Genomic DNA, 54,025 nt, shown 5'->3' with positions numbered 1-54,025 from the left:
AAGCGGTCGAGGCGGTGATCGCCGCCATGGCCGACAATCGGGCCGAACTGGTCGGCGAAAGCGCGGACCTGCTCTTCCACCTGCTGGTGCTGCTGGCCGATTGCGGCATTCCCTTCGACGATGTGCTGAACGAACTGGACCGGCGCGAAGGCCTGTCGGGCCTGGTCGAAAAGGCCGCCCGTCCAAAGGATTGATCCCGTCCACGGAAAGACATTGCCTTCCCGGCGTTTGTAGATCAGCCTCCATTGTCGGAGCGCGTTGGAACGGGGAGTGAGGCTATGATGCTGCGGACCATCCTGGGCGGACTGCTTGGCGGTTTCGCCATGTTCATCATCGGCTTCCTTTTCTGGGGCACGCCCCTGAGCGCGCTGGCGCTCAGCCGCGCCGATCCGCAGGCGAGCGCCAATCTGCAGGCCGCGATGGCGCAGGCGCTGGCCCGCAGCGGCACCGGCGTCTATGTCATCCCCGATCCCGCCACGGCGCAGGGCACCATCCTCTATGGCAAGGGGCCGGTGGCGATGCTCTTCTACAATAATAGCGGCTTCCCGGTGATGGACGGCTCCAGCCTGATCGGCGGGCTGCTGCTGGCGCTGGCGACCGGTGTGCTGATTGCGCTCGCGCTGCGCTTCGTCACCGGCGACTTCAACAGCCGGGCGCGTGTGTCGATCCTGTTCGCGCTCGCCACCGTGCTGTGGCTGCACATCGGCCAGGCCGTGTTCAATCATGCGCCCTGGGGCTACAGCCTCTATCTGGCGCTGAGCGATCTGGTCGCGCTGAGCGTGGCCGGGCTGATCGCCGCGAAGCTGATGGAAGGGCGCGCCGCGAAGCCCAGCGCGTCAGACAGCACGCTCCACTGACGCCATCCGCAACATGCAGGCGGCATGGCGGCGCGCGACCGCCATCCGGTCCGGGCCATAGCCGCCGCCCATGCAACTGGCGACCGAGATGGCGCGGGCCAGCGCCTGACGCATCACCAGCCCGTCGCGCGCGGCCAGCCCCTCGTCGCTGAGCGCCAGCCGGCCCAGCCGATCATCCGCATGACCGTCCACCCCGGCCTGATAGAGGATCAGGTCCGGCGTAAAATCATCCAGCACCCGCGGCAGCAACTCGCCCAGCGCCGCCAGATAGTCCGCATCGCCGGTATCGTCGGCCAGGCCCAGATCCAGGCTCGAGCGCGCCTTGCGCACCGGGAAATTCTTCTCCGCATGGATCGACAGGGTGAAGACATCGCCCCGCCCCGCCATCAGCGACGCCGTGCCATCGCCCTGATGCACGTCGAGGTCGAGAATCAGGATGCGGTTCGCATCCCCCTCCGCGATCAGCCGGTTGGCCGCGATCGCCAGATCGTTGAACACGCAATAGCCCGCGCCGCTGTCGGCCAGCGCATGATGGCTGCCCCCGGCGGCATTGGCGGCATAGCCATGGACCAGCGCCAGCTTCGCCGCCAGCCAGGTGCCGCCGGGCGACAGCAGCGCGCGGCGCATCACCCGCTCGGTTACCGGAAAGCCGATCCGCCGTTCCTTTTCGGGCGGCACGGCGAGCGCCAGCACCTCTTCGACATAGGCGGGCTCATGCACCGCCGCGATCCAGGACGCGGGCATCGGATCGGGCGCATGAACGGTCATCGGCGCGCCACTGTCGGCCAGCACGTCCATCACCAGGCCATATTTGTCGAAGCGCGCCTGCTGGCCGTCTGTGGCCGGGGAGACATAGGCGGGATGGTGAACGACGTGCAGCATGATCTTTTCCCGCTATCGCGATTTGATAGATGGCCGCTTTGCGCTATCTGGTCCAGCATGAACCGTCCCGATTTGATCCGTTTCCTCGCCCTGCCCCTGCTGGCCGCCACCGCCATCCCGGCCGTAGCCCAGCCGCCGGCCGTGACACCGACCCAGAGCGCGCCGCCGGCCGGCCAGGTCGTGCTGCCCCCGCCGATGGCGGTGATGCCCCCGCCCGTGCCGTTGCCCGCCCTGTCGCAGGCGCAGGATGACTGGGCGAATGAATGGCTCAAGAGCGGCATGGCCGAAGGGCTGATGGCGCGCAGCAAGCCGACCGCGCCGATGCACGGGCAGCAATTGCTGAACGCATTGCTGGATCGCGGCCGCGCGCTCAGCACCGGTCGGGTCGATACCGCCGACTTCCTGGAGGTCTGGGCGCTGCGCCCCGCCGCCTTCGATCCGCGCCCCTCGCTCGCCAAGGCGATTGCCGAGGATCGGCTGCCGCAATGGGCCGCCAGCCTGACCCCGCCCTATTCGGGCTATGACGGGCTGCGCAAGGGCCTCGCCACCTATGAGAAGATCCGTGACACCGGCGGCTGGCCCAGCCTGTCGGCCGGCGCCTCGGCCGATGTCGTGCGCGCCCGCCTGGCGCTGGAGGACAAGAGCGTCACCGGCACCGAGCCGCTGACCGCCGCGCTGCAACGCGCGCAGCGCCGCTATGGCCTCAACCCCACCGGCCTGCTCGACGCGCGCACCCTGACCGCGCTCAACGTGTCGGTGGATGATCGCATCGCCGCGATCATGGCCAATATGGAACGCTGGCGCTGGATGCCGCGCGAATTGCCGGTCAATCGCGTCCAGGTAAACATTGCCGCCGCCGTGCTGACCGTGTTCCAGGGCGACGAACCCGTCACATCGATGCGCGCCGTCACCGGCAGCCCGACTAACCAGACACCGATGCTGTCGTCGAACATCCATTCCATCGTGGTCAATCCGCCCTGGAACGTGCCGATGTCGATCGCCAGGAAGGAATTGTTCCCCAAGGGCCGCGCGACCTTGGCCAAGCAGGGCTACAAGATCGTGAAAACGCCTGAGGGCGGCGAGCGCATCGTCCAGCCCGCCGGTCCCAACAGCGCGCTCGGCCGGCTGAAGTTCGATTTCAACAATCCCTTTGCCGTCTATCTGCACGACACGCCTTCGCGCGGGAAATTCTCCAGCTATGACCGGCTCGCCAGCCATGGCTGCATCCGCCTGGAAAAGCCGGTATCGCTGGCCGAACTGATGGTTGCGAGCGATCCCAGCCTGTCGGGCCAGATCCAGAGCCTGATCGACACCAACAAGACCCAGCGCGTATCGCTGCCCTCGCAGGTCGCGGTCTATCTGCTCTACTGGACCGCCTTTGCCAGCAGCAACGGCACCATGAACTTCCGCGCCGATCCCTATGACTGGGACAAGCTGCTGGCCCAGAAGATCGAGGCCTCCAGCCGCCGCGTCGACCCCACTGCGGTCAATTCGACCGCCCCCGCAGCCAAGGACTGATCCCCATGCGCCATTTTGCCCGCCCCCTGACCTTCGCCGCCCTGTCGGGCGCGCTGCTGCTTGCCGCCTGCGGCCAGAAGGAAGAGGAAGCCCCGGCGACCAATAATCTGGTCGAACCGCCGGTCGAGAATGTCATCGTGAACGAGCCGGAAGCACTGCCGCCCGAGCCGGAAAATGTCGTCACCCCGACTCCGGCACCGCCGCCGTCCGTGTCGGAACAGCAACAGATTCTGGATGATGCCGAAGCCAGCGGCATGACCTCGCGTCTGCGCGAAAACGGCGAGGGGAGCCAGGGAGCGGACGAAGCGGGCAATAGCAGCCTGTGACGAAGGGCGCCCCCGTCTTGGAGCGGGGGCGTTGATTTGTTATAGACGGCACATGGATCGCCGCAAATTCACGAAGTTCGCTTTAAGCGGACTCGCCTTCTCGTTTTTGACCGATAGTGTTGGCAAGGCCGCACTGCCGGTAGCGCCTGAACCCGCGAACCGTCCTCCGGTTCCCGCGACTCCATCGGCCGCACCGATTTTTTCGCGCAAGCCCTATGCGCTGCTGCTGGAAGAGGCCAAGGCCGCGCTCGACCAGCATGCGCGCGACTTCACCCTGCGCGACCGCATCGCGATCGCCGACTTCAACGCGCCGTCGAAGGAATTTCGCTTCCATATCGTCGACCTGATCGGTGGCCAGGCCAACAGCTATCTGGTGTCGCACGGTCGCGGGTCCGATCCGGGCCATTCGGGCTGGCTGCAGAGTTTTTCCAACGAGCCCAATTCGCTCGCCAGTTCGTCGGGCGCCTACAAGACGCTGACCGTCTATGATGGCCAGCATGGCCGGTCGATGCGGCTGGCGGGGCTCGATCCGCAGAACAACAATGCCGAAATGCGCGCCATCGTCATCCATGGCGCCGACTATGTCAGCGAGGACCATGTCGCCGCGTGGGGCAAGTGCGGCCGCAGCGAGGGCTGTTTCGCGCTCGCCCGCCACATGGTGCCGCAGGTATTGGGCATGCTCGGGCCGGGCCGCATGGTCTATGCCAACAAGATTACCGGCATGGTCGAAGCCTGACCGGCAAAGGCCCCGCCCGGACACCGGGCGAGGCCTCTTCATGCTCAGCCGGCCTTGACGCCGCTCAGCGCCTGGGCGGCAGGCTTGTTCGACGCATCGACCGAACCGTCGGCCAGCATCGCCTTGCTCATCGTCGCCGCTTCGGTCTTGAGCGCGGCATCGTCGGTCGCCTGGCTGGCGCCGATCAGCGCCGACAGCAGGATATTCTTCGTCACCGGATCGGCCGCATTGGCCGCCGCCGACTTGCGGGCCAGGCCCAGCGCTTCCTGATAGAGCGGCGCGGAGCCGGCCTTGTCCTGCGCGCCCAGCTTCTGGTTGCCCAGCTGGATCAGGATACCGGCCAGGATGTTGCGGCTGGTGGCATCGGCGGGCTTGGCCTCCACCACCTTGCGCCAGTGCGGCAGGGATTCGCCATAAAGCGCGATCACCTTGTCCATCTTGCCGAGCGCGCCCTGGGCAGCGGCATCGGCATAAAGCGCGTTGGCGAGGAAATTGACATTGTCGATCTTGGCGGGATCGACCTCCACCGCGGTGCGGATGGCGGGCATTGCCGCCTCATATTTGGTCGCGGCGGTGGCATTGTCGCCCGCCTGCAGCGCGGTCTGGCCGGCGGTGAAATCGGTCACCGCCTGGTTAAAGGCGTTGATCTGTTCGGGGGTCATCTGGCCGGCGGCGGGGGCAGCGGTGGCTGCCGGGGCATCCTGTGCCAGGGCCGGTGCGGCGAGGGTGGAAAGGGCAAGAAAGGCAGGAACCAAAAGGCGGGACTGCAAGGTCAGGGTCTCCCTGGTCGTTGATCCAATGTGGCGGATGCAGTCAGGGCATCCGCCAACACAAGAATGAACGAACGAGCGGTCCCGTTCCCAGCCCCCTAGGCTCGTGCCATCCCGCAAAAGGCTCGACCCACGGCAAACTCGCCCGCACGGCGCGCCGAACGGGCCAGCGCTTCGGCATCCTCGCCCCATTGTTCGGCCTGCCAGCGCTCGTCGATCTCGGCCGCTTCCCATACGGAATCTGCGTCGAACGCCTCTTCCAGCACCGCCAGGCCGCAGACCAGCGAGCCGCTCAAGGTCACCAGCCGCGACAAGCCGGCCAGGGTGAAGGGATCCAGTCCGTCCACCGCCGCCGCCAGCCGTTCCAGCGTCGCGTCGGGCTGGGCGACATGGATGATGCCCTGGGTGGTGACGAAGGCAACGTCGTAGCGGGCGCGCGCCCAGTCGAGCAGCGGATCCCAGGCCGCCGCCTGACGCGCGACGAACGCCTCCGGCCCCTCGGCCCGATAGCAGAGCATGTCGGTGCCGCCATATTCGGCAATGTCGGCCGCGAACTTGGCGCGGTTGCCGGCGATATGATCGATCGCCGCATTGGCAAGGCCGGTAAAGGCCATCGTCGCCGGATCGACCGTCTCGCCCTGATCGCGCCATTCCTGCGCCACCGCCTCTGCCAGCACCGCATTGGGCAGCGCCAGTTCAGCGCGGGCGGGCGTGCGCACCGGGCGGCCATCCAGCCGGATCGCGAAACCGGCATCGACCGGCTCGACCGTCACATCCTTGTAGAAACGCTTCACGGGCGGCTCCGCTTGAACAGGGCCAGCATCAGGCGCGGCACGATGATGAACTGGAACAGGCCGGCGGCGACCATGATCAGGCCGAACGCCTTGGCCTTGTCGCCCTGTACCCAGGAAAAGCGCTGCATGATCGCCAGGAAACCGAACATGACGAGGAAGGCACCCGACAGGCGGAACAGGCCAAGCGCGAAATGGCGCTGGCGCGCAATCTTCTCCGGGTCGACCGGCGGGATGGGGGGCATGTCGTTCATGGCGCGTCGATATGGCGGCGCAATTCGTCGCTGTCCATCGCCACCGCATGGGCGCCGGCCTGCACCAGTTCGGCCGGCGCATGATAGCCCCAGCCGACGCCGATCGCGCGGGTGCCAGCGGCCAGCCCCATGTCGATGTCGAAATGGGTATCGCCGATCATCACCGTGGTTTCGGGCACCGCGCCCGCCTCCGCCATCGCCTGCAGCAGCATCGAAGGGTGCGGCTTGGACGGGTGGCGATCGGCGGTCTGCAGAGTCACGAAATGATGGGCCAGATCATGATGGGCAAGACACAGGTTGAGGCCGCGATCGGACTTGCCGGTGGCGACACCCAGCAGCCAGCCATCGCCGTCCAGTGCCCGCACCAGGTCGGCCATGCCGGGATAGAGCGGTTCGGACACGGCATTGGCGCTGCGCAGGGCGTGGAAGGCCGCCTTGTAGCGATCGGTCAGCAACTGGTGATAGTCCGGCTCTGCATCGGGCAGCAGCCGGGCCATCGCATGGGGCAGCGACAGGCCGACGATCGACAGGATCGCCAGCCGGTCGGGCGGTGCCAGTTTCTCGCCCTCGAAGGCATGGGCCATCGCGGTGCAGATGCTGTGCTGGCTATCGACCAGCGTGCCGTCGCAATCGAAGACGGCAAGGCGGTTGCTCATGCCCCCGCCCCTTATTTCTCGCCGCGACCGCGCCGCTCGCCGCGCCTGCCCTTGCGGATCTGCTTGGCATGGGCGCGGGCCGCCTTCTTCTCGTCCTCGCGGGTCGGCGTCCGGTCGATCTCGTCATCCAGCGGCATATCGCCGAGCGACAGGTCGAAGCCGAGTGCGACCAGGCTGTTGAGGAAATGCTCGGGCAGTTCCGCCTTCATGTCGATGCGGCCGCCATCGGGATGGTCGACGCGGATGCGACGGGCATGGAGGTGCATCTTGCGGCTGATCGATCCGGACAGGAAACTGTCCTTGCCGCCATATTTGCCGTCGCCGACCAGCGGGTGGCCGATCGCCGCCATATGGACGCGCAACTGGTGGGTGCGGCCGGTATAGGGCTGCAACTCGACCCAGGCGGCGCGATTGCCGGCGCGCTCGATCACGCGATAGCGGGTGCGGGCGGGCAGGCCCTCTTCCTCGTCCACATGCATCTTCTCGCCACCGGTGCCCGGCTGCTTGGTGATCGGCAGTTCGATCATGCCATCGTCGATGCTGGGAACGCCGATGACGATCGCCCAATAGACCTTGCGCGCGGTGCGGCTGGAAAAGGCCTTGGCGAAATGCGCGGCCGAGCGGCTGGAGCGGGCGAGCAGCAGCGCGCCCGACGTGTCCTTGTCGAGGCGATGGACCAGCTTGGGCCGGGATTCCGCGTCGAAGATCAGCCCGTCGAGCAGCCGGTCGACATGCTCGTCGGTCTTGGTCCCGCCCTGGGTGGCGAGGCCGGGCGGCTTGTTGATGACGATCGCCTGCTTGTCGCGGTGGATCACCATGTCCTGGACATAGGCGATCTCGTCCTCGGTCAGGTCGATGACGCGGACGCGCTTGGGCTTGTCGGCCGCCGCCACCTTGGGCTCGGCCGGCGGCACGCGGATCATCTGGCCTTCGGCGATGCGGTCGCCGGGTGCAGCCCGCGCGCCATCGACGCGCAGCTGGCCCGTGCGCGACCAGCGCGACACGATGTTGAAGCCGACATCGGGCAAATGCCGCTGGAACCAGCGGTCGAGGCGGATGCCATCGTCATCGGCCTGCACCCGATATTGCCGCACGTCCAGGCTGACGCCCTTGGCCGGATTGGGCTTGGCCGCGACCGCCGGGGCCGGTGCCGCTGCCTTGGCGACGGGGGCCTTTGTGCGGGGCTTGGCCCCTGACTTGATACCGGGCTTGAACGGCCGGTCGCCATCCTGCTTGCGCGCGCTTGCCGCCTTGGCGCCGCCACGAGCGCGACCGGGTGCGCCGCTGCGGCTGCCGGGTTTCGCACTGCTACCGCCGGGCTTGCCGCCCCGTGCCGGACCACCGGATTTGCCGGGAGGACGCCCCTTCATGCCGCAACACTCCGCATAACCGTAAGACCCAGCGCCAGCGCGGCCACCGCGCCGACCAGCGAGAAGAGCGTATAGCCAAGCGCCAGGCCGATCTGGCCGCGCTCGATCATCAGCATCGTCTCCAGGCTGAAGGAGGAAAAGGTGGTGAAGCCGCCCAGCACGCCGACGCCGAGCAGCAGCCGCATCGGTTCGCCCGACGCCGTGCTGCCACGCGCCAGCCATCCGGCGAGCAGCCCCATGGCGAAACCGCCGATCAGATTGGCGGCAAAAGTGCCCCAGGGCCAGGCCGCACCGGGCGCCATCTGCCCGGCGAACCGCCCCAGCAGATAGCGCAGCGCCGCGCCAACCGCGCCGCCGCCCATAACAAGGAAGATATTGGTCATGATTGTCGCCCTATCGCGATTCCGCCAAAGGGGAAAGGACGCATTCAGGCGGCGATGCTGGCCTCCGCCGGGACGGGACGGCGATGGGCGGCGATGCAACTCAGCACCGAGAGGATCACCAGCACGAATGCCGTGCCCTCCAAGGGCGTCGGCAGCCGCGCTTCCCACAGGAAGCCATAGAGCAGGGCAAAGCCGGTTTCGAACAGGATCATCTGCCCCACCATGGTCAGCGGCAGCAGCCGGGTCATGCGATTCCACAGCGCATTGCCGACGATCGAGGCGAACAGAGCGACAGCGATCACGACAGCCGCAAAGCGGGTCCAGTCGGCTGCATCATGCGTGCCGCTGCCCAGCCACGGCACCAGCGGCAGGAACAGCAGCGCCTGCGCGCCAGTCGCGAGGCCGATCAGGAAATTCCAGTCCTGCGACGTAATCCCGTCCATCCGCCGCAGCCAATGGGCATTGCCGATCGCAAAGGCGGTCCAGGAAATCAGCGCCCCGACCGCGCAGGCAAAGCCGATGACCCGCGTCGCCACCGCGCCCCCGCCCGGCATGACGATCGCCTGCCAGCCGATGCACAGCGCGCCCGCGACACAGAGCAGCAGCGACGGCGCCAGATGCCGCAGCCGCACCGCGCCCGCCTGCCGGCTGCCGACGATGGTCACCGCCACCGGCAGGAAGCCGACCACCAGCGAGGTCATGGCGATGCCCCCCATCTGCACCGCGCTCACCAGCAGCACATAATAAAAGAGGTTGCCGGCCAGCGCGAGCCAGGCCAGCGCCCACAATATGCGCGGCGTCAGCAGCGGCCGGATCGCCCGCCAGCGCGGCGCAACCAGCAGCACGGACATCAGCCCATAGGCCAGATAACGGCCGATCGCCTGTTCGAGCGGGCTGAAGCCCGGCACGATCTCGGGCGCCAGGAAGACGAGGCCCCAGAGCGCCCCTGCTCCCATACCGCAAAAGATGCCGGCCAGGATCGCGCCGGATGCTCGTGACTGGTTCATGCTCGCATTCCGCCTGTCGAAAATTCAGGTGACGGGAAATATCATCATCAACATGAGAAAGGCGCTCTTGATTGGCCGGTCAAATGCAACAATTACTCATTTCATGAGCCAATCCACCAAGATCGACCATTTCGACCGGGCGATTCTGCGCCTGATCCAGCGCGACACCCGCATGCCGCAGCGCGCGATTGCCGAGGCGGTCAACCTGTCGACCGCCGCCGTGCAGCGCCGCATCGCCGCGATGGAGCGCAGCGGCGTGATTGTGCGCAATGTCGCGATCGTCGATCCCGATCAGGTGGGCCTGGGCGTCACATCGATCGTCGAGGTCAATCTGGTTGATGAAAAGGCGGCGCGCGTCGACAAGGCCAAGCAATTGTTCCGCGACGCGCCCGAAGTGCAGCAATGCTATTATGTCACCGGCGGCCGCAGCTTCATCATGCTGATCGTCGCGCCCGACATGCGCAGTTACGAAGCGATCACCCGCCGCCTGTTCGCGGAAAATGAATCGGTGGCCAGCTATCACAGCTATCTGGCGCTCAACCGGGTGAAGGCAGGGATGGAACTGGTCATTCCCTGATCCGTGCGCCCCTTCGGGTTACGGATTCGCCTCGACCGGAACCTGCTGCCGATCGGGACCACTGACCGCGGGCGGTGGCATCAGTTCGCGGATCACCCCCCAATAGCCCTGCGTGACATGCGCATCGCGCGCATAGCGCGGATCGGACGCCATCAGATGCCGGTGCAACCGGCGCAGATTATGCCAGGGCACCGACGGGAACAGATGATGTTCCAGATGATAGCTGACATTGAGCGGCCCGATCAGTATCCGGTCGATCAGGGTCGGGATGACGGTGCGCGTGCCGCGTATTTCCGTCTCGTCCGTGACGCCATTATGCTCCGCCATCGCCCGCAACCGGTTGAACACATTGGCCCAGATGAACTGGGGAATCATGAACAGCCCCAATATCTGCCAGCGCCAGGGCGACCACAGGATCGCGCCATAGACCAGCACCGCCCAGACGATGTAGCGGACGCGCAGCGCCAGCCGGAAATCGAAGCCGAAGCGCATCGGATTGTGAAAATTGGACAAGGGCGACCAGATTCGCGCCGCCCGCGCCGCCCGATAATAGTTGAGGCCAGACAGGCTACGCAGCAGCAGCACGACCATGGCGCGTCCGCTTTTCGGGAAATGCTGGTCGGCATCCTTGCGCTGCACCCGATAATCATAGTCGCGCATCGTGTTGGTATGGCGATGATGCACCATATGGGCGACACGGTAGAGATCGATGCTCAGCGCCAGCGGATAGGCGACGAACAGGTCGCCGATCAGGTCGTTGACGCGCCGGTTGCTGAACAGCATCCCGTGACAGGCCTCATGCATCATCACCGCCAGAACCTGGATACGCGTGCCGATGACGATGCCGGCGATCAGATAGGCCGGCCATCGATCCATCCTGATCGCGATCGTGCAGGCGGCGATCATCACCGCCCATTGCAGCGCCAGCAGCAGCGCGTTGCGCCAGTTGGGAACGACCGACAATTGCCGGATCAGCGGCAGGGTGGCACGCCGCGAGTAACGATAGCCGGGGCCACGTTCCTGGGCGATATCCTCCATGGACACATGTCTCCCAACACCATGCCTGCGTGGGACGGAATGCTATGGTCGGCGCAGAACAGCGTCAAGCACGCCCCTCTTTCCCATCAGCATTAACGGCTTGTTAGGCGCATGGTCGCACAAGGATCGCTTCCAATCGGTGGGGATCGATGATGGTTGATATTGTTTTCGAATTTTCGGCGCACATGCTGGCGCTCGGGCTGATCGTCGGCGGGCTGTACAGCCTGACCAAGGAAGCCGGCTTGCGCTAAAGGCCGTTCAGGCCAGCGGGCCGCCCGTCAGCGACGGAAAGCTTTCCGCGACATAGTCGATGAACGCGCGCAGGGTCGGCGACATGCCGGTGCGCGCGGTGAAGAGGACATGGACGATGCCCTCGCTGGTCCGCCAGTCGGGCAGGACATGCACCAGCCGCCCCTGTTGCAGCTCGACCGAACAGGCTGCTGACGACAGCAGCGCCACGCCCAGTCCGGCCACCGCCGCATCGCGCACCGTCGCTGAATCATTGCTGCAGAAGCGGGGATGATGGGCGACGACATGCTGTCGCCCCTGCCCGTTCATCAACAGCCATTCATCATGTTCGACATGCTCGCCCACGCTCAGCGTCGGCAGGCCGGCAAGGCTGGCGATGGTCGTTGCCGCGACCTGCGCCGCCACCGCCGGCGCGGCCACCAGGATGCGGTCCAGCCGCCCCAGCTGATGCATCGTCAACGCCTGATCATGCACGGTGTCGATATCCACGCGAAAGGCGGCATCGAACCGCTCCTGGATCAGGTCGATCCGCTGGCTGCTGATATGCATTTCCAGATGCACGTCGGGATAGAGCAGCAGGAACCGGGCGAAGACATCGGTGCGCAGATAGCGGGCCAGCCCCGGCGGGCAGGCGATGCGCAGATTGCCGCTGATCTGTGACCGCGCGCGCGCGGCAATCGCCTGGGTGGCGTCGATCCCCTCGGCGATCGTCTCGCACTGGCGATAAATTTCGCGGCCGACATCGGTCACGCGCAGATTGCGGGTCGATCGCTCGATCAGGCGGACGCCCAGCACCTGTTCCAGCCGCGCAACCCGGCGACTGAGCTTCGCCTTGCGTTCGCCGGTGGCACGCTCCGCCGCGCTGAAGCCGCCATGGCGCACGACTTGGGCAAAGCTGCGCAAATCATCCAGATCCATGGCGCCGTCCCGTCCGCTCTCCTGCCGCGTCGGACCGGTGCTACACGCTCCGCCCGGCTGGCGCCAGCCGGGCGCGGCATCCGCGATCACCGCGCCTGGCCGCTGACCATCATCGGCAGGAACAGCAGCGACGCCGCCACCGTCGCCACGAAGGACACCAGCAGATCATCGACCATGCCGTTGATGCCGCTGAACAAGGCGATTTCCACGAACAGGATCAGGAAGAACAGCGCCATCCGCGTGAGGACACGCGGATGCGCCAGATGGAATGCGCGCAGCATCTCCAGCGCCTGCATCGGCTGCTGGCGCAACGCGCCGCCTGAAGGATCAGGCCGCACGGACCACCGCCCGCCGGGCATCCCCGGTCATGTAGAGCACGCGCAGCAGGTCGAGCTGCTCGCGCGAGAAACCCGCCGCATCGAACGCCTCCAGCTCCTCGCCGGTCAGCGACCGGCCAGTGCGCAGGATGATCGCGCTCTGGCGCAGCGTTTCCAGCCGCGGATTGGCCAGGGTGTAGGTCGGCTCCGGGCCGCGCAGGAAGCTGCGCAACCGGCCGAGCGGCGCGCGGACCGAAGGCACGGAACTGGCCGGATCGCTATCGGCCAGCCAGAGCACTTGGCGCTCCTGCGCGTCAAAGGGTTCGCCGACATTGTCATTGGCCGTATCGGCCCGGTTGAAGACGGAGTGTTGCATCGCTTTGATCCCACCTGTTGTTGCAGGGGATGTAGCGATGCACGGGTCGGGCTTGTAGCCGGCAAAAGGACGACAGATCGTTTCCGTTTTGGAAACAAAGCGCTCCAGTTCAGCAAAGGGGGGCGATGTCCCCTTGCCCTTATGGCCCCCTTTTATCGACCGTGGTCGGCGATGATGTCGACGCCCGTCTTGCCGCCCGGCGCATTGGTGAAGACGATGAAATAGGCGCTGCCATCGGCCTTGCGCGTGCCGCCCAGCACATTGTCGCCCTCGACGATGCGATGTTCCGCATCGAAGCCGGCGCGGCGGGCCTGGGTATAATAATAATCGATCACGCCCTGCTTGGGCACCGCCGTCACGAAGCTCGCCGCGCGCAGGGTGCAGCCATCCTTCTCCGCACCCGCCGCCTCGGTCAGTTGCGCGCCGGGATAGAGGGTGAAGGGATCGGGCATGCGGCTGGCCCATTGCATGCCATAGACCAGCTTCTTGGCACAGCCGGCATTGCCGCCACCGCCCAGTTGCGCCTGTTCGCGGGCCAGCCCGCCCAGCGTCATCGGACTGTTCTTGATCGGCCCGCTGACCGGTGCGGGCGCGGAGAGCAGCTTGCCGCCGACCAGCTTGGCCGCTTCCGCCTGCGCCTTGCCGGCGTCGCCGCCCAGCACCGGCAGGGCGCCATTGGCGGCACGATCGGCGCTGCGCACGGCATTGCGGTTCGACTGGCCGACCAGATTAGGATCGACGACGATATCATCGGCCAGCGCGCCCCTGACCGCCGGGTCCGCGGCATTGTTGGTCAACTGGTCGTCCAGCGCGGCAAGATTGCCGTCCTTGCCGCCCTTGCCACAGGCCGCGAGCGCCAGCAGCAACGTCATCACACCAACTTGTCGGGAAATCGCCATCCGCCTCGCTCCTTCATAACCCGGCACATAGAACGGATAGCGGGACTTTCCGTTCGCATTCAGGGTGCATAGACGCCCCTACCCCATCGCAGGGCCAGTTTCTGCCGGGTGGCATGGTCGCTTGTCTTGTTCCGGGACAGCAAAGCCGCCATCAGTCGGACTATGCTCAACCTTCTGTCAGCCCTGATCGGTCTTGTCACCCTTGTCCTGATGATCCCGGCGGTGTTTCCGCTGCTCGGCGCGCTCAACTGGCTGCTGGTGCCGATGGCGCTGTTCGGCGCCTTCATCGGCCTGATGTCGTCGAAAAAGGGCGGGCAGAATTTCTGCCTGATCGTCGCCGCCTTCGGCGCGCTGCGCCTGTTCCTGGGCGGCGGAATCCTGTGACCATAGCGGAAAGCGAAGCCCGCAAGGGCGTCATCGCCGCGATCGGCACTTACAGCATCTGGGGGATGCTGCCGCTCTTCTTCCGCCTGCTGCATCATGTCGACCCGATCGAGATCGTGACCCAGCGGGTGATCTGGTCGGTCATCCTGATCCTGGTGCTGCTGGCCGCGCGCAAGGGGCTGGCGGCCTTCGTCGCGGCATTGCGCACGCCCCGGCTGGTCCTGCCGCTGATGGCATCGGCGGTGATGATCGCGATCAACTGGCTGGTCTATGTCTGGGCGGTCAATGACGGCCATGTCGTCGCCTGCAGCCTGGGCTATTTCCTCAACCCGCTGGTCAGCGTGGGCCTGGGCGTCGTCATACTCAAGGAAAGGCTGCGGCGCGGACAGATGCTGGCGATCGCGATCGCCGCGATCGGCGTCGCCATCCTCGCCGCGGCCGCGCTCACCACCCTGTGGATCAGCCTGGCGCTGGCGATCAGCTTCGCCCTTTATGGCCTGATCCGCAAGCTCACCCCGATTGCGCCGATGACCGGCCTGGGCGTCGAGACGCTGCTGCTGGTCGCGCCGGCGATCGGCTATCTTGTCTGGCTGTCGGGCCATGGCGGCATCAGCTTTGGCCAGGACATGCCGACCACCGGCCTGCTGATCCTGGCCGGCGGCGTCACCACCGTGCCGCTGGTGCTGTTCGCCACCGCCGCCCAGCGCCTGCCGCTGGCGACGCTGGGACTGCTGCAATATCTGGCGCCGACGCTGCAATTTCTGTGCGGCGTGGTGCTGCTGGGCGAGACGCTGAGCCAGGGTCAGATGCTGAGCTTCGGCCTGATCTGGCTGGGCCTCATCCTCTTCGCCAGCGACAGCTATGCCGCCGCCCGCCGCAACCGGCTGGCGACGGCGTAATCTGATCAGTTGAATTCGGTGGCCTCGAACCGGACCGGCTCGCCGACCGCCTGATTGGCGAGGCTGTCTTCCCACATCACGCGGTTGCCGCGGATGATGGTGCCGATCGCCTTGCCGGTCAGGTCCATGCCGTCGAACGGCGACCAGTCGCAGCGCGAGGCGAGCCAGTCCTTGCCGACGGTCCATTTCTTCTTGAGGTCGACCACGGTGAAGTCGGCATCATAGCCGAGCGCGATGCGGCCCTTGCAGGTCAGGCCGAACACGCGCTGCGGCCCCGAAGACGTCAGTTCGATGAAGCGGCGCAGCGTCAGCCGCCCTTCGGCGACATGGTTGAGCAGCAGCGGCACCAAGGTCTGCACGCCCGGCATGCCGCTGGGCGAGGCGGGATAGACCTTCGCCTTTTCCTCGATCGTGTGCGGCGCATGGTCGCTGCCCAGCACATCGGGCACCCCCTGGTTGAGCCAGAACCACAGGCCGTCGCGATGCGCGGCGCTGCGGATCGGCGGGTTCATCTGGGCATAGGTGCCCAGCCGCGGATAGGCGTCCTCGCCGGCCAGGGTCAGATGCTGCGGCGTGACTTCGCAGGTCGCGACATCCTTGTTCTGGCCGATATATTCCAGCTCCGCCGGGGTGGTGACGTGCAGGATGTGGATGCGGCGACGCGCCTTGCGGGCGAGCGCGATGATCCGCTTCGTCGCGATCATCGCGCTTTCATCGTCGCGCCAGACGGGGTGGGAGGATGGGTCGCCCTCGACCCGATAATCCTTGCGCGCGTTCATGCGCGTCTCGTCCTCGGCATGGATGGCGACGCGGCGGGTGCCCGACGCCAGCACGCGGGCCAGCGCATTGTCATCGTCCACCAGCAGGCTGCCGGTCGACGCGCCCATGAAGATCTTGACGCCCGAGGTGCCGGGAATGCGCTCCAGTTCCTTCAGCTGCTCGGCATTTTCCGCCGTCGCGCCGACATAGAAGGCATGGTCGCACCACATGCGGTGATGGGCGCGCTTCAGCTTGTCATGCACCCGCTCGGCGGTGTCGGTATTGGGATTGGTGTTGGGCATTTCGAACACGGCGGTGACGCCGCCCAGCACCGCAGCGCGGCTGCCCGATTCCAGATCCTCCTTATATTCCAGCCCCGGCTCGCGGAAATGCACCTGGCTGTCGATGCAGCCCGGCAGCACGTCGAGGCCGGTGCAGTCGACCACTTCGCCCGCATCGCCCAGGCTGGTGCCGATGGCGACGATCTTGCCGCCGCGCACGCCCACATCCACCTGCTCCGCGCCGCCCGGCGTATGGACAGTGCCGTTCTTGAGGATCATGTCGAAGGTCTGGGTCATGGCGATATTCCTGTCTGCTGTTCGCGCGAACCGCTTGGCGAAGTCGTGGCGCCGTCCTACCTAAAGCCGATGACCGATACCACCCTTACCGACCGCGCGGTGCTGCGCATTTCCGGCGAAGAGGCGCGTCCCTTCCTGCAAGGGCTGCTGACCCGCGACGTGCTGACGCTGAAAGACGGCGAAGCGCGCTGGACCGCGCTGCTGACGCCGCAGGGCAAGGCGCTGTTCGACTTCATCCTATGGGGCGACGACGGCGATATATTGATCGACTGCGAGGCGGCGCAGGCCGACGCGCTGGCCAAGCGGCTGACCATATACCGGCTGCGGCGCAAGGTGGTGATCGCGCGCGACGAAACGCTGGCGGTGCATTGGGCGATCGACGCGGCCGATAAGCCCCGCGACCCGCGCCTGCCAGAATTGGGCGCGCGCTGGCTGGCGCCGGCGAGCGATGGCGACGCCTCCGCCGCGTTCCGCGCCCATCGGCTGTCGCTTGGGGTGTTCGAAGGCGCGGCGGAACTGGGGCAGGACCAGACGCTGTGGCTGGAAACCAATGCCGAGGAACTGCACGGCGTCGATTATGACAAGGGCTGCTATGTCGGTCAGGAAAACACGGCCCGCATGCATTATCGCAACAAGGTGAACCGGCGGCTGGTCGCGGTGCCGCTGGAGCAGGCCGACGAGAAGCGCCAGCGCGCCGTCCTGCCCGACCTTGGCCTCTCGATCGAACTGCAACGGGTGGAGGCGATCGCCCCCGCCACCCTGCCCGCCTGGCTCGCCACCGCGATCGCCGCACAGGCCGCCGAATGAGGCCTTGTTCCTGGCGCCAACAGCCGTTCGGTTCGAGCCTGTCGAGAACCGCTGCACGCAGGCTTCTCGACTTCGCTCGAAGCGAACGGATATTATTGGCGGTGCTGTGCGCCCTCACCCTGACCATGCCGGCGCGGGCGGAAACGCCCTGGACCTTGGTCAAGGCCTATCCGCATGATCCGGCAGCCTTCACCGAGGGTCTCTTCTACCTCGACGGCGCGCTTTATGAGAGCACTGGCCTTGAAGGCCAGTCGGAGATTCGCAAGGTCGCGCTCAAGACCGGCAAGGTCGAGCAGCGCCGTGTCGTCGAGCAGCCCTATTTCGGCGAAGGCATCGTCAACTGGGGCGGCAAGCTGGTCAGCCTGACCTGGCGCCACCGCCAGGGCTTTGTCTGGAAACTGGACGATTTCTCGCCGCTCTCCACCTTCCGCTATGAAGGCGAAGGCTGGGGCCTGACCCAGGATGGCCGATCGATCATCATGAGCGACGGCAGCGCGCAACTGCGTTTCCTCGATCCCGAGACGCTGAGCGAACAGCGCCGCATCACCGTCACCTGGAACGGCCGCGCGGTCGATCGGCTGAACGAGCTGGAATGGGTGAAGGGCGAGATCTGGGCCAATGTCTGGTATGACACGAAGATCGCCCGGATCGACCCGCGCAGCGGCGGCGTGATCGACTGGATCGACGTCGCCCCGCTGCGCAAGCAGGCCGGCGTCACCGACAGCGAAGCCGTCGCCAACGGCATCGCCTATGACGCCAAGAGCGACCGCGTCTTCATCACCGGCAAGAACTGGCCCAAGCTGTTCGAGATCAGGGTCGGGAAATAGGGCGACGCGCGTAATAGCCCTCTCCCGCAGGCGGGAGAGGGTTGGGTGAGGGTCTTCTTGCTTACGTCTCTCGAACGGCAAGCAGCTCCAGCCTGATCCGCTCCACCACGCCGTCGAAATTCTCGACCACATCATGATTCCAGAACCGGTGGATCACATAGCCCGCCGATTGCAGTTGCGCCGTGCGCGACGCATCCGTCCGTTCATCATGCTGCCCGCCATCGATCTCGACGATGAAGCGATATTCGGCACAGAGGAAATCGACCACGAATGGCCCGATCGTCGCCTGTCGCCGGAACTTGAAGCCTTCAAGCTGGCGATTGCGCAGGACGCCCCATAGCCGTTGCTCACATTCGGTTGCGTTGCGCCGCAGACGTGAAGCGTTGGGACTGGTCGGGCCGATGCTGGGCATTGGCAGAGTCTATCATGAGGGTCGTCTTAGAAAAGCCCTCACCCAACCCTCTCCCGCAGGCGGGAGAGGGCTTATAGCCGTCGCCCTTATGTTTACCGCTTCCAGCGCGCCCAGATGGCGGTGGGGAGCAGCAGGCCGCGGGCTTCCTCGCGCACGGTCAGTTCGCCCGCCTCGACCTCGCCGGGCAGGTCGGCAAAGGCCTGGCGCAGCAATTCGCCGATCGCCAGCGCCGACATGCGCACCGCATAGACGGTGAGGAAGAGGAAGCGACTGTCGGCGTCGAGCAACTGGCGGCAATTGGCGATGAGGCCCGGCAGATCCTCCTCCAGCCGCCACACTTCGCCGTCGGGGCCGCGGCCATATTTGGGCGGGTCGAGCAATATGCCGTCATAGCGGCGGCCGCGCCGCACTTCGCGCGCGACGAACTTGGCCGCATCCTCGACGATCCAGCGGATCGGCCTGTCGCCCATGCCCGACAGGTCGGCGTTCGCCCGCGCCTGCGCCACCGATTTCTTCGACGCATCGACATGGACCATGCGCGCGCCGGCCGCCGACATGCCCAGCGTGCCGACACCGGTATAGCCGAACAGGTTCATGACCTCAGCCTCGGGCTTGTCGGCGGTGCTGGCGCGCATGAAGTCCCACACCGGCGCCATGTCGGGGAAGAAACCGAGATGGCGGAAGGGGGTGCAGCTCGACTGGAAGGTCACTTCCTTCCAGTGCAGCGGCCAGCCTTCGGCCGGGACCGGCTTGTCATAATACCAGCGGCCGCCGCCATCCTCGTCCGAGCCGGGGATGAATTCGCCGTCGGCGCGCCAGTCTTCGGTCGCCGGCGCCCACATCGCCTGCGGTTCGGGGCGGATGAAGCGGAAACGGCCATAGCGTTCGAGCTTGCGGCCGTTGCCCGAGTCGATCAGGCCATAGTCGGACCAGGGTTCGCCGATGAGAGTCTTGAGTTCCATTCCGGCCTCATCGTCTCTTGCGCCGCTCCTGTCGAGAGGGGATCAACCCGCGATCAGCCGCGCGGCGTCGCCCGCTCCGCGACATAGGCGGTCACCGCCTCGAACGTGCCGGGCAGCTTGGCATAGCTTTCCTCGCGCGCGAACAGGTCGCCGACCCGTGCAGGCAGCGGTGGCCGCGTGCCGGTCGCCCGCTCCACCGCATCGCGGAACTTGGCGGCATGGGCGGTCGCCAGCGTCACCACCGGGATCGACGGGTCGATGTCCGCCTCGCGCGCGGCGGCGAGGCCAATGGCGCTGTGCGGATCGATCACCTGCCCGGCAGCGTCGAACGCCCAGCGCATCGCCATGGTCATGCCGTCGGCATCGATCCGGGCGGAGGTGAACAGGTTCGCCGCACCTTCGCGCTGGGCATTGGTAAGGCGCATCGCCTTGCTTGCCTCGAAACCCTGCATCTGCTGGGCAAGCGCGATGCCGTCACGGCCGCCGGCATCGAACAGCAGCCGCTCGAAATTGGAGCTGACCTGAATGTCCATGCTGGGCGTCGCGGTCGGCACGACCTGGCCCTGGCTATAGTCGCCCTCCGACAGGGCGCGATGCAATATGTCGTTGACGTTGGTGGCGACCACCAGCCTGGCGACCGGCAAGCCCATTTTCGACGCGACATAGCCGGCGAAGACATCGCCGAAATTGCCGGTCGGCACGGAAAAGGCGATCGGGCGATCGGGCGCGCCCAACCGCACGGCGGCGTAGAAATAATAGACGACCTGCGCCATCAGCCGCGCCCAGTTGATGCTGTTCACTGCCGACAGGTTGAAGCGCGCCTTGAAGTCCGCATCGTTGAACATGCGCTTCACCAGCGCCTGCGCATCGTCGAAGCTGCCGTCGATCGCGATATTATAGACGTTGGGGGCGAGCACCGTGGTCATCTGGCGGCGCTGCACGTCGGACACCCGGCCCTCGGGATGCAGCATGAAGATGTCGACCTTCTCGCGGCCGGCGACCGCGTCGATCGCGGCCGAACCGGTGTCGCCCGATGTGGCGCCGACGATGGTCGAATGGTCGTCGCGGCGCGACAGGAACCGCTCGAACAGCTGGCCGAGCAGCTGGAGCGCGACATCCTTGAACGCCAGGGTCGGACCATGGAACAGCTCCAGCATCCAGTGGCGATTGTCGAGCTGCACCAGCGGCGTCACCGCGTCATGGCTGAACCGGCCATAGGCGGCGGTGCAAAGCTCGCACAGTTCCTCTTCGCTCAGCGATCCGGCGACGAACGGCGCCATGACCCGCACGGCGGTTTCGACATAGGAAAGGCCAGCGAGGGCGCGAATGTCGGCAGCGGAAAATTGCGGCCAGCTTTCGGGCACATAAAGCCCGCCGTCGGACGCCAGGCCCGCCAGCGTGACATCTTCAAAACCGAGCGCCGGTGCGCTTCCCCTGGTGCTGACATATTGCATAATGGGAAAGCGCGGTAGCGACGCACGCGCGCCGGGGCAAGCCTTTACGACGGCCTTGGCGGCTCCGCATTGCGTCGGCGCAGGACAAGCAGATAGATTATTGCCGCCAGCGCGGCAAAAATGAACCATTGCACCGCATAGGCGAGATGATTGTTGGGCACGTCGGCGGTGCTGGGCGGTGCCATGGGTTTCAGGCCCGGCGGTGCGGCGCGCGCGACCAGCATCGGCCGCAGCGGCATGGTCCTGCCCCCTGCCCGCGCGATCAGCGAGCGATGATCGGGCTCCTGCGAAATCCAGCCTTCGACCTGCCCGCCGGTCCAGGCCGGTTTGTCATCCGGCTTCTGGCCGACGCCGACCGCGACCAGCGCGCCCGGCCCTTCGGCGCCGGTCGTGCATTGGGCGATATGGCGATAGCCGGTCGATCCATCGGCGGCGCGCCCGGCCTCGACCTGCCAGCCGACGACGCGCAGGCAATGGACCGAGGATGGGCGGAACAGAAGTTCATCGGGCACCGGCGGCATTTTGGGGAAGGCGACGGCCGGGCGCGACACATTGCTGGCGGCCAGCGCCAGCATGGTTTCCTTCTCGCCCCGGCGCTGCAACTGCCAGATGCCGAGCGCAATCATGGCGGCGATCGCGACACAGACCAGCACGGTCGGAACAATCGGGATGCGCCGTCCGCTCATGCGTCCTTCTTCTCCACCACCCGTCCCTCGCGGGCATTTTTGCGATATTCGACCGTCAGCAGCGCGCCCTTGGCGACGCGCAGGCTGCCGACCACGGCGCCGGCGGTCAGCGGCGCCCAGAGCAGCAGGTGCAACCATAGCGGCGGATGGACGGTCAGTTCCAGCGTCAGCGCCAGCGCGACCATGACCGCGCCGATGATCAGCGTCAGGAAAGCCGCCGGCCCGTCGCCGACATTATATTGGCCATAATCCAGCCCACACTGGCGGCAGCGCGACGCAAAACGCACCGGCCCTTCGAACAGGGTCGGTGCGCTGCAACGGGGGCAAAGGCCGCGGGCGGAGGCCGCAAGCAGGTCCATGCCTGTCGCCTTCGCCGTCATCCCTGAACCATCAGCCGCCGTGGATCGGCGCGCCCCAGCCGCCCCAGACATAGATGGCGGCGAACAGGAACAGCCACACCACGTCGACGAAATGCCAGTACCAGGCGGCCGCTTCAAAGCCGAAATGCTGGCGCGGGGTGAAGTCGCCCCTATAGGCGCGGATCAGGTTCACCACCAGGAAGATGGTGCCGACCAGCACGTGGAAGCCATGGAAGCCGGTCGCCATGTAGAAGGCCGAGCTATAGGGCGAACCGCCGAACGGGAACGGCGCGTGCATATATTCATAGGCCTGGATGCAGCTGAACAGCGCGCCCAGGATCACCGTACACCACAGCCCCTTCTTCAGCCCTTCGCGATCGCCGTGGATCAGCGCATGATGCGCCCAGGTGACGGTGGTGCCCGAGCAGAGCAGGATCAGCGTGTTGAGCAAGGGCAGCTCGAACGCGTTCATCACCTCGATGCCCTTGGAGGGGAACATGCCCTCGATCGGCGCCAGTTCGCTGGGGAAGAGGGAGAAGTCGAAAAAGGCCCAGAACCAGCCGACGAAGAACATGACTTCCGACGCGATGAACAGGATCATGCCATAGCGCAGATGCAGCTGGACCACCGGCGTATGATCGCCGGCATGCGCCTCGGCGATCACATTGCTCCACCAGCTGAACATGGTGAAGAGGACACCGGCCACACCGATCAGGAAGATCCAGCCACCGCCGGCGGGCATCGCGTCGGGATGCATCCACATGATCGCGCCCATCGCCATCACCAGCGCCGACATCGAGCCGAACAGCGGCCAGATGCTGGGCGGAAGGATATGATAATCGTGGTTCTTGGCGCCTGCCATGACGGTTTCTACCTCTTCCCTGTTTTTCGGTTATTCTCGTCAGCTTAGCTTGGCTGCTTCCCCTGCTCAACAGGATAGAAGGTGTAGCTGAGCGTTATCTGCTGCGTGTCCTTGTTGTCGGGATCCTGCAATATCTTGGGATCGACATAATAGATCACCGGCATGCGCACTTCTTCACCGGGCTGCAGCGTCTGCTGGGTGAAGCAGAAGCACTGGATCTTGGTGAAATAGGCGCCGGCCTGGGTCGGCGTGACGTTGAAACTGGCGGTGCCGGTCACCGGCTTGTCGGACAGGTTCTTCGCAATGAAAATCGCCATGTCGCGGGCGCCGACGGTCACCGTGTCGGTGCGATGTTCGGGGCGAAATTCCCAAGGCATGCCGGGCTGGACATTGGAATCGAAGCGGATCGACATGGTCCGCCCGGCCACCGGGGTCAGCTTCACATCGGCCGCCGCGCGCTGGGTCGTGCCGCCAAAGCCGGTCGTCTGGCAGAAGATGCGATAGAGCGGGACCGAGGCGAAGCCGAGGGCAAGCATCGCCAGGCCGATGCCCGCCATCGCCACCAGCGTCCGCCGGTTGCGGCGGTCGCGGTCAAAGGGCGAGGGCGGGAGCGAGGCCATCAGATATTATGGCTCGCGCCGATCTTCGCCAAAGTGATGGCGAAGAAGAGGATGGCGAGGAAGCCGAGCAGCAGCCCGGTCACCAGCGCACGGGACTTTTGCCGTGCGCGCACCTGATCCTGATCTTCCGGACTCATGCCAGCAGCCAGCGGTCGACGACCACTGCCCCGAACAGCAGGAAGAGATAGAGGATCGAATATTTGAACAGCCGCTTTTCCGGCGCCATGCGCGCGGGGTCGGTTTCGCGGCGCAGATAGACCTGGAAGGCCATGGCCGCGAAGATCGCGGTGCCGACCAGTGCCGCCGTGCCATAGATCGCGCCGGTCAGGTGCAGCGCGACCGGGGCCAGCGCGGCAACCGCCATGATGAAGGTGTAGAAGAGGATCTGGCGCCGGGTGACGACCTCGCCCGAAACGACCGGCAGCATCGGAATGCCGGCGGCGGCATAATCGGTCTTCACGAACAGCGCGAGCGCCCAGAAATGGGGCGGCGTCCAGAAGAAGATCAGCATGAACAGCGCGATCGGCAGCGCGGTGATGTCGCCCGTCACCGCCGCCCAGCCGATCACCGGCGGAAAGGCGCCGGCCGCGCCGCCGATGACGATATTCTGCGCCGTCCGGGGCTTCAGCCAGATGGTGTAGATGAAGACATAGAAGAGGATCGAGACGGTCAGCACGGCGGCGGCGAGCCAGTTGGTCGCCATCCCCATCAGGATCACCGAGAAGAAGGACAGGCCGACGCCGAAATGCAGCGCCGTCTGCCGTTCCATCCGCCCGGCGGGCAGCGGCCGGCTGGCGGTGCGCTTCATCTTGGCGTCGATATCGGCTTCCCACCACTGGTTGAGCGCGGCGGCAGCGCCGGCGCCCAGCGCGATGCACAATATCGCGGTAAAGCCCAGCACCGGATGGATATGACCGGGCGCGGCGAGCAGCCCGCACAGGCCCGTGAACACCACAAGCGTCATCACGCGCGGCTTGGTCAGCGCGACGAAATCGCGCCAATGAGCGGGCAGGACGGGGGCATTAGCCCCGGACGAAAGCGGCGAACTGGCCATAAACTCCTCTTCGATCAGCCGGCGCCCCATACAGGCCCTGACCGATTCCGGCAAATGGACAGACGGTCCTACCCATCTGCCCCGCCGCAGGGGGACGGAGTGCCCGGTCCAGGCCGGGCACCCGCATGGCGATCAGTCGATGACCGGCAGGGTCTCGAACTGGTGATAGGGCGGCGGGCTGGTCAGCGTCCATTCCAGCGTCGTCGCGCCCTCGCCCCAGGGATTGCCCTCAGCCTTTTTGCCGGCGAACAGCGACCAGAAGACGTTGATCAGGAAGATCAGCACGCCGACCGCCATGATCTCATAGCCGTGGGTCGCGATCTTGTTCCAATAGGCGAACGCTTCGGGATAGTCGGGATAACGGCGCGGCATGCCGCTCAGGCCCAGGAAGTGCATCGGGAAGAACAGCAGGTTCACGCCGATGAAGAAGACCCAGAAATGGAGCTGGCCCAGCACTTCATTATACATGCGCCCCGTCATTTTCGGGAACCAGTAATAGAAGCCCGCGAACAGCGAGAAGACCGCGCCCAGCGAGAGCACATAGTGGAAGTGCGCGACCACATAATAGGTGTCGTGCAGCACGTCGTCGACGCCGCCATTGGCCAGCACCACGCCGGTCACGCCGCCCACGGTGAACAGGAAGATGAAGCCCAGCGCCCATACCATCGGCGTCTTGAAGCTGATCGACCCGCCCCAGATGGTCGCGATCCACGAGAAGATCTTGATGCCGGTCGGCACCGCGATGACCATGGTGGCAGCGGTGAAATACATCTTCACATTCACCGACATGCCGGTGGTGAACATGTGGTGCGCCCAGACGACGAAGCCGACCACGCCGATCGCGACCATGGCATAGGCCATGCCGAGATAGCCGAACACCGGCTTGCGGCTGAAGGTCGAGACGATCTGGCTGACGATGCCGAAGCCCGGCAGGATCATGATATAGACTTCGGGGTGGCCGAAGAACCAGAAAAGATGCTGGTAGAGTTCGGGATCGCCGCCACCGGCCGCATCATAGAAGGTGGTGCCGAAATTGCGGTCGGTCAGCAGCATGGTGATCGCCGCGGCCAGAACCGGCAGCGCGAGCAGCAGCAGGAAGGCGGTGACCAGCACCGACCAGACGAACAGCGGCATCTTGTGCAGGGTCATGCCCGGCGCACGCATGTTGAGGATGGTGGTGATGAAGTTGATCGCGCCCAGGATCGAACTGGCGCCCGCGATGTGCAGCGACAGGATCGCCATGTCGACGGCCGGGCCGGCCGAACCGCTGGTCGACAGCGGCGCATAGACGGTCCAGCCGGTGCCCGCGCCATTGCCGGTGCCGCCGGGCACGAAGGTGGAGCCGAGCAGCAGCAGGAAGGCGGGGATGAGCAGCCAGAAGCTGATATTATTCATCCGCGGGAAGGCCATGTCCGGCGCGCCGATCATGATCGGCACGAACCAGTTGCCAAAGCCGCCGATGATCGCGGGCATCACCATGAAGAAGACCATGATGAGGCCATGGGCGGTGATCAGCACGTTCCAGAGGTGATAGGCCTGGTCCAGCGTCGCGGCGGGACCATCGCTCCACTGCGCCCAGATGTGCAGGAACTGGATGCCCGGCTCGCGCAATTCCATGCGCATCAGGCCGGAAATGGCGCCGCCGATCAGGCCGGCCATGATCGCGAAGATCAGATAGAGGGTGCCGATGTCCTTGTGGTTGGTGGACATGAACCAGCGCTGGAAGAAGGCCGGCTTGTGGTCGGCATCATGATGATCATGGGCATGGTCGCCATGATGATCGCCATGATGGTCGGCGGTGATGGTGGTCATGACGTTCCTACCCCTCAGATCTTCTTTTCGGCAGTAGCGGCAGCGGCTTCAGCCGTCTTCTCCGCCGCTGCGCCCTTCAGCGTGCCGCCCTGCGACTGGACCCACTGGTCGAACTGGGCCGGGGGCAGCGCCTCGATCGCGATCGGCATGAAGCCGTGGCGCGCGCCGCACAGTTCCGAACATTGGCCATAATAGACGCCCGGCTTCTCGATGGTGAAGCTCTTCTCGTTCAGGCGTCCGGGCACGGCGTCCATCTTCACCCAGAGCGAAGGCACGGCAAAACTGTGGATCACGTCGGCGCCGGTGATGATCAGCTTGACCGGACGACCGACCGGCAGGACCAGGCGATTGTCGGGCGCGAGCAGATAGGGCTCACCATTTTCCTTCGCCTTGTCCTCGGGCAGCAAGTTCGACACGAATTCGGGGATGCCGTTGTCGGGATATTCATAGCCCCAATACCATTGATAGCCGGTGACCTTCACGGTCAGCGCATCCTTGGGCGCGGGCTTATACTGGTCGGCGAGCAGGCCGATCGAGGGAATCGCGATCACCAGCAGGATGAGGACCGGGACCAGCGTCCACACCACTTCGATGACGGTGTTGTGGGAGGTCTTGGACGGCACCGGGTTGGCGGAGCGGCGATAGCGCACCATCACATAGAGCATCAGCAGCAGCACGAAGACCGAGATGATGGTGATGAGCGGCAGCAGCATCTTGTCGTGCAGCCAGCGCGCGGTGTGGCCGGTGGAGGTGAACTGCTCCTGCAGCGTGATCTCGCCGGGCTTGGGCATGCCAATGCCTTCGGTCGGCTTCATCCGCGGCGGCGCGGCGACCTTGGCGGCGGGCGCGGCTTCGGCCGCAGGGGCCGTCGCATTGTCGGGTGATTCGGTCGATATAGCTGCGTTGTCAGCAGCGGGGGCGGCAGCGGCGGCATTCTCCTGCGCCAATGCCATCGGGCTCATCACCGTTGCCGGCGCCATTGCCAGCAAGCCGGCCAGAATGAGCGATCTCACCTTTTTCATAGCCTCATCTACCCCTAACCCCTTGTTGCCGCTGCAACGGGAACGTCCACTTTCGCGTCGTGCCCGCCCGTTCGGTCTATGTGGCGGCTTATAGGCAACGAATTTTTCTGCCTCAAGTCAGTGTGGACCAGATTTTCTTCGCTGTTGCAACGCCTCCCGCTCCCGCCTATCTCGCACCTCGCGCACAGGTGCGCGATCATGGGCATGTCATGCCCGTGCGATATGGGCGGGCCGGGCGCCGTTTTTGCGCGACCTCCCGCAACGGAATAGTGGAACAGGGCGGAATGACCGACGAAGAAGTATTGGCAGAATTCCGGGCAGCAGGTGCGCTGCTCGAAGGACATTTCATCCTGTCGTCGGGCCGCCGCAGCGCCAATTACCTGCAGTGCGCCCGCGTGCTGATGAATGCCGAACGCGCCGGCAAGCTGGCCCGCGCCACCGTGCAGCAGCTGCCGCGCGAGCTGCGCCAGGAGATCGACCTGGTCGTGTCGCCCGCCATGGGCGGCCTGATCATCGGCCATGAAGTCGGCCGCGCGCTCGACAAGGATGCGGTGTTCCTCGAACGGCCCGAGGGCGTGTTCGAACTGCGCCGCGGCTTTGCCATATCGCCGGGGCAGAAAGTGCTGATGGTGGAAGACGTCGTCACCACCGGCCTGTCGTCGCGCCAGGCGATCGAGGCGGTCGAGCGCGAAGGCGGCATCGTCGTCGCCGAAGTGGCGCTGGTCGATCGTTCGGCCGGCGAAGTGGACCTGGGCGTCCCCTTCTACCCGCTCGTGAGCATCAATTTCCCGGTCTATGACGCCGATCAGCTGCCGCCCGAACTGGAAGCGGTGCCGGCGATCAAGCCCGGCAGCCGGAAGCAATAAGATGGCCGCCGTTCCGCTGCGCCTGGGGGTCAATATCGACCATGTGGCGACGATCCGCAACGCGCGGGGCGGCGAACATCCCGATCCGGTCAAGGCCGCGCTGCTGGCGGTGAAGGCCGGCGCCAACGGCATCACCGCGCATCTGCGCGAGGATCGCCGCCATATCCGCGACGAGGATATCGCGATGCTGATGGCGGCGCTCGACGTGCCGCTGAACCTGGAAATGGCGGCGACGCAGGAAATGCTGGGCATCGCCCTCAAGCACAAGCCGCATGCCGCCTGCATCGTGCCGGAAAAGCGCGAGGAGCGCACGACCGAGGGCGGCCTGGACGCCGCCGGCCAGATCGAGGTGCTGCGCCCGATCGTCGCCGCGCTCACCGATGCCGGCATCCGCGTCAGCCTGTTCATCGAGGCCGACGCCGCCCAGATCGAGGCCGCGATCCAGCTTGGCGCGCCCGTGGTCGAATTTCACACCGGCGCCTATGCCCATCTGACCGGCGAGGCCCGCGCGGTCGAGCTGCGCCGCATTGCCGACGCCGCCGCGCTCGCCGCCAAGAACGGCATCGAGCCGCATGCCGGCCATGGCCTCACCTTCGACAATGTCGCGCCGATCGCCGCCATCCCGCAGATCGCCGAACTCAATATCGGCCATTTCCTGATCGGCGAGGCGATCTTCGGCGGGCTGGAAGCCAGCATCCGCGAAATGCGCCGCCAGATGGACCTGGCCCGGTGACCGCCGCATGATCATCGGCCTCGGCTCCGATCTCTGCAATATCGAGCGGATCCAGAATTCGCTCGACCGCTTCGGGGACCGGTTCGTCCAGCGCGTCTTCACCGATGTCGAACAGGCCAAGGCGGAACGCCGGCCGTTTACCAAAGCCGGCACGCTGGCCAAGCGCTTCGCCGCCAAGGAGGCCTTTTCCAAGGCGGTCGGCACCGGTTTCAAGGCCGGCGTCTTCATGAAGGATATCGGCGTCGTCAACGCGCCCAGCGGCGCGCCCACGCTGGCGCTGTCCGGCGGTGCCGCACAGCGGCTGGCATCGATGGTGCCGGCGGGCTACAAGCCGGTCATTCACCTGACGCTCACGGACGATCATCCATGGGCACAGGCCTTCGTCATCATCGAGGCGCTGCCGCTTTGAGCGGGCCGCCCTCCCCATCCGAGCATAGCCCTTCCATGACGGCAGTCGACATGACCCAAACCGACCCCCTGCCCCCCGCCGCGCCCGAAACGGCAGCCGACGACAAAGAGGCAGACAACAGCGGGGCCGGCAGCAGCGGGGTGAACTGGTGGCATGAGGTGAAGAGCATCGTGCTGCTCATCCTCGCCGTGCTGGCCTTCCACAGCTTCGTCGCCAAACCCTTCTACATCCCGTCGGAATCGATGATGCCGGTGCTGCTGAAGGGCGACCGGCTGGTGGTCAGCAAATTCCCCTATGGCTGGTCCTATGTCAGCCCCAGCTTCCATCCGCTGCCCTTCCTGAAGGGGCGCATCCTGGGCCACCTGCCCGAGCGTGGCGACATCGTCATCGTCTCGCCCCAGAACCGGCGCGAGGATTATATCAAGCGCGTCATCGGCCTGCCCGGCGACATTGTCGAGGTCCGCGGCGGCCAGGTGATCCTGAACGGCGTGCCGGTGCCGCAGAAGGTGCTCAAGCCCCTGCGCATAGCGGTCGATGGCAATGCCCCCTGCCCGCCGATGCAGTTCCCTGGCGCGCTGGTGACCGACAAGGCGGGCAAGAGCTGGTGCGAACTGCCGGTGCGGCAGGAAGTGCTGCCCAACGGCAAGACCTATGTCACGATCGACATGGGGCCGAGCGCGCTCGACTGGTATGGCCCGGTCCGCGTGCCCGCCGACCATGTCTTCCTGATGGGCGACAATCGCGACAACAGCGCCGACAGCCGCGCCCCGCTGGAGGAAAATGGCCTGGGCGGCCCGGTGCCATGGGAAGCGATCGGCGGTCGCGCCGAATTCATCACTTTCAGCCTGGACGGCGATTCGAGCTGGAACCCGCTCAGTTGGTTCCATGCCTTCCGTGGCGGCCGCGCCGGGAACAGCCTGCGCCCCCAGAGCGTTACCGAGGCGAAATAGTTCACAGCGATTGATTGGGGGTTCCGGGTTTGAGCGACGCGCATCAGCATATCGAGCAACCCGGCCCCAGCGAATTGCGCAGCCCGCTGGTCCAGCATGAGATCAAGCGGGCGGGCGTCTGGTTCGCGATGGCGATCGGCATCGCCCTGGTCGTGCTGCTGGCCCAGCCGATCATGCTGATCCTGGGCGCGCTGGTCTTTACTACCATGATGGATGGCGGCACCCGCCTCTTGGGCCGCGTGCTGCCGATCGGCCGGGGCTGGCGGCTGACGATCGTGCTGCTCGCCGTCGTCGCCTTCCTCGCCTATACCTTCTACCTCACCGGCTCCAGCCTGGCCGCCCAGGCGCAGGCGATGCGCACCATCGTCGAGGCGCAGGTGGAGCGGGTCGGCGGCTGGATGCAGCAGCTGGGCATCACCACCACGCCCGAGGACCTCAAGGGCCTCGCCCAGCAGGCGATGAGTTCCATGGGCCGGGTCACCGCCGCCGTCGGCACCGCCGTCGGCGCGATCACCAGCGGCGTCATGATGCTGGTGCTGGCCATCTTCATCGCGGTCGAACCCAAGCTGTACGAGCGCGGCGTCGCCTGGATGCTGCCGATGGACAAGCGCGCCCATTTCTACACCGTCGCCGACAAGATGGCCTTCACCCTGCGCCGGCTGATGTTCGGCCGGCTGATCGGCATGGCGGTGGAGGGCGTGGGCGTATGGCTGCTGCTCTGGGCCGGCGGCGTGCCGATGGCGGGCCTGCTCGGCATCCTCACCGGCCTGCTCGCCTTCCTGCCCAATATCGGCGCGATCATCTCGGGCGTGCTGATCGTCCTTGTCGGCTTTTCCGGCGGCACCCATACCGGCCTTTATGCCTTTGGCGTCTACATGGCGGTGCAGATCATCGACGGCTATCTGATCGTGCCGATGGTGGCCAAGCGCGCAACCGACCTGGCCCCGGCGCTGGTGCTGGCGGCGCAGATATTGCTCGGTGCGCTGTTCGGCATCCTCGGCCTGTTCCTGGCCGATCCGATCGTCGCCATGATCAAGGTCTATCTGGAGGAACGGTCCAAGGCTCTGGCAGGGCAGACCATCCTGAAAAGCGACGATAAAAACGGCGATTGACGAATGCGTCCCGGAACGTAACGATTGCTCCTGCGCTTCTATCCTAAAGCGAAAGGAGAGAATGGCATGACCGTGGCAATGGAGCAGCAGAAGAAGCTGCATTTCGAACTGACCAATGTCGGCATGCGGGCTCAGGCAACCGCCGCCGGAATGGTCCAGCTCTGCCGGGAACTGCATCGGGCCGGCATCCTCGACAATGACGCGCTGGAACGGATCAAGTCGGCGATCGCCGACGATATCGACATCGGCGCGCCGCGTTCGGTGTCCTGCGTCGAATATCGGCGCGACGTAAAGGCGCGACTCGACCGCCTGTTCACCGGCGAGGAAAAGATTGGCAGCGCCGAAGGTCTCGCCTTCCCGCCATCGGCACCCGGCGATCAGGCGAGCCTCTGAGCATTTGTCCGGACTGCGCCTCTGGCGCAGCCGCACCGGTGGTCGGGTGGGGGTGTGGGCCGGTGCCGCATCAAAAATGCGCCCTTTCGCGCATTTTTTTTCAGACAGCGCTCTGATCACAAAAGAAAAAGGGCCCGGAAACCGGGCCCTTCTCTACTCTCGGATCGATCGGATCAGTTGCCCGGCATGCCCTGCGGAACGGCGCCCTGCGGCATGCCACCCTGCATCTGCTGCATCCGCTGCTGCATCTGCATGATTTCCGCGCGCGACTTGAAGTCGTGCAGCTGGACATCGAACACCAGCACCGAATTGGCCGGGATCGGGCCGGCGGCCTGTTCGCCATAGCCAAGCTGCGGCGGGATCCACAGGCGATATTTGCCGCCCTTCTTCATCTTCTGCAGGCCTTCGGAGAAGCCCGGCACCACGCCGTCGACCGGCATCGGCGTCTGCGGATTCTCGTCGAACACGGTGCCGTCGAGCAGCGTGCCCTTATAGCCCACCAGCGCAACGTCGGCGGTCGTCGGGCTCGGCCCGCTGCCTTCTTCCAGCACCTGATACTGCAGGCCCGACTCGGTCGTGACCACGCCCTTGGCATGGGCGTTCTGCGTCAGGAAGGCGGCAGGCGATGCTTCCACGCCCTGCTGCCCTGCCCAGGCCAGACCACCGGCCGCCAGCGCGATCGCGGCGACGCCGATCCAGAGTCGCGTCAGCGACCCCTTGGCGATAGGACGAAGGGGGACAGCCGTCGTGGACATGGGCGAACGCCTCGCAATGAAGAACGGGAAATCAGCAAAGAGTCAGGACGACCGCGAACCGGCCGTCCTGATATCGGCAGTCCTTAACGGACGCCGTCGCGCTCGGCGCGCTTGCGCTCCAGCTTGCGGGCGCGGCGGACAGCAGCCGCCTTTTCGCGCGCACGCTTTTCCGAGGGCTTCTCGTAGTGACGACGCAGCTTCATTTCGCGATACACGCCTTCACGCTGCAGCTTCTTCTTGAGCGCGCGGAGGGCCTGGTCGACATTGTTGTCGCGAACGATGATCTGCATAAGTCCGTCAATCTCCAATCGAAAACGGGCGGATCGCCAGGAATGAAACCCTCCCGACGGGCCGACCGAATATAAAAATCCGTGATTCGCCACAGGTCACCCTGAGGCATGTGGGGCGCGCCCTACCAGCAGAGTCGCGCAAATTCAACCCCTGCAGGGCTTTCACGCCCTTTCCCTCGACAGAATGCGTCGAGCGGAGGATAGTGGCGCCCATAATATAAAGGAGGATGGCCATGGCAAGTGCCGCCAGACAGCCCGACATGTCGCCTGCCGAATGGGAGGCGCGCCAGCAGCTCGCCGCCTGCTACCGCATCTTCGACCATTTGGGCTGGTCGGAGCTGATCTACAATCATATCACCCTGCGCGTGCCCGATGAGGAAAACGCCTTCCTCATCAACCCGTTCGGCCTGCTCTACAGCGAGGTGACGGCGTCCAACCTGGTCAAGATCGACATTGACGGCCATGTGCTGGACGGCAGCCCCTATCCGGTCAATCGCGCCGGCTTCACCCAGCATAGCGTGTTCCACCGCCACCTGGCCGACGCCCATTGCATCATCCACACCCATACCACGGCGGGCATGGCCGTCAGCGCCACGCAGGAAGGGCTGCGGCCGATCAATTTCTACGCCGCCGCCTTTGCCGGGCGGATCGCCTATCATGACTTTGAAGGCGTCACGATCCGGCCGGAGGAAGGCGAAAGGCTGATCGCCAACCTTGGCGCGCGGCGAATCATGATGCTGCGCAACCATGGCACGCTGGTGATGGCCAAGAGCCTGCCCGAAGCCTTCCTGATGCAATGGATGCTCCAGCGCGCCTGCGAAATTCAGGTCGCGGCCTGCGCTGCCGGCACGCCGGTGGAGATCCCGGCCGACGTCATCGCCGTGCATCAGCGCGACCTCGCCGGGGTGCAATTGCCGGTCGGCGTCGGCGTGCCGGATTTCCAGGCGATGGTCCGCCTGATCGACCGCACAGACAGGAGCTGGCGGGACTAGAGCACCCTGCCTCCCGACCTCCGTTCGCGCCGCGCGGACGGAGGCGGATCAGCCCTTGCCGAATCCGCCGCCGCCCGGCGTCTCGATCACGAAGACGTCGCCCGGTGCCATCTGCGCCGATCCGGTCGCGCCCAGCATCTCGGCCCGGCCATCGCCACGATCCACCCAGTTGCGCCCCAGCCCGCCGGGCGCGCCGCCCTCCAGCCCGAACGGCGGCACGCTGCGCCGGTTGGCCAGGATGCCGGCGGTCATATCCTCCAGGAAGCGGATGCGGCGCAGCCCGCCATTGCCGCCATGATGCGCGCCCGCGCCGCCCGATCCGGGCCGGATGGAAAATTCCTCCAGCAGTACCGGGAATCGGCTTTCCAATATTTCGGGGTCGGTAAGGCGGCTGTTGGTCATATGGGTCTGCACCACATCGGCGCCGTCGAAATCCGGCCCGGCGCCCGATCCGCCCGAGATCGTCTCATAATATTGGTGGCGCGCATTGCCGAAGGTGAAATTGTTCATCGTCCCCTGCGCGCCCGCCATCACGCCCAGCGCGCCGAACAAAGCGTCGGTGACGACCTGGCTGGTCTCGACATTGCCGGCGACGACCGCCGCGGGATAAAGCGGCCGCAGCAGCGATCCCTCTGGCACCACCAAAGTCATGGGCTTGAGGCAGCCGTCATTCATCGGCACGGCTTCATCCACCAGGGTGCGCACGACATAGAGCAGGGCCGCGCGTGCTACCGACAGCGGCGCGTTGAAATTGCCCGGCAACTGGTCCGACGTGCCGGTGAAGTCCACCGTCGCGCCGCGCGCCGCCCGGTCGATCGTCACGCGGACGACCACCGCCGCGCCATTATCCATCGCATAGCGATAGTGCCCGTCGGACAGGCGATCGATCAGCCGGCGCACTGCCGCCTCGGCCTGATCCTGCACATGGCCCATATAGGCGGCCACGACATCGGCGCCATAATCGCCGCTGATCCGCTGCAGCTCGGCCGCGCCCTTGGCGCAGGCGGCGACCTGGGCGGACAGGTCGGCGATATTCTGGTCGATATTGCGCGAGGGCCAGCGGCCGGAACCCAGCAAGGCGCGCAGATCGCCCTCCAGGAAGCGGCCCTGATCCACCACCAGCACATTATCGAGGACGATGCCCTCTTCCTCGATGCTGCGGCTGTCGGGCGGCATGGAGCCGGGCGAGATACCGCCAATATCGGCATGATGGCCGCGCGCCGCGACATAGAAGGCGGGCGCGTGCGCCGTCTCATCGACGAACACCGGCATCACCACCGTCACGTCGGGCAGGTGGGTGCCGCCATCATAGGGGGCGTTGAGCGCATAGACGTCGCCCGGCAGGATGCCGCGCCCGTCGATCGCCCGGCCATCGGCGCCGATCCCGCGCCGGCGCATGACCGCGCGAATGCTTTCCCCCATGCTGCCGAGGTGAACCGGCATATGCGGCGCATTGGCGACCAGATTGCCGGCCGCGTCGAACAGCGCGCAGGAGAAATCCAGACGCTCGCGAATATTGACCGAGGATGCGCTGTGCTGGAGCGCGGCGCCCATTTCCTCGGCGATCGCCATGAACAGGCCGCCCATCACCTCCAGCCGGACCGGATCGACGGCGGTGCCGTCATCGGCGGCGGGCGCCGGGCGCGGCGCATGACGGGTCAGTACCAGATTGCCGATCGTATCGAGCCGCGCGCGCCAGCCCGGCTCGACCACCGTGGTCGATACCGGATCACTGATCAGCGCCGGGCCATCGACGATGCTGTCCAGCGTCAGTCCGGCCCGGCCAAACACCGGTGCCTGCGCGCCCGCCAGCATCACCTGCGCCAGTGGCGCGGCTGCCTCGGTCGCGATGGTCGCGACGCTGCCCATATCCTCGGCGGTCGGTGCGATCGCCTCGACCCGCACCATGTCGACCAATATGGTGCCGGTGCCGCCATAGCCAAAGCGCGCCTGATATTGCGCCTCGAAATCGGCCAGCATCGCGGCCCGATCGCCCAGCATCACGTCGAACAGGCTGTCGGTGCCATCATAGCGCAGCCGCAGCACCGTCTCGCTCCGCTCCGCTTCCGGCAGGTCGGCGCGCGCCTGCGCCGCCAGCTCGGCGATCGCCGCCGCCAGCGCGTCGGCGCCTGCATCGTCCAGCGGCAGCGCCAGCGTCCGCTCGCGCACCGCGCGCCGGTCGGCCAGGCCCATGCCATAGGCCGACAGGACGCCGCCCAGCGGATGGATCATCACCCGGTCCATGCCCAGCGCGTCGGCGACCAGACAGGCATGCTGCCCGCCCGCCCCGCCAAAGCTGGCCAGCGTATAGCGCGCCACATCATGGCCGCGCGCGACCGAGATGCGCTTGATCGCATTGGCCATGCTGGCGACGGCGACGGCGATGAAGCCCTGCGCAGCCTCCTGCGCGGTCATCACCCGGCCGGTCTGCGCCTCCACCTGCGCACAGATGTCGGCAAAGCGCGCCTCGACCGCGTCCCGGTCGAGCGGCTGGTCGCCATTGGGGCCGAACAGGCTGGGGAAGAAATCGCGCTGCACCTTGCCCAGCATGACATTGCAGTCGGTGATGGTCAGCGGTCCGCCGCGCCGGTAGCAGGCCGGCCCCGGCACCGCGCCGGCCGATTCCGGGCCGACGCGAAAACGCCCGTCGACCACCGAACAGATGGAGCCGCCGCCCGCCGCGATGGTGTGGATGCGCATCATCGGCGCGCGCAGCCGCACGCCCGCCACCCGCGCCTCATTGTCGCGTTCATAGCTGCCGGCATAATGGGACACGTCGGTCGACGTGCCGCCCATGTCGAAACCAATCACCTCGCCGAACCCGGCTTGCTCGGCGGTGCGGGCCAGGCCGACGATACCACCGGCCGGACCGGACAATACCGCATCCTTGCCGCGGAACAGGTCGCCCCGCGTCAGCCCGCCATTGGACTGCATGAACAGCATGTCGGCATCCTCGCCCAGTGCCGCCCCCAGCCCGTCGACATAGGCGCGCAGCACCGGCGAGAGATAGGCGTCGGCCAGCACCGTATCGCCCCGCCCGACCAGCTTTATGAGCGGCGCGACCTCATGACTGACCGATATCTGGGTGAAGCCGATCTGCCGCGCGATCCGCGCCAGCGCCTGCTCATGGGCGGGATAGCGATAGCCGTGCATCAGCACGATCGCGGCCGCCCGCAATCCGGCATCATAGCCGCGCTGCAACGCCGCCTGCGCCGTGACCTCGTCCAGCGGCGTCAGGATGGTGCCATCCTGCATCAGCCGCTCGTCCATCTCCACGACATCGGCATGAAGCGGCGGCGGCAGGTCGATCCGCCGCGCGAACAGGTCCGGCCGGTCCTGATAGCCGATGCGGATCGCGTCGCGGAAACCCTTCGTGATAGCCAGCAGCACCGGCTCGCCCTTGCGCTCCAGCAGCGCATTGGTGGCGATGGTCGTGCCGATCCGCAGCGTACAGGGCGGGATCGGCCCGTCGCCCGCGCCGGCCAGCCGCCGGATCGCCTCGACCGCCGCGTCGGCATAGCGCTCGGGGTCGCTCGACAGCAGCTTGGCGGTGTGAAGAAGCCCTTGCGGGTCGCGTGCCACCACGTCGGTAAAGGTGCCGCCGCGGTCGATCCAGAATTGCCATTGCATGCCCCGCCTGATGGCCGCGCCACAGGCGGTTGGCAAGCCGCTTGACTCAATGGCCGGTCAGCGGCTCGATCGCCCCGGTCGCCAGCAGCGCGGCATAGCGCTGGTCGAAATCCGCCGCGATCTGCGCCAGCGTCACCTGCCCCAGCCGGGCGATCAGCATCGCCTCCGCTTCCTGCATCGCGGCCGCCATGGAGGCGTTGACCGCCTGTTCGACCAGGCATTGCGGATTGGGGTCGGCAGGCCCGATCGAAAAGATGCGCGGCTCGCCCACCGCGCGATAAATGTCGAGGATGCGGATCGCGTCGAGCGGACGGGCCAGGGTCCAGCCGCCGCCATGCCCCTTTTCGGAGCGCACATAGCCCGCGTCGCGCAGGCCCGCCATGGTCCGCCGCACCACCACCGGATTGGTACGCAGCATCTGCGCCGCCAGCTCCGACGTCATCGGGCCATCCAGCCGATCCATATGGATCAGGATATGCAGCATTCTCGACAGGCGCGCATCCAGCTGCATCGCAGGCGTCTCCTTTTCCGTTCGCCTATCACGCAACATCAATTGTTGCAAATGCGCGAGGCACGATTATGTAACTTATCAAGTATCGTGATTCGGCGCAGCCATTGAAAGGAAGACCCATGCATGACGTGATCGTGATCGGCGGCAGCTTTGCCGGCCAGTCGGCGGCAATGCAGCTTGCCCGCGCGCGGCAGGATGTGCTGCTGATCGATGCCGGCCTGCCGCGGAACCGCTTTGCCGACGCCGCCCATGGTTTCCTGGGGCAGGACGGCCGCACGCCCCGCGCCATCATCCGCGATGCCGCGCGCCAGTTGCTCGCCTATCCCACCGCCCGGATGCTGGCCGGCGAAGTGCGCCATGCCACCCAGACCAGCGACGGCTTCGCCCTGACCCTGGCCAGCGGCGAAACCCGGCTGGCCCGGCGGCTGATATTGGCGACCGGCGTGACCGACGAACTGCCGTCGATCCCCGGCATGGCCGAACGCTGGGGCGAAACCGTGCTCCACTGCCCCTATTGCCATGGCTATGAAGTGCGCGACCATCCGTTGGGCATCGTCGCCAACCATCCGATGTCCGCGCATCAGGCGGCGCTGATCCCCGATTGGGGGCCATCCACCTATTTCACCCAGGGCCAATATGAGCCGGACGATGCCGAACGCGCCCGGCTGGAAGCGCGCGGCGTCGCGATCGAGCGCGTGCCGGTCGTCGCGCTGATCGGCGACGCGCCCGCGCTGAGCGCCGTGCAACTGGCCGACGGCCGGACGATCGAAATCGCCGCTGTCTTCACCGCCCCCAGAACCCGGCTCAGCAGCGATGTCGCAGTCCAGCTCGGCTGCGCCCTGGAGGATGGCCCGACCGGTCCCTTCATCAGCATCGACGCCTGGGGCCTGACCTCGGTGCCCGGCGTATATGCCGCCGGCGACGCCGCCTCCCCCATGCACAATGCGACCTTTGCATCCGCGTCCGGGGTCAAGGCCGGGGTCGGCGCGCACCAGTCGCTGGTCTTCGCCTGACGGGGTTCCGGACGGCGCCGCGCTATTTCCAGAAGCCCGCCAGCTTGCGCACCGATGCCTCGGCAGCTTCGCGATCGGGCGTCTCGTTGGCGTCGCCATAGCCGAACCAGTCGTCCTCCCCGACCTCCTGCACCACGATGCCGTCGCGCCGGGCCAGCATCGCCAGCTTGTCATGATAGACGCCATAGGTGGCGCCGGCCTGCGGGATCAGCCAGGCGATCTGGCCGCGCACCGGCACGATGCTCTCGTCCCGCCACAAGGCCCGCGCGCCATAGCCGGTGCAGTTGATGACGGTCTTCTGCTTCAGCCGCGTCACATCATTGGGTTCGTGCAACTCCATCGGCACGATGCGGCCGCCGCCGATCAGGAAATCATTGGTCAGCTGATGGGCGAGATCGGCGACATTGAAGGTCAGCGAACTGCTGCGCCGGGCCCGCTCGGTACGGAAGGGATGGGTGCCCGGCGCCAGCTCGACCGATCGCGGCATGATGTCATGCAGCCGGTCTTCCAGACGGATGAAGCGATCGGGTCGTTCGGGCGTCACCCTCTCGACGGCGGGCGCCACGGCCGGACCGTCCGACAGCATGTAACGGTCGGTCCATTCCACCGGATCGCCCGGCAGGCCGAGCAGCCCCTGATAGAAAGCGAAGGATCGCCGCGCCATCGCCTCCCAGCGATCGCCAAAGCCGGCATCGACGCTGCCCTCCATCGCGATCCGGGAATCGGGCGACCAGGTGCCGGTCGCCCGCGCCGATCGCACGTCGGGAAATTGCTCCCTGGCATAGATGGTCACCTTCGCCCCGGCACGCTGCGCCGTCAGCGCAGTGGTGAGGCCGATCGCGCCGGCGCCGATCACGGCGATATCCGTCATCCCCTCCGCCAGCGCCATGCCGACCGCGACTTCGGCCGATCCCCAGGACAGCGACCAGCCGCTGCCGCCATGGCCATAATGATGGACGACCCGCTTGCGCCCGACCTCTTCCACCGCGATGCGCGGCCCGGCCGCGCGGAAGGGCCGCAGGCAGACGGTGATGCGAAAGATACGATCGGGCGTCGCGCGGATCGGCTCCAGCCCGGCCAGCGGATCGAACAGGCTGGCCGCTTCGGCCCCCGCCGCCAGCGACAGGGCGCCCAGCCCGCCCAGGCCCCGCGCCAGAAAATCGCGTCTGTCCATCATCCCGCCCCCTATCTGCCGACCGGTTCAACGAAGTGCCCGGACATAACCGCAACGACCCGTCGCATGACAGACACAATCGGGTTGCCCCACCGTTGTTAATTGCCCATTAAGACCAGATGAATGCGCTCCGCCCCGAACGATCCATCGTCGTTCTGCTGCTCGCGCTTGCCACCGTCATGATCGCGGTAGGCGGCACCATCTGGCTCTATCGCAGCCAGCAAGCCGAGATCGGCTGGGTCAACCACACGCTGCGTGTCGAAAACCGCCTGTCAGTCATCCTGTCGCGGGTGCAGGCCGCCGAAAGCGCCCAGCGCGGCTATATGTTGACCCGCCAGGATCCCTTTCTGGGGCCGTTCGACACGTTCAAGGCGGACTGGCCGCGCGAGATCGCGCAATTGCGCGCCGATGTGCAGGACAATGCGGACCAGGCTGCGGCCGTCGACGCGCTGGGGCGGATGCTCGGCCAGCGGCTGACCCTGCTGGAAGGCGGCATCGAACTGCGCCGACGCGGCCTGCCGGTCGATCCCAACGCCTTCGCCCCCGGCCTGATGGCGATGGCGACGATTCACGCCCATATCGCCGGGATGAAGGCGCGCGAGGAGCAGCTGCTGCGCCTGCGCAGTGTCGAGGCCAACCGGCTGACCACCATGGTGACGGCCAGCCTGGCGGTCAGCGGCGCGCTGGTCATCATCCTGGGCCTGCTGGCGCTGCGCAACGCCCGCCGCCGCATGGTGGAGGCGATCGCCGCCAAGCGCGCACTCGCCGACGCCAATGACCGGCTGGTCAGCGAAGCGGAACAGCGCACGGCGATGGAGGCGCAGGTCCGCCAGTTGCAGAAGATGGAATCGATTGGCCAGCTGACCGGCGGCATCGCCCATGACTTCAACAATATGCTCGCGGTCGTCATCGGCTCGCTCGACATGGCGCGGCGCCGCCTGCCCGCCGATATCGATCGGCGCATCAGCAACGGCCTCGACAATGCGACCGAGGGGGCGCAGCGCGCCGCGCAACTGACCGCGCGGCTGCTCGCCTTCTCGCGCCAGCAGCCGCTGGCGCCGCAATCGACCGACGTGAACAAGCTAGTGGGCGGCATGTCGGACATGCTGCGCCGGACGATCGGCGAGCGGGTGCGGGTGGAGAGCGTGCTGGCCGGCGGCCTGTGGCGGGCCAGCATCGATCCCGGCCAGCTGGAAGCGGCGATCCTGAACCTGTGCGTCAATGGCCGCGACGCCATGCCCGATGGTGGCCGGCTGACGGTCGAAACCGGCAACGCCTATCTCGACGATGCCTATGCCGCCGCCCATGCGGAGGTGATCCCCGGCCAATATGTGCTGGTGTCGGTCACCGACAGCGGCACCGGCATGACGCCCGACGTGGTCGAGCGCGCCTTCGATCCCTTCTTCACCACCAAGGGCGTGGGCAAGGGCACGGGCCTGGGCCTCAGCCAGGTGTTCGGCTTCGTCCGCCAGTCGCACGGCCATGTGAAAATCTATTCCGAACCCGGTCAGGGCAGCACGATCAAAATCTATCTGCCCCGCCATTATGGCGTGCCGGTCGCCGATCCGGTGGCGCCCGCCATCGCCCTCGACCTGCCCCGTGCCCAGGGGGACGAGATCATCCTGGTGGTCGAGGATGAGGACCGGGTGCGCCACATGTCGGTCGATTCCCTGCGCGAACTGGGCTACACCATCGTCCAGGCCGCCGATGGCGAACAGGCGCTGGCCATGCTGGCAATCGAACCGCGGGTCGACCTGCTCTTCACCGACATCGTCATGCCCGGCATAAACGGCCGCATCCTGGCCGACCGCGCCCGTGCCGACCGGCCGGAGCTGCGCGTCCTCTACACCACCGGCTATACCCGCAACGCCATCGTCCATAACGGCATGCTCGATCCCGGCGTCGCCTTCCTGGCCAAGCCCTTCACCATGGACCAGCTCGCCGGCAAGGTGCGCCAGGTGCTAGACGAGGAGCCGGCCTGATCTGGATTATGGACAAGCTGGAATCAGGAACGTAACATGAACACATGTCCGCCCTGTCCACCCGTGCAAAGCTCGAAATCCTTGCCGATGCCGCCAAATATGATGCGTCCTGCGCCTCGTCCGGCACGACCAAGCGGGATTCGCGCGACGGCAAGGGGATAGGCTCGACCGAAGGCATGGGCATTTGCCATGCCTATGCGCCCGACGGCCGCTGCATCTCGCTGCTGAAAATCCTGCTGACCAACAGCTGCATCTTCGACTGCCATTATTGCATCAACCGCCGGTCGAGCGATGTCCGCCGCGCCCGCTTCACCGCGCGCGAAGTGGTCGATCTCACGCTCAGCTTCTACCGCCGCAACTATATCGAGGGGCTGTTCCTCTCCTCCGGCATCATCCGCTCGTCCGACTATACGATGGAGCAGATGGTCGAGGTCGCCCGCAGCCTGCGCGAGGATCATGATTTTCGCGGCTATATCCATCTGAAGACCATTCCCGACGCCGATCCGGAGCTGCTGCGTCAGGCCGGCCTCCATGCCGATCGACTGTCGATCAATGTCGAGCTACCGACCGAACCCGGCCTCAAGCGGCTGGCGCCGGAAAAGGACGGCGGCCGGATCGAGGGGGCGATGGCGCAGATGCGCAGCCAGATGGACGATATGGGCGACGCCCGCCGCAAATATCGCCATGCCCCGCGCTTTGCCCCGGCGGGCCAGTCGACCCAGATGATCGTTGGCGCCGATGCCGCCGACGATCGCGCCATCATCCAGCGCGCGAGCAGCCTCTATGACCGGCACCGGCTGCGCCGCGTCTATTACAGCGCCTTCTCCCCCATCCCCTCGCCCAGCAGCGTATTGCCGCTCAAGCGCCCGCCGCTGATGCGCGAGCATCGGCTCTACCAGTCGGACTGGATGATGCGCTTCTATGGCTATTCCGCCACCGAAGTCGCCGCCGCGACCGATCGCGACAGTGGCTGCCTGCCGCTCGACATCGATCCAAAGCTCGCCTGGGCCTTGCAGCATCGCGCCAGCTTCCCGGTCGACGTCAACCATGCGCCGCGCGAAATGCTGCTGCGGGTGCCGGGCCTGGGGGTGAAGGCGGTCGACCGCATCCTGGCCAGCCGCCGCCATCGCCGGCTGCGGCTGGAGGATGTCGCGCGCCTGACCACGTCGATCGTCAAGCTGCGCCCCTTCCTGATCGCCGCCGACTGGCGCCCGGTCCAGTTGGCCGACCGAGTCGATCTGTCCGCGCAATTGCGGCGTCCCGCCGCCCAGCTCGAACTTTTTTAAGGGGAGCCGAGGCAATTTTGCGGTTGATCGCAAGCGCGGTTCATGAAACTCTTGTAACACGATCAGCAAGGGGATCGGGACTTTGGCGACACTTTTCGACAATCAGGCCATGGAGCGGCAGGGCGCAGGCTTTGCCAAGCGCATCAGCACGCATCTTGCGGCTGCCCTTGTCGTCTTCTGCCTGCTTCAGATCTTCATCGTCGCCAAGATGGGCGGCTCGCTGGTCCTGCACCTTGGCGTCATCATCGCGATCGGCGGTTTCGCCATCGCCGCCCGCGCGCTCGAACATCGCTGGCAGATGCTCGACCATAGCGGCCTGTCCCATGCCGGTCTGCGCCTGCGCTTCCGCCGCGACCTGCTCCAGCTCTGGGGCACCAGCCTGCTGGGCGCGCTGCTCTGGGTGCCGGTCGCGATCATCTTCCACGCGCTGTTCGGCTAAGCGCCGGACCCTTTTTACCAGGCTGTCGTTTCCCCCTTCATCGCATGAAGGAGGATTGCCCATGGCCAAGGCCAGCATTTTCGATCGCCTGAAACAGGATCATGACGCCCATCGCCAGCTGTTCGACAAGATGACGGAGGCGACGCGCGAAAAGGATGACGACCGGCTGGAAAAGCTGTTCGACCAGTTCAAGGTCGAGGTGACGGCCCATGCCGCCGCCGAGGAAGAGACGCTCTACGCCACCATGCTGGCCCAGCCCGACCTGCGCGAGGATGCCCAGCACAGCGTGTCCGAACATAAGGAAATCGACGATTTCCTGGAGGAGCTGGACGGCCTCAAATTCAATGGCGATGCCTGGCGCCGCACCTTCGACCAGCTCAAGAAGCGCTACCTCCACCATATCGAGGAGGAAGAGGAAGAGATGTTCCCCGACGCCGCGAAGGAACTGAGCGCCGCCGAGGAGGAAAAACTCGCGAAGCTGTTCGCGCGCCGCAAGCCCGCCGAACTGGCTCGTGCCGAGGCAGAGGACTGACCGGACGGCCATGCATCGGGTGACGCTGGCGGGGCCGGACGATTTTGAGGGCTGGCGCGATGCGGCCCGCGCGCTGGCCCTGGCCGCCCTTCCCGCCGACACCATCCTCTGGGATGTTGCGGGCAGCGCCGCGCCCGACCTGTTCGGCAGTGACGCGACGCCCCTGCCCCCCGCTCCGGCGGATGCGGTCTTCTCCGTGCCCCGCGCCTTTGTCGAACTGGCGCAAAGCGCGATCCTCCATCGCGACCCCGCCCGCTTCGCCCTGCTCTACAGCCTGTTGCTGGCGGTGCGCGCAGTGCCCGGCCGGATGGAGGATCGCGCCGATCCGCTGCTGCGCCGGGTCGAGGATCTGGCCAAGGCGGTGCGGCGCGATATCCACAAGATGCGGGCCTTCGTCCGCTTCCGTGAACTGGATGAAGGCGACGGCCCGCGCTTCATCGCCTGGTTCGAGCCGGACCATCATATCGTCCGCGCCAATGCCGGCTTCTTCACCCGCCGCTTCGCATCGATGCGCTGGTCGATCCTGACGCCGGAGGTCAGCATCCACTGGGATGGCGAGAAGCTGACGGAAGGGCCGGGCGCGCAACGCGGCGACGCCCCGGCCGAGGATCCGGTCGAAGATGTGTGGAAGGGCTATTATGCCGCCATCTTCAACCCGGCCCGGCTGAAGACCGGGGCGATGCTGTCGGAAATGCCGCGCAAATATTGGCGCAACCTGCCCGAAGCCGCCCTGATCCCCGATCTGGTTGCCGGCGCCCAGGCGCGCGAGGCGGCGATGATCGCCACCGCCCCGCGCCTCGCAGCCCGCCCGACAGCCCGCACAGCCCCCCGCACCGGCAATAGCCGCGCCGCCTGGCAGGCGCTGCGCGACGACGCCATGGCCTGCACCCGCTGCCCGCTGCACGGGCCGGCCACGCAGACCGTGTTCGGCGAAGGTCCGCTCGACGCATCCCTGCTCTTCATCGGCGAACAGCCGGGCGATCAGGAGGATCTGGCTGGCCGCCCCTTTGTCGGCCCCGCCGGGCAATTGTTCGACGCCGCTCTGGTCGAGGCCGGCGTGGATCGGGCCCGTGCCTATGTCACCAACGCCGTCAAGCATTTCAAATATGAACAGCGCGGCAAGCGCCGCCTGCACCAGACACCCGACGTGCCGGAGATCAAGGCCTGTCGCTGGTGGTTGGAACAGGAACTGGACCTGATCCGCCCGCGCCTCATCGTCGCTTTGGGCGCCACCGCGGCCCGCGCCCTGCTGGGCAAGACGGTGACGATCAGCCAGATGCGCGGCCGCCCGCTCCCGCTCGACGACGGTGCCGAAGCCTGGATCACCGTCCATCCCAGCTATCTGCTGCGCCTGCCCGACCCCGATCGTCAGGCGCAGGAACAGGCCCGCTTCGTCGCCGATCTGCGGATGGTCGGCGAACGGCTCCACGCCCTCGCCTGATATAAATCCGTTGACGGCCGGCCCGCTGCGCGCGACGCTGTCGCCATCAAATTAAACAGGGGGTTACATGATCTGGGGGAAGGCAGCGGCGCTGGCCGCATGCAGCATGGCGGCACTGGTCGCGATGTCCGCACCGGCCGTGATGGCCAAGGATGTCGTGGTCCATGCCGGACGGATGATCGACGGCACCGGCGCCGCCGCGCGCGAGAAAGTGTCGATCCTGATCCATGACGATCGCATCACCGCGATCCAGTCCGGTTTCGTCACCCCCGCCGGCGCAGAGGTGATCGACCTGTCGGCCAAGACCGTGCTGCCGGGCCTGATCGACACCCATGACCATATCACCGCCGGCTGGCACAGCGGCGACCCGATCCGCAACGCGGTGACGCGCAGCGCCTATGAGGACGCGATCGAGGCGACCGGCTTCGTGCGCAACACACTGCTCGCCGGCTTCACCTCGGTCCGCGACTGCGGCGCCGATACGCAGGTCATCGTCGCGCTCAAGAAATCGATCGACGGCGCCGTCATCCCCGGCCCGCGCCTGTGGGTGGCCGGCACGCCGCTCGGCCCCACCGGCGGCCATGGCGACGCGGTCAACGGCCTGCGCGTCGAATTTGCCGACATTCCCCACATCAGCGACAATGTGATCGACAGCCCGGAAGCCGCCCGCATCGCCGTGCGCCGGCTCAAGCGCGAGGGCGCCGACCTCATCAAGATCATGCCGTCGGGCGGGGTCATGTCGATCGGCGACGATCCCAAGCATCAGCTGATGACCGACGAGGAGATCAAGGCGGTGATCGACACCGCCCATAGCCTGGGCATGAAGGTCGCGGCCCATGCCCATGGCAAGGAGGCGATCGACCATACGATTGCGCTGGGCGTCGATTCGATCGAGCATGGCTCCTATGCCGACGCCGGCAGCTACAAGATCTTCAAGCAATATGGCGCCTATCTGGTGCCGACCATGCTGGTGGGCGAGCGCGTCTATCAGCGCGCCAGGGAACATCCCGAACAGCTCAACCCCTCGACCGCCGAAAAGGCGCTGGTGATCGGCCCGCTGCTGCAGAAGAATCTGCGCGATGCCTATGCCGCCGGGGTCAAGATCGCTTTCGGCACCGACACGTTCGGTCTGTCCGACCATGGCGAAAATGCCCAGGAATTCGCGCTGATGGTGCGCGCGGGGATGCCGGCGATGGAGGCGATCAAGGCCGCCACCGCCAATGCCGCCGACCTGCTGGGCAGCGCCGATGTCGGCACGTTGCAGGCCGGCCGCTATGCCGACCTGATCGCGGTCGACGGCGATCCGCTGGCCGATGTCCGCCAGCTTGAAAAGGTCGGCTTCGTCATGAAGGGCGGCGCCGTCGTGAAGGCCGATGGCAAGCCGATGATCTGAACCTCGCCTGGGGCTGGCGTCAGACCAGCCCCAGCCGCGCCAGTTCGTTCAGCATGGCCGGCGGCATCGCTTCCAGATCGTCCGCTTCGCCCCCGCCCAGATCGGGCGGCGCATCCTTGTCCTCCAGATAGCGCCAGCCCTGATGCGCGCGCTTGGGCGCCGTCCTTACCGGGATCAGCCGCGGCGCCAGCCGGATCCAGTAGCGCCCCTGCCCGGTCTCCTGAAATCCCAGGATCGGACTGCGGCCGACCAGCGCATGGCCGTGAATCCAGTAGAGCGATCCGCCATCCATCTCCTCCAGCCGCTTGGGCAGGTAACGGGTGGTCAGGCGCGCTTCGTCCGCATGGCTTTCCAGCCAGGCCTTGAGGGTCGCGGGGCTTTCGCTCTGGAAGGCGATCTTGGTCAGGTGCAGCGGCATTGGCGTCTAGATGGGGCGGCGGTTCAGCCGGTCAATCCCGCCGCCGTCGCCAGCCCCAGAAAAGCGAAGAAGCCCATCGAATCCGTGATCATGGTGACGAAGATGGAGGATGCCACCGCCGGGTCGAGGTTCATCCGGTCGAACGCCAGCGGCACCGCCGCGCCCGCCAGCCCGGCCGTCACGATATTGGTCATCATCGCCGCGGCAATGACGCCGCCCAGAGCGACATTGTGGAACACCAGCCCCACGCCCAGCCCCAGCACCAGCGCCACGGTGCAGCCGTTGAGCAAAGCCACGCGAATTTCGCGCAATATGGTGCGGCGGGCGTTGGACCCGGTAATCTGGTTGGTGGCGAGCGCGCGCACCGTCACCGCCATGGTCTGGCTGCCGGCATTGCCGCCCACGCCCGCGACAATCGGCATCAGCGTGGCGAGCGCCACCATCTTCTCGATCGTATTCTCGAAAATGCCGATGATGGTGGACGCCACCAGCGCGGTCAGCAAATTGGTCAGCAGCCAGCGCACGCGCGCGCGATAGCTGTCCATCACCGGCTCGTTGATGTCGCCTTCGCCCGCACCCGACAGGCGCAAAATATCCTCGCCCGCTTCCTCGGAAATGATGTGGACGATGTCGTCGACCGTGATCATGCCGACCAGCCGGCCGCTGCCATCGACCACCGCGGCGGAAATCAGCGCATATTTCTGGAAGCGCAGCGCCACTTCTTCCTGGTCCATGTCGACCGGGATCAGCGTCTGCTCGCGCTTCATCAGGTCGGCCATGGCAATGCCGCGCGGACAGGTCAGCACCCAGCTGAGCTGACAGGTGCCGATCGGCTTATGGCCTTCATCGACGACGAAGATTTCCCAGAAGTCGCGCGTCAGGTCACCATTGTCGCGCAGATAGTCGATCACCTGGCCGACCGTCATATGCTCGGGCACCGCGACCAGGTCGCGCTGCATCATGCGGCCGGCGGATTCTTCGGGATAGGACAGCGCGGACTCGATCGCGGCGCGATCCTCCGGCTCCATCGCCTCCAGCACCGCCTGCTGGTCGGCCTCCTCCATGTCCTCGATGATCGCGACGGCGTCGTCGGTATCGAGTTCGGAGGCGAATTCGGCGACCTGCTCGGGCGCCAGCGCGCCGATCAGGTCGTCGCGCACATAATCATTGAGTTCGGACAGAACCTCCGCGCCGACCAGATCGCCCAGCGCGGCAGCCACTTCGCCACGCTGCTCGGCGGGCGTCAGTTCCAGAAGGTCGGCGATGTCGGCGGGGTGCAGCGGCGAAACCAGTTCGCGCGCATGGTCGATATCGCCTTCGTCCACCGCATCCAGCACGGCGGACAGGAATTCGGGCTTCAGCCGGTCATCCTCGTCCAGGCTCGACTCGGCCTGCTCCATACCGGCCGAGATCAGACTCTCGTCAGCAAGTTCCTCGTGCGGCCGCGGCTCGGCCAAATCGCCACGTTCGGTCATGGCGCGCGCAACTGTCCGGTTCCTGTAACATTTCGATGCTTTCGCCGATGCACAATATAATTGCAATGGGGTTGGACGCGCTTTGGCAACAGATGGGACAGGCTTTGCCAAAGAGCCGCTTCCATCCCCATCCCAAGCCTCTATATGAGGCGATCAACGCCTTCCCCAATGAGAGGATCTTTCATGGCCGACGAAACCCTTACCCTTTCCCTCGACAGCGGCGGCGACGTCGTGATCAAGCTGCGCCCCGATCTGGCGCCCGGCCATGTCGAACGCATCACCACCCTTGCCAAGGACGGCTTCTATGACGGCGTGGTCTTCCACCGCGTCATCCCCGGCTTCATGGCGCAGGGCGGCGATCCGACCGGCACCGGCATGGGCGGTTCCAAGCTGCCCGACATCAAGGCCGAATTCAGCCGCGAACCGCATGTCCGCGGCGTGTGCTCGATGGCCCGCGCGATGAACCCGAACAGCGCCAACAGCCAGTTCTTCATCTGCTTCGACGACGCCACCTTCCTCGACGGCCAGTACACCGTCTGGGGCGAAGTCACCTCGGGCATGGAACATGTCGACGCGCTGCCCAAGGGCGAGCCGCCCAAGACGCCGGGCAAGATCGTCAAGGCGACCGTCGCCTAAGCGACATTGTCCTTCCGGCCGCTGCCAGCCCCGCGACGGGACTGGCGGCAGGCCAAGCCCCGACACCGGTGCGGCCCCGCCGCGCCGGTGTCAGTGTTTCCGGGCCATGCCGTCGGTCGCGGAAATCAACTGCGCGGTCTGGGTCGCATTGTCCGCCTCGTCCGCCGGCGGCGCGACATAGGCGCCGATCGATTCGATATGCCAGCGCCGATCCGCCTCGCTCGCGCCCGGCACCGCATCGACCCGGCCCAGCACCACCTGGCGCAGCCGATACCAGGGCTTGCCGTTCGCCTTCAGCCGGCCATAGACCTGCACCGGCACCGTCACGAAGCTTGATCCCGCCGCGCCCTCGATCTCGGCCGGGCTGCCGATATTGGCATGGATCTCGCTGAAGCCACGGAAGCGCGCGGCGAAATGCGCATCATCCTGCGCGCCGATCGCGCTCTTGTCGTTCCACAAATCCTGCGCGTCGCTGAAGCGCTTTTCCTCCAGCAGGCCATAATAGCCCTGCACCACCTGCGCCGCGCCCTGCGCGCTGTCGGGGTCGATCGCGCCTTCCTCGGCCGGCGCCGGTTCGACCGGCAGGCCGCCGGGCGTGCCGGGCGCCGGTGGCGCCAGCGGCTCCATCAACGCCTGCGCCTCGGCCCGGACATTATTCTCGACCTGGCTGGCATTGGCGCCATTGGCCAGATTGTCGATCGCACTTTCCTCCCGCCCGTCACAGGCGGTCAGACTCACCAGGCCCAGCAACAATGCAGCGCCGGTCATCCCCCTCATGAACATCTCCCGCATTATTGAGGCCGGGTCCGAACCGGATCGCGACCACTGCCTCTTGTCCCGGCGTCCGACCGCATGCGCGGTGCCGGACGGGCGCTGTCGCCCATGTCACGCGGCGGGCGCGCCGCCTGGGGCGGGCGCTGGCCGGGCTGCGGCACATAGCGCTGGTCGCCGCCGCTGGCGCCGGGACGCCCGCGGCCCGGCATGTCATTGCCGCGCGGCGGACGCGGACGGCTCCAATTGCCGTCATTGGGCCGACCATCGCCGCCATTCCAACCGGGGCGACCGCCAGGGCGTCCGTCCCCCGGTCGATTGCCATCGGGGCGCCCGTCACCCGGACGATCCCAGCCCGGCCGCCCATCGCCCGGACGTCCATCACCGGGTCGCCCATAACCGGGCCTGCCGTCACCGGGCCGACCATTGCCCGGCCGGTCCTTGCGACGCGCTTCCCAGTAGCGGCGCTGGCTGTCATTCCAGCGGTGCCGCGCACCGGCGCGGTCATAAACATAATAGCCGCGTCCCGGATAATAATAGTCATTGTACCAGCCGCCATAGCCGCCCGGCGCATAGCCATAAGGGCCATAATAGCCGTCGCCATAATAGCCGCCACCGCCATAATAGCCGGTGCCGACGCTCACGCCGCCATAACCATAGCCGTCATCATAGGCGCAGCCCCCCAGGGCCATCGCGCTTGCGAGACCAAGCGCAGCCAGGAATCGTGATCCGGTCCGCGTCATTGCCTGTCTCCTCATATGCTTCATGACCCCGGTTAACGCCGCGCGGTTGAATTGGTGGTGAATGAAAAGCGGTTCAAGATCGGGCATTTATCTGCGGTTCAGAAAAGGCGACTTTCGTTCATCCCCCTGACAGAAACCGTGTCGTTTCCAACACATAATCATGGCTCGGGCAATATTTCGCATTTCGTTCAGGAAACCTTCCACCGGCCCCGACCATTGATGCCCCATGTCCTCGCAGACGCTTGCAGCGCACGGGACATGCCGGCGGGTCCACACCCCGGCCCAATTTCAGAAACAGATAAAGGGTCACCCCCATGAAGACACTGCTTTTCACGGCAGTTGCTGCCGCCACCCTGTTGCCTGCCGCCGCGATGGCGCAGGAAGACAGCAGCTCCACCCGCCGCATCGAACCCTATGTCGGCGTGATGGCGGGCGTGCATAATTATGACAGCGAGACCAGCAAGGAGGGCATTCCCCCCGTCGGCTACAAGGGCCGCATGGTCGAAGGCGTCGCGGGCGTGAACTATAATGTTGCCGGCCCGCTCGTGCTCGGCGTCGAAGGCACCGTGTCCAAGGGCGTCAGCGGCGACATCGACTGGGAATATGGCGCGGCCGGCCGCGTCGGCGTGAAGGCCGGCAAGGACAGCATGTTCTTCGGCAAGGTTGGCTATCAGTGGACCAATTTCGACGCGCTGGGCAAGGATAGCCGTGACTATCATGGCATGACCTATGGCGCGGGCCTCGAACTGTCGCCCGCCGATCTTGGCAGCTCGGCCGAGCGCAGCAATGTCCGCCTGCGCGTCCAGGCTGACACGACCGGCAATTTCCATTCGATCCGCCCGATGGCCGGCGTCGTCGTCAAATATTGATCGCATGAACGGGTGGGCCGGTCATTGATCGGCCCGCCCGCCCAGCCTTCATCCCTTTCCATAAAGGGATTTGGGGTGCGGGACGGCCATGGACTGCGGCCGTCCCGCATTCGCCTGCTCCAATATAGTTGCCAATATAGTTGACTCCGTCAACAATCTATGCTGAAGCGTCGGCATGGAACAGGCCATTGCAACCATCCGCACCTTCAACCGCTTCTTCACCCGCCATGTGGGGGCGATAGACGCGCGCTTCCTCGACAGCGATGCCAACCTGCCCGAGGCGCGGCTGCTGTTCGAAATCGCCCGGCTGGAACCGGTGCTGGCCAGCACGCTCCAGGCCGAACTGGACCTGGATCGCGGCTATCTCAGCCGCATGATCGCCCGCTTCGAGAAGAAGGACTGGATCGTCCGTGATCAGGAAACGGCCGACGCCCGCGCCCGTCCGATCCGCCTCACCACCGTCGGCCGCGCCGCCTTCGACCAGATCGACAGCCGCCAGCGCGCCGTTGTTGCCCAGGATCTGGACCGGCTCGACAGCGTCGAGCAGCAGGATCTGCTCCAGGCGCTCACCCGCGCGCGGCTGTTGCTCGATCCCGCCAGCGGCGGCCCCTTCACCATCCGTCCCTTCCGCACCGGCGAGGTCAGCCAGGTCGTCACCCGCCAGTCGATCCTCTACGCCGCCAGCCATGGCTGGGGCCGGCCGCTCGAAACGCTGGAGGCCGAAACCGTCGCCGCCTTCCTGCGCGACTTCAAGCCGGATCGGGAACAATGCTGGATCGCGGAGATTGACGGCGTGATGGCCGGCGCGGTGTTCCTAACCGACGAGGGCGACGGCCTCGCCCGGCTACGCCTGCTCCATGTCGAGCCCTTTGCCCGGCGGCGCGGTATCGGCGACGCGCTGGTCGCCACCTGCCTGCAATTCGCCCGCGACAAACGCTATCGCGCCGTCACCCTCTGGACGCACAAGATATTGGAACCTGCGCGCCGCATCTATGCCCGGAACGGCTTCGTCTGCGTGTCGAGCGACGTCCACACCGTCTTCGGCGACCCGATCGAGGGCGAGACCTGGCGCATCGCCCTCCTCCCCTGACCGCGCCTGTCCTACGCAGCGGGGCGATGCTATAAGGAGGGATGGACCGGTTGGCCGCTCGCAACATGATTTCCCACAATTGATCGATACGATCAAAATGTGCGGGAAATGTGCGAAGTTAAGCGCGGCAAATCCTACAGAGCGGGTCGGCCATTCCCAACCCGCTCCGTAGCATTCCAGTTCAACCGCTGTTGCGCAGCGCGGTCGCGATCGCGTTGATCGACAGTTCGATGCCTTCCTTGATCCGGGCATCATCCTCGCCGGCGCGATAGCGCTTGAGCAGTTCGACCTGCAGCAGATTGAGCGGTTCGATATAGGGAAGCCGCAGCCGGATCGACGTCTCGGTCGTCGGGCTCCGTTCCAGCAGGCGCGACTGGCCGGTGGCCGCCAGCAGCCCGTCATGGGTCAGCGACCAGCCTTCGCGAATGCGCCCGAACAGCGTTTCCGCCTGCGCCTGGTCCTCGACCAGCGGCAAATATCGCGCCGCAATGCCGAGGTCGGACTTGGCCAGCACCATCTCCAGATTGGCGAGCGCCGACTGCAGGAAGGACCAGTGCTGCGCCATGTCGGCCAGCAGCGCCTTGTCCTCGAACGCGGCGATCGCATGGCCGAAACCATACCAGCCCGGCAGCATCACCCGCGCCTGCGCCCAGCTGAACACCCAGGGAATGGCGCGCAGATCCTCGATCGCGGTGCTCTTG

62 protein-coding genes (1 of these 62 cut by a window edge) are annotated in these 54,025 nt (G+C 66.1%); 27 read left to right on the top strand and 35 right to left on the bottom strand.

Translation table 11 applies throughout. The features are described 5' to 3' along the window. On the top strand, window positions 1-194 hold the 3' portion of the coding sequence (locus tag BRX37_RS01890; RefSeq protein ID WP_069338017.1) for a phosphoribosyl-ATP diphosphatase. 127 nt of this gene lie to the left of the window's left edge; only the last 194 of its 321 coding nucleotides appear in the window; its start codon lies off the left edge, out of view; the stop codon is at window positions 192-194. A gap of 84 nt (window positions 195-278) precedes the next feature. Continuing rightward, window positions 279-857, top strand: a complete 579-nt coding sequence (locus BRX37_RS01885) for a hypothetical protein (protein WP_125985303.1) — start codon at window positions 279-281, stop codon at window positions 855-857. On the opposite strand, the gene BRX37_RS01880 is transcribed toward BRX37_RS01885, so the two are convergent. Next, on the bottom strand, window positions 837-1,739 hold the full coding sequence (locus tag BRX37_RS01880; protein ID WP_125985302.1) for a histone deacetylase family protein: 903 nt from the start codon (window positions 1,737-1,739) through the stop codon (window positions 837-839). The genes BRX37_RS01885 and BRX37_RS01880 overlap by 21 nt on opposite strands. Before the next feature lie 57 nt (window positions 1,740-1,796). On the opposite strand from BRX37_RS01880, the gene BRX37_RS01875 reads away from it, so the two are divergent. The 3 genes from BRX37_RS01875 to BRX37_RS01865 are packed head-to-tail and all read left to right on the top strand — an operon-like array spanning window position 1,797 to window position 4,319. Beyond that, window positions 1,797-3,257, top strand: coding sequence for a L,D-transpeptidase family protein (locus tag BRX37_RS01875; RefSeq protein WP_125985301.1), 1,461 nt, complete (start codon window positions 1,797-1,799; stop codon window positions 3,255-3,257). Between the two features lie 5 nt (window positions 3,258-3,262). Further along, entirely contained in the window at window positions 3,263-3,583 is a 321-nt protein-coding gene (locus BRX37_RS01870; protein WP_010339642.1) for a hypothetical protein, read from the top strand. A gap of 52 nt (window positions 3,584-3,635) precedes the next feature. Then, window positions 3,636-4,319: a murein L,D-transpeptidase catalytic domain family protein gene (locus tag BRX37_RS01865; RefSeq protein ID WP_010339641.1), complete on the top strand. Its 684-nt coding sequence runs from the start codon at window positions 3,636-3,638 to the stop codon at window positions 4,317-4,319. Window positions 4,320-4,363: 44 nt separating this feature from the next. Here the strand turns inward: BRX37_RS01865 and BRX37_RS01860 are convergent, their stop codons facing one another. The 7 genes from BRX37_RS01860 to BRX37_RS01830 all read right to left on the bottom strand — a co-directional run bounded on the left by BRX37_RS01860 (window position 4,364) and on the right by BRX37_RS01830 (window position 9,550). Continuing rightward, a complete protein-coding gene (locus BRX37_RS01860) occupies window positions 4,364-5,089 on the bottom strand; it encodes a tetratricopeptide repeat protein (RefSeq protein WP_125985300.1) in 726 nt (241 codons plus the stop codon). A 98-nt stretch (window positions 5,090-5,187) separates the two neighbouring features. Next, window positions 5,188-5,883, bottom strand: coding sequence for an ATP12 family chaperone protein (locus tag BRX37_RS01855; protein WP_125985299.1), 696 nt, complete (start codon window positions 5,881-5,883; stop codon window positions 5,188-5,190). Further along, window positions 5,880-6,134, bottom strand: coding sequence for a hypothetical protein (locus BRX37_RS01850; protein ID WP_125985298.1), 255 nt, complete (start codon window positions 6,132-6,134; stop codon window positions 5,880-5,882). The genes BRX37_RS01855 and BRX37_RS01850 overlap by 4 nt, the downstream gene beginning before the upstream one ends. Next, window positions 6,131-6,790 carry an HAD-IA family hydrolase gene (locus BRX37_RS01845; RefSeq protein WP_017500101.1) on the bottom strand — a complete coding sequence of 220 codons (660 nt, stop codon included), beginning with the start codon at window positions 6,788-6,790 and terminating at the stop codon, window positions 6,131-6,133. The genes BRX37_RS01850 and BRX37_RS01845 overlap by 4 nt, the downstream gene beginning before the upstream one ends. An 11-nt stretch (window positions 6,791-6,801) precedes the next feature. Continuing rightward, window positions 6,802-8,160: an RluA family pseudouridine synthase gene (locus tag BRX37_RS01840; protein WP_125985297.1), complete on the bottom strand. Its 1,359-nt coding sequence runs from the start codon at window positions 8,158-8,160 to the stop codon at window positions 6,802-6,804. Next, a complete protein-coding gene (gene crcB, locus BRX37_RS01835) occupies window positions 8,157-8,543 on the bottom strand; it encodes a fluoride efflux transporter CrcB (protein ID WP_125985296.1) in 387 nt (128 codons plus the stop codon). Before crcB ends, BRX37_RS01840 begins: the two co-directional genes overlap by 4 nt. Before the next feature lie 44 nt (window positions 8,544-8,587). Next, window positions 8,588-9,550, bottom strand: a complete 963-nt coding sequence (locus tag BRX37_RS01830; protein ID WP_125985295.1) for a DMT family transporter — start codon at window positions 9,548-9,550, stop codon at window positions 8,588-8,590. Between BRX37_RS01830 and BRX37_RS01825 the strand changes: the two genes are divergently transcribed. After that, entirely contained in the window at window positions 9,549-10,127 is a 579-nt protein-coding gene (locus BRX37_RS01825) for an Lrp/AsnC family transcriptional regulator (RefSeq protein WP_125985294.1), read from the top strand. The two genes, BRX37_RS01830 and BRX37_RS01825, sit on opposite strands and share 2 nt — an antisense overlap. A gap of 18 nt (window positions 10,128-10,145) precedes the next feature. Here the strand turns inward: BRX37_RS01825 and BRX37_RS01820 are convergent, their stop codons facing one another. The 5 genes from BRX37_RS01820 to BRX37_RS01800 form a co-directional block, all read right to left on the bottom strand. Further along, window positions 10,146-11,165, bottom strand: coding sequence for a fatty acid desaturase family protein (locus BRX37_RS01820; protein WP_037508371.1), 1,020 nt, complete (start codon window positions 11,163-11,165; stop codon window positions 10,146-10,148). A 258-nt stretch (window positions 11,166-11,423) separates the two neighbouring features. After that, a complete protein-coding gene (locus tag BRX37_RS01815) occupies window positions 11,424-12,332 on the bottom strand; it encodes a LysR substrate-binding domain-containing protein (RefSeq protein WP_125985293.1) in 909 nt (302 codons plus the stop codon). Between the two features lie 86 nt (window positions 12,333-12,418). After that, window positions 12,419-12,670 carry a hypothetical protein gene (locus tag BRX37_RS01810; protein WP_318276558.1) on the bottom strand — a complete coding sequence of 84 codons (252 nt, stop codon included), beginning with the start codon at window positions 12,668-12,670 and terminating at the stop codon, window positions 12,419-12,421. Beyond that, window positions 12,660-13,025 (bottom strand): hypothetical protein, encoded by a 366-nt coding sequence (locus BRX37_RS01805; protein ID WP_010339630.1) that lies wholly within the window; start codon window positions 13,023-13,025, stop codon window positions 12,660-12,662. The genes BRX37_RS01810 and BRX37_RS01805 overlap by 11 nt, the downstream gene beginning before the upstream one ends. A gap of 152 nt (window positions 13,026-13,177) precedes the next feature. Next, window positions 13,178-13,924: a hypothetical protein gene (locus BRX37_RS01800; RefSeq protein WP_206434094.1), complete on the bottom strand. Its 747-nt coding sequence runs from the start codon at window positions 13,922-13,924 to the stop codon at window positions 13,178-13,180. A gap of 162 nt (window positions 13,925-14,086) precedes the next feature. Here BRX37_RS01800 and BRX37_RS01795 point away from each other — a divergent pair, with 162 nt between their 5' ends. Together BRX37_RS01795 and rarD are read left to right on the top strand one after the other, a co-directional pair. Further along, window positions 14,087-14,308: a hypothetical protein gene (locus tag BRX37_RS01795; protein WP_004208594.1), complete on the top strand. Its 222-nt coding sequence runs from the start codon at window positions 14,087-14,089 to the stop codon at window positions 14,306-14,308. Then, window positions 14,305-15,207: an EamA family transporter RarD gene (rarD, locus tag BRX37_RS01790; RefSeq protein ID WP_125985292.1), complete on the top strand. Its 903-nt coding sequence runs from the start codon at window positions 14,305-14,307 to the stop codon at window positions 15,205-15,207. The genes BRX37_RS01795 and rarD overlap by 4 nt, the downstream gene beginning before the upstream one ends. 5 nt (window positions 15,208-15,212) lie before the next feature. Here the strand turns inward: rarD and BRX37_RS01785 are convergent, their stop codons facing one another. Then, the gene (locus BRX37_RS01785; RefSeq protein WP_125985291.1) at window positions 15,213-16,544 is read right to left on the bottom strand and encodes a dihydroorotase; all 1,332 of its coding nucleotides are present in this window, start codon (window positions 16,542-16,544) and stop codon (window positions 15,213-15,215) included. Between the two features lie 69 nt (window positions 16,545-16,613). On the opposite strand from BRX37_RS01785, the gene ygfZ reads away from it, so the two are divergent. Together ygfZ and BRX37_RS01775 are read left to right on the top strand one after the other, a co-directional pair. Continuing rightward, window positions 16,614-17,351 carry a CAF17-like 4Fe-4S cluster assembly/insertion protein YgfZ gene (gene ygfZ, locus BRX37_RS01780; protein ID WP_125985290.1) on the top strand — a complete coding sequence of 246 codons (738 nt, stop codon included), beginning with the start codon at window positions 16,614-16,616 and terminating at the stop codon, window positions 17,349-17,351. A 125-nt stretch (window positions 17,352-17,476) separates the two neighbouring features. Next, entirely contained in the window at window positions 17,477-18,178 is a 702-nt protein-coding gene (locus BRX37_RS01775; RefSeq protein ID WP_125985415.1) for a glutaminyl-peptide cyclotransferase, read from the top strand. A 61-nt stretch (window positions 18,179-18,239) separates the two neighbouring features. Here the strand turns inward: BRX37_RS01775 and BRX37_RS01770 are convergent, their stop codons facing one another. The 11 genes from BRX37_RS01770 to coxB form a co-directional block, all read right to left on the bottom strand. Beyond that, a complete protein-coding gene (locus tag BRX37_RS01770; RefSeq protein ID WP_125985289.1) occupies window positions 18,240-18,590 on the bottom strand; it encodes an endonuclease domain-containing protein in 351 nt (116 codons plus the stop codon). A gap of 92 nt (window positions 18,591-18,682) precedes the next feature. Further along, a complete protein-coding gene (locus BRX37_RS01765; protein ID WP_017500086.1) occupies window positions 18,683-19,552 on the bottom strand; it encodes an RsmD family RNA methyltransferase in 870 nt (289 codons plus the stop codon). A gap of 53 nt (window positions 19,553-19,605) precedes the next feature. After that, a complete protein-coding gene (gene thrC / locus BRX37_RS01760) occupies window positions 19,606-21,006 on the bottom strand; it encodes a threonine synthase (RefSeq protein WP_125985288.1) in 1,401 nt (466 codons plus the stop codon). Window positions 21,007-21,050: 44 nt separating this feature from the next. Continuing rightward, complete coding sequence (locus tag BRX37_RS01755; protein ID WP_125985287.1) at window positions 21,051-21,692, bottom strand: SURF1 family protein; 642 nt, start codon at window positions 21,690-21,692, stop codon at window positions 21,051-21,053. Beyond that, complete coding sequence (locus BRX37_RS01750) at window positions 21,689-22,072, bottom strand: DUF983 domain-containing protein (RefSeq protein WP_010339618.1); 384 nt, start codon at window positions 22,070-22,072, stop codon at window positions 21,689-21,691. The genes BRX37_RS01755 and BRX37_RS01750 overlap by 4 nt, the downstream gene beginning before the upstream one ends. Window positions 22,073-22,082: 10 nt before the next feature. Beyond that, window positions 22,083-22,913: a cytochrome c oxidase subunit 3 gene (locus tag BRX37_RS01745; RefSeq protein WP_125985286.1), complete on the bottom strand. Its 831-nt coding sequence runs from the start codon at window positions 22,911-22,913 to the stop codon at window positions 22,083-22,085. A 44-nt stretch (window positions 22,914-22,957) separates the two neighbouring features. Then, window positions 22,958-23,533 carry a cytochrome c oxidase assembly protein gene (locus tag BRX37_RS01740; protein WP_004208606.1) on the bottom strand — a complete coding sequence of 192 codons (576 nt, stop codon included), beginning with the start codon at window positions 23,531-23,533 and terminating at the stop codon, window positions 22,958-22,960. After that, a complete protein-coding gene (locus BRX37_RS26570) occupies window positions 23,533-23,670 on the bottom strand; it encodes a hypothetical protein (RefSeq protein ID WP_010339616.1) in 138 nt (45 codons plus the stop codon). Before BRX37_RS26570 ends, BRX37_RS01740 begins: the two co-directional genes overlap by 1 nt. Continuing rightward, window positions 23,667-24,587, bottom strand: a complete 921-nt coding sequence (locus tag BRX37_RS01735; RefSeq protein WP_026108937.1) for a heme o synthase — start codon at window positions 24,585-24,587, stop codon at window positions 23,667-23,669. The genes BRX37_RS26570 and BRX37_RS01735 overlap by 4 nt, the downstream gene beginning before the upstream one ends. 132 nt (window positions 24,588-24,719) lie before the next feature. Then, complete coding sequence (ctaD, locus tag BRX37_RS01730; protein WP_125985285.1) at window positions 24,720-26,399, bottom strand: cytochrome c oxidase subunit I; 1,680 nt, start codon at window positions 26,397-26,399, stop codon at window positions 24,720-24,722. A 14-nt stretch (window positions 26,400-26,413) separates the two neighbouring features. Further along, the gene (coxB, locus tag BRX37_RS01725) at window positions 26,414-27,421 is read right to left on the bottom strand and encodes a cytochrome c oxidase subunit II (RefSeq protein WP_125985284.1); all 1,008 of its coding nucleotides are present in this window, start codon (window positions 27,419-27,421) and stop codon (window positions 26,414-26,416) included. Window positions 27,422-27,705: 284 nt separating this feature from the next. Here coxB and pyrE point away from each other — a divergent pair, with 284 nt between their 5' ends. From pyrE to BRX37_RS01695, 6 genes are all read left to right on the top strand, one after another. Then, window positions 27,706-28,287: an orotate phosphoribosyltransferase gene (gene pyrE / locus BRX37_RS01720; RefSeq protein ID WP_004208611.1), complete on the top strand. Its 582-nt coding sequence runs from the start codon at window positions 27,706-27,708 to the stop codon at window positions 28,285-28,287. A gap of 1 nt (window position 28,288) precedes the next feature. Next, window positions 28,289-29,020, top strand: a complete 732-nt coding sequence (locus tag BRX37_RS01715) for a pyridoxine 5'-phosphate synthase (RefSeq protein ID WP_017500080.1) — start codon at window positions 28,289-28,291, stop codon at window positions 29,018-29,020. Window positions 29,021-29,027: 7 nt separating this feature from the next. Next, window positions 29,028-29,429, top strand: coding sequence for a holo-ACP synthase (acpS, locus tag BRX37_RS01710; protein ID WP_010339613.1), 402 nt, complete (start codon window positions 29,028-29,030; stop codon window positions 29,427-29,429). A gap of 35 nt (window positions 29,430-29,464) precedes the next feature. After that, window positions 29,465-30,379: a signal peptidase I gene (gene lepB / locus BRX37_RS01705; protein WP_125985283.1), complete on the top strand. Its 915-nt coding sequence runs from the start codon at window positions 29,465-29,467 to the stop codon at window positions 30,377-30,379. 29 nt (window positions 30,380-30,408) lie between these two features. Then, the gene (locus BRX37_RS01700; RefSeq protein WP_017500078.1) at window positions 30,409-31,491 is read left to right on the top strand and encodes an AI-2E family transporter; all 1,083 of its coding nucleotides are present in this window, start codon (window positions 30,409-30,411) and stop codon (window positions 31,489-31,491) included. A 66-nt stretch (window positions 31,492-31,557) separates the two neighbouring features. Then, window positions 31,558-31,884, top strand: a complete 327-nt coding sequence (locus BRX37_RS01695; RefSeq protein WP_004208616.1) for a hypothetical protein — start codon at window positions 31,558-31,560, stop codon at window positions 31,882-31,884. Between the two features lie 173 nt (window positions 31,885-32,057). Here the strand turns inward: BRX37_RS01695 and BRX37_RS01690 are convergent, their stop codons facing one another. Beyond that, window positions 32,058-32,639, bottom strand: coding sequence for an FKBP-type peptidyl-prolyl cis-trans isomerase (locus BRX37_RS01690; RefSeq protein ID WP_125985282.1), 582 nt, complete (start codon window positions 32,637-32,639; stop codon window positions 32,058-32,060). A gap of 83 nt (window positions 32,640-32,722) precedes the next feature. Continuing rightward, the gene (gene rpsU, locus BRX37_RS01685; protein ID WP_004208618.1) at window positions 32,723-32,929 is read right to left on the bottom strand and encodes a 30S ribosomal protein S21; all 207 of its coding nucleotides are present in this window, start codon (window positions 32,927-32,929) and stop codon (window positions 32,723-32,725) included. 233 nt (window positions 32,930-33,162) lie between these two features. On the opposite strand from rpsU, the gene BRX37_RS01680 reads away from it, so the two are divergent. Beyond that, on the top strand, window positions 33,163-33,921 hold the full coding sequence (locus BRX37_RS01680; protein WP_125985281.1) for a class II aldolase/adducin family protein: 759 nt from the start codon (window positions 33,163-33,165) through the stop codon (window positions 33,919-33,921). A 48-nt stretch (window positions 33,922-33,969) separates the two neighbouring features. Here BRX37_RS01680 and BRX37_RS01675 read toward each other — a convergent pair whose 3' ends face one another. Both BRX37_RS01675 and BRX37_RS01670 read right to left on the bottom strand, forming a co-directional pair. Further along, on the bottom strand, window positions 33,970-37,551 hold the full coding sequence (locus BRX37_RS01675) for a hydantoinase B/oxoprolinase family protein (RefSeq protein WP_125985280.1): 3,582 nt from the start codon (window positions 37,549-37,551) through the stop codon (window positions 33,970-33,972). Between the two features lie 46 nt (window positions 37,552-37,597). Then, a complete protein-coding gene (locus BRX37_RS01670) occupies window positions 37,598-38,062 on the bottom strand; it encodes an Rrf2 family transcriptional regulator (protein ID WP_004208622.1) in 465 nt (154 codons plus the stop codon). Window positions 38,063-38,181: 119 nt separating this feature from the next. Between BRX37_RS01670 and BRX37_RS01665 the strand changes: the two genes are divergently transcribed. Next, window positions 38,182-39,075, top strand: coding sequence for an NAD(P)/FAD-dependent oxidoreductase (locus BRX37_RS01665; protein ID WP_125985279.1), 894 nt, complete (start codon window positions 38,182-38,184; stop codon window positions 39,073-39,075). 22 nt (window positions 39,076-39,097) lie between these two features. Here the strand turns inward: BRX37_RS01665 and BRX37_RS01660 are convergent, their stop codons facing one another. Further along, window positions 39,098-40,252, bottom strand: coding sequence for an FAD-dependent oxidoreductase (locus BRX37_RS01660; protein ID WP_125985278.1), 1,155 nt, complete (start codon window positions 40,250-40,252; stop codon window positions 39,098-39,100). A gap of 116 nt (window positions 40,253-40,368) precedes the next feature. Here BRX37_RS01660 and BRX37_RS01655 point away from each other — a divergent pair, with 116 nt between their 5' ends. The 6 genes from BRX37_RS01655 (at window position 40,369) to BRX37_RS01630 (ending at window position 47,322) form a co-directional block, all read left to right on the top strand. Next, window positions 40,369-42,231 carry a CHASE3 domain-containing protein gene (locus BRX37_RS01655; RefSeq protein WP_125985277.1) on the top strand — a complete coding sequence of 621 codons (1,863 nt, stop codon included), beginning with the start codon at window positions 40,369-40,371 and terminating at the stop codon, window positions 42,229-42,231. Between the two features lie 44 nt (window positions 42,232-42,275). After that, window positions 42,276-43,517 carry a putative DNA modification/repair radical SAM protein gene (locus tag BRX37_RS01650; protein ID WP_125985276.1) on the top strand — a complete coding sequence of 414 codons (1,242 nt, stop codon included), beginning with the start codon at window positions 42,276-42,278 and terminating at the stop codon, window positions 43,515-43,517. An 82-nt stretch (window positions 43,518-43,599) separates the two neighbouring features. Continuing rightward, window positions 43,600-43,956 carry a hypothetical protein gene (locus BRX37_RS01645; RefSeq protein ID WP_010339604.1) on the top strand — a complete coding sequence of 119 codons (357 nt, stop codon included), beginning with the start codon at window positions 43,600-43,602 and terminating at the stop codon, window positions 43,954-43,956. Between the two features lie 61 nt (window positions 43,957-44,017). Then, window positions 44,018-44,488 carry a hemerythrin domain-containing protein gene (locus BRX37_RS01640; RefSeq protein WP_125985275.1) on the top strand — a complete coding sequence of 157 codons (471 nt, stop codon included), beginning with the start codon at window positions 44,018-44,020 and terminating at the stop codon, window positions 44,486-44,488. Window positions 44,489-44,498: 10 nt separating this feature from the next. Continuing rightward, window positions 44,499-45,929, top strand: coding sequence for a UdgX family uracil-DNA binding protein (locus tag BRX37_RS01635; RefSeq protein ID WP_125985274.1), 1,431 nt, complete (start codon window positions 44,499-44,501; stop codon window positions 45,927-45,929). Between the two features lie 67 nt (window positions 45,930-45,996). Then, window positions 45,997-47,322: a metal-dependent hydrolase family protein gene (locus BRX37_RS01630; RefSeq protein ID WP_125985273.1), complete on the top strand. Its 1,326-nt coding sequence runs from the start codon at window positions 45,997-45,999 to the stop codon at window positions 47,320-47,322. A gap of 19 nt (window positions 47,323-47,341) precedes the next feature. Here BRX37_RS01630 and BRX37_RS01625 read toward each other — a convergent pair whose 3' ends face one another. Both BRX37_RS01625 and mgtE read right to left on the bottom strand, forming a co-directional pair. Continuing rightward, entirely contained in the window at window positions 47,342-47,740 is a 399-nt protein-coding gene (locus BRX37_RS01625; protein ID WP_007710206.1) for a DUF1489 family protein, read from the bottom strand. A gap of 23 nt (window positions 47,741-47,763) precedes the next feature. Next, complete coding sequence (gene mgtE / locus BRX37_RS01620; protein ID WP_010339599.1) at window positions 47,764-49,215, bottom strand: magnesium transporter; 1,452 nt, start codon at window positions 49,213-49,215, stop codon at window positions 47,764-47,766. Between the two features lie 183 nt (window positions 49,216-49,398). Between mgtE and BRX37_RS01615 the strand changes: the two genes are divergently transcribed. Continuing rightward, window positions 49,399-49,851, top strand: coding sequence for a peptidylprolyl isomerase (locus BRX37_RS01615; protein ID WP_004208636.1), 453 nt, complete (start codon window positions 49,399-49,401; stop codon window positions 49,849-49,851). A 90-nt stretch (window positions 49,852-49,941) separates the two neighbouring features. On the opposite strand, the gene BRX37_RS01610 is transcribed toward BRX37_RS01615, so the two are convergent. Both BRX37_RS01610 and BRX37_RS01605 read right to left on the bottom strand, forming a co-directional pair. Continuing rightward, window positions 49,942-50,628, bottom strand: coding sequence for a hypothetical protein (locus tag BRX37_RS01610; RefSeq protein WP_206434093.1), 687 nt, complete (start codon window positions 50,626-50,628; stop codon window positions 49,942-49,944). A 14-nt stretch (window positions 50,629-50,642) separates the two neighbouring features. Beyond that, window positions 50,643-51,365, bottom strand: a complete 723-nt coding sequence (locus tag BRX37_RS01605) for a peptidase (protein WP_125985272.1) — start codon at window positions 51,363-51,365, stop codon at window positions 50,643-50,645. Window positions 51,366-51,679: 314 nt separating this feature from the next. On the opposite strand from BRX37_RS01605, the gene BRX37_RS01600 reads away from it, so the two are divergent. Further along, window positions 51,680-52,234, top strand: coding sequence for an outer membrane protein (locus tag BRX37_RS01600; protein WP_004208639.1), 555 nt, complete (start codon window positions 51,680-51,682; stop codon window positions 52,232-52,234). Between the two features lie 175 nt (window positions 52,235-52,409). Further along, window positions 52,410-53,324, top strand: coding sequence for a bifunctional helix-turn-helix transcriptional regulator/GNAT family N-acetyltransferase (locus tag BRX37_RS01595; RefSeq protein ID WP_125985271.1), 915 nt, complete (start codon window positions 52,410-52,412; stop codon window positions 53,322-53,324). Between the two features lie 181 nt (window positions 53,325-53,505). Here BRX37_RS01595 and BRX37_RS01590 read toward each other — a convergent pair. Then, the coding region (locus BRX37_RS01590) for a phosphoenolpyruvate carboxylase (protein WP_125985270.1) at window positions 53,506-54,025 on the bottom strand (520 nt) is incomplete at its 5' end.

Origin of the sequence: Sphingomonas sp. S-NIH.Pt3_0716 (genome assembly GCF_003950715.1) — a bacterium.
GTDB lineage: Bacteria > Pseudomonadota > Alphaproteobacteria > Sphingomonadales > Sphingomonadaceae > Sphingobium > Sphingobium yanoikuyae_A.
Note: the sequence above shows the minus strand (reverse complement) of the source record. Positions and strands in the feature narration are given on the sequence as shown.

What these genes read in the sequence shown, in the direction of transcription:
- BRX37_RS01770 (WP_125985289.1), bottom strand. Translation starts at nt 18,590, where the DNA reads ATGCCCAGCATCGGCCCGACCAGTCCCAACGCTTCACGTCTGCGGCGC.
- BRX37_RS01675 (WP_125985280.1), bottom strand. Translation starts at nt 37,551, where the DNA reads ATGCAATGGCAATTCTGGATCGACCGCGGCGGCACCTTTACCGACGTG.
- BRX37_RS01715 (WP_017500080.1), top strand. Translation starts at nt 28,289, where the DNA reads ATGGCCGCCGTTCCGCTGCGCCTGGGGGTCAATATCGACCATGTGGCG.
- BRX37_RS01600 (WP_004208639.1), top strand. Translation starts at nt 51,680, where the DNA reads ATGAAGACACTGCTTTTCACGGCAGTTGCTGCCGCCACCCTGTTGCCT.
- BRX37_RS01635 (WP_125985274.1), top strand. Translation starts at nt 44,499, where the DNA reads ATGCATCGGGTGACGCTGGCGGGGCCGGACGATTTTGAGGGCTGGCGC.
- rpsU (WP_004208618.1), bottom strand. Translation starts at nt 32,929, where the DNA reads ATGCAGATCATCGTTCGCGACAACAATGTCGACCAGGCCCTCCGCGCG.
- BRX37_RS01820 (WP_037508371.1), bottom strand. Translation starts at nt 11,165, where the DNA reads ATGGAGGATATCGCCCAGGAACGTGGCCCCGGCTATCGTTACTCGCGG.
- BRX37_RS01805 (WP_010339630.1), bottom strand. Translation starts at nt 13,025, where the DNA reads ATGCAACACTCCGTCTTCAACCGGGCCGATACGGCCAATGACAATGTC.
- BRX37_RS01775 (WP_125985415.1), top strand. Translation starts at nt 17,477, where the DNA reads ATGCCGGCGCGGGCGGAAACGCCCTGGACCTTGGTCAAGGCCTATCCG.
- mgtE (WP_010339599.1), bottom strand. Translation starts at nt 49,215, where the DNA reads ATGACCGAACGTGGCGATTTGGCCGAGCCGCGGCCGCACGAGGAACTT.
- BRX37_RS01815 (WP_125985293.1), bottom strand. Translation starts at nt 12,332, where the DNA reads ATGGATCTGGATGATTTGCGCAGCTTTGCCCAAGTCGTGCGCCATGGC.
- BRX37_RS01630 (WP_125985273.1), top strand. Translation starts at nt 45,997, where the DNA reads ATGATCTGGGGGAAGGCAGCGGCGCTGGCCGCATGCAGCATGGCGGCA.
- BRX37_RS01655 (WP_125985277.1), top strand. Translation starts at nt 40,369, where the DNA reads ATGAATGCGCTCCGCCCCGAACGATCCATCGTCGTTCTGCTGCTCGCG.
- BRX37_RS01765 (WP_017500086.1), bottom strand. Translation starts at nt 19,552, where the DNA reads ATGGAACTCAAGACTCTCATCGGCGAACCCTGGTCCGACTATGGCCTG.
- BRX37_RS01795 (WP_004208594.1), top strand. Translation starts at nt 14,087, where the DNA reads ATGCTCAACCTTCTGTCAGCCCTGATCGGTCTTGTCACCCTTGTCCTG.
- BRX37_RS01785 (WP_125985291.1), bottom strand. Translation starts at nt 16,544, where the DNA reads ATGACCCAGACCTTCGACATGATCCTCAAGAACGGCACTGTCCATACG.
- acpS (WP_010339613.1), top strand. Translation starts at nt 29,028, where the DNA reads ATGATCATCGGCCTCGGCTCCGATCTCTGCAATATCGAGCGGATCCAG.
- BRX37_RS01755 (WP_125985287.1), bottom strand. Translation starts at nt 21,692, where the DNA reads ATGAGCGGACGGCGCATCCCGATTGTTCCGACCGTGCTGGTCTGTGTC.
- BRX37_RS01605 (WP_125985272.1), bottom strand. Translation starts at nt 51,365, where the DNA reads ATGACGCGGACCGGATCACGATTCCTGGCTGCGCTTGGTCTCGCAAGC.
- BRX37_RS01625 (WP_007710206.1), bottom strand. Translation starts at nt 47,740, where the DNA reads ATGCCGCTGCACCTGACCAAGATCGCCTTCCAGAGCGAAAGCCCCGCG.
- pyrE (WP_004208611.1), top strand. Translation starts at nt 27,706, where the DNA reads ATGACCGACGAAGAAGTATTGGCAGAATTCCGGGCAGCAGGTGCGCTG.
- BRX37_RS01670 (WP_004208622.1), bottom strand. Translation starts at nt 38,062, where the DNA reads ATGCAGCTGGATGCGCGCCTGTCGAGAATGCTGCATATCCTGATCCAT.
- ctaD (WP_125985285.1), bottom strand. Translation starts at nt 26,399, where the DNA reads ATGACCACCATCACCGCCGACCATCATGGCGATCATCATGGCGACCAT.
- BRX37_RS01735 (WP_026108937.1), bottom strand. Translation starts at nt 24,587, where the DNA reads ATGGCCAGTTCGCCGCTTTCGTCCGGGGCTAATGCCCCCGTCCTGCCC.
- BRX37_RS01865 (WP_010339641.1), top strand. Translation starts at nt 3,636, where the DNA reads ATGGATCGCCGCAAATTCACGAAGTTCGCTTTAAGCGGACTCGCCTTC.
- BRX37_RS01885 (WP_125985303.1), top strand. Translation starts at nt 279, where the DNA reads ATGATGCTGCGGACCATCCTGGGCGGACTGCTTGGCGGTTTCGCCATG.
- BRX37_RS01610 (WP_206434093.1), bottom strand. Translation starts at nt 50,628, where the DNA reads ATGAGGGGGATGACCGGCGCTGCATTGTTGCTGGGCCTGGTGAGTCTG.
- BRX37_RS01850 (WP_125985298.1), bottom strand. Translation starts at nt 6,134, where the DNA reads ATGAACGACATGCCCCCCATCCCGCCGGTCGACCCGGAGAAGATTGCG.
- BRX37_RS01665 (WP_125985279.1), top strand. Translation starts at nt 38,182, where the DNA reads ATGCATGACGTGATCGTGATCGGCGGCAGCTTTGCCGGCCAGTCGGCG.
- BRX37_RS01750 (WP_010339618.1), bottom strand. Translation starts at nt 22,072, where the DNA reads ATGACGGCGAAGGCGACAGGCATGGACCTGCTTGCGGCCTCCGCCCGC.
- crcB (WP_125985296.1), bottom strand. Translation starts at nt 8,543, where the DNA reads ATGACCAATATCTTCCTTGTTATGGGCGGCGGCGCGGTTGGCGCGGCG.
- BRX37_RS01680 (WP_125985281.1), top strand. Translation starts at nt 33,163, where the DNA reads ATGGCAAGTGCCGCCAGACAGCCCGACATGTCGCCTGCCGAATGGGAG.
- BRX37_RS01875 (WP_125985301.1), top strand. Translation starts at nt 1,797, where the DNA reads ATGAACCGTCCCGATTTGATCCGTTTCCTCGCCCTGCCCCTGCTGGCC.
- lepB (WP_125985283.1), top strand. Translation starts at nt 29,465, where the DNA reads ATGACGGCAGTCGACATGACCCAAACCGACCCCCTGCCCCCCGCCGCG.
- BRX37_RS01640 (WP_125985275.1), top strand. Translation starts at nt 44,018, where the DNA reads ATGGCCAAGGCCAGCATTTTCGATCGCCTGAAACAGGATCATGACGCC.
- BRX37_RS26570 (WP_010339616.1), bottom strand. Translation starts at nt 23,670, where the DNA reads ATGAGTCCGGAAGATCAGGATCAGGTGCGCGCACGGCAAAAGTCCCGT.
- BRX37_RS01740 (WP_004208606.1), bottom strand. Translation starts at nt 23,533, where the DNA reads ATGGCCTCGCTCCCGCCCTCGCCCTTTGACCGCGACCGCCGCAACCGG.
- BRX37_RS01695 (WP_004208616.1), top strand. Translation starts at nt 31,558, where the DNA reads ATGACCGTGGCAATGGAGCAGCAGAAGAAGCTGCATTTCGAACTGACC.
- ygfZ (WP_125985290.1), top strand. Translation starts at nt 16,614, where the DNA reads ATGACCGATACCACCCTTACCGACCGCGCGGTGCTGCGCATTTCCGGC.
- BRX37_RS01830 (WP_125985295.1), bottom strand. Translation starts at nt 9,550, where the DNA reads ATGAACCAGTCACGAGCATCCGGCGCGATCCTGGCCGGCATCTTTTGC.
- BRX37_RS01840 (WP_125985297.1), bottom strand. Translation starts at nt 8,160, where the DNA reads ATGAAGGGGCGTCCTCCCGGCAAATCCGGTGGTCCGGCACGGGGCGGC.
- BRX37_RS01650 (WP_125985276.1), top strand. Translation starts at nt 42,276, where the DNA reads ATGTCCGCCCTGTCCACCCGTGCAAAGCTCGAAATCCTTGCCGATGCC.
- BRX37_RS01870 (WP_010339642.1), top strand. Translation starts at nt 3,263, where the DNA reads ATGCGCCATTTTGCCCGCCCCCTGACCTTCGCCGCCCTGTCGGGCGCG.
- BRX37_RS01845 (WP_017500101.1), bottom strand. Translation starts at nt 6,790, where the DNA reads ATGAGCAACCGCCTTGCCGTCTTCGATTGCGACGGCACGCTGGTCGAT.
- BRX37_RS01615 (WP_004208636.1), top strand. Translation starts at nt 49,399, where the DNA reads ATGGCCGACGAAACCCTTACCCTTTCCCTCGACAGCGGCGGCGACGTC.
- BRX37_RS01745 (WP_125985286.1), bottom strand. Translation starts at nt 22,913, where the DNA reads ATGGCAGGCGCCAAGAACCACGATTATCATATCCTTCCGCCCAGCATC.
- BRX37_RS01825 (WP_125985294.1), top strand. Translation starts at nt 9,549, where the DNA reads ATGCTCGCATTCCGCCTGTCGAAAATTCAGGTGACGGGAAATATCATC.
- BRX37_RS01690 (WP_125985282.1), bottom strand. Translation starts at nt 32,639, where the DNA reads ATGTCCACGACGGCTGTCCCCCTTCGTCCTATCGCCAAGGGGTCGCTG.
- thrC (WP_125985288.1), bottom strand. Translation starts at nt 21,006, where the DNA reads ATGCAATATGTCAGCACCAGGGGAAGCGCACCGGCGCTCGGTTTTGAA.
- BRX37_RS01660 (WP_125985278.1), bottom strand. Translation starts at nt 40,252, where the DNA reads ATGATGGACAGACGCGATTTTCTGGCGCGGGGCCTGGGCGGGCTGGGC.
- BRX37_RS01800 (WP_206434094.1), bottom strand. Translation starts at nt 13,924, where the DNA reads ATGGCGATTTCCCGACAAGTTGGTGTGATGACGTTGCTGCTGGCGCTC.
- BRX37_RS01880 (WP_125985302.1), bottom strand. Translation starts at nt 1,739, where the DNA reads ATGCTGCACGTCGTTCACCATCCCGCCTATGTCTCCCCGGCCACAGAC.
- BRX37_RS01595 (WP_125985271.1), top strand. Translation starts at nt 52,410, where the DNA reads ATGGAACAGGCCATTGCAACCATCCGCACCTTCAACCGCTTCTTCACC.
- coxB (WP_125985284.1), bottom strand. Translation starts at nt 27,421, where the DNA reads ATGAAAAAGGTGAGATCGCTCATTCTGGCCGGCTTGCTGGCAATGGCG.